Consider the following 55218-nt stretch of genomic DNA (forward strand, 5'->3'; position numbering starts at 1 on the left):
CGAAAAACATAGCCGCCCTGTGGAATGGCATCCGGCACAGCGGATTGGAAAATCAGCGTGAAGGGATCACGTGCCTGGCCCGAATATCCGGAGGCCCGGCCGCGCTCAACCGCTGTCAGCGTCAGTGGCAGCGTGGCGCCATTGTCGCCCACCACCGTGAAGTCGCTGCCGACATGCGGCTCAAAATGGCTATGCAATAAGATCAAATCCTGCATGACGTCGCGCGCTCCCCTGACCGTTTCACTGCGTGTCCGGTGCTACGCTGGCCGATCCGACCGCGCCGATCAAGCCCCTGAATCGACGCTGGCTTTTGCCTCATCAGGCTTCCGCGGCAATCGCCCGCAATGCCTTTTCAAACGCCTCGATCGGCTGGCCGCCAAGGATCAAATATTGGTCGTTAATCACCACCGCCGGCACCGCTGTGATTCCCCGCTGGCGCCAAAGCTGTTGAGCGGCACGCACCTCTTGCGCAAATTGGCCCGACGTCAGCACGGCACGCGCCGCCGCCGGATCAAGCCCCGCCAAGACGGCAGCGGCAACCAGCACGTCGTGATCGCCAATATTCTGGCCCTGGGTAAAATAGGCATCGAACAACGCGCGTTTGAGCGCGGCCTGGTGGCCGCTCGCTTCGGCCCAATGCAACAGCCGATGCGCATCAAAGCTGTTATAGATTCGGCTATGCTCATTCCCCGTCATGGTAAAACCAAGGTCGGCGGCGCGCGCCTGGATCATCGCCCGATTGGCGGCAGATTGTTCAGGCGTCGATCCATATTTCTGGGCGACATGCTCGACGATATTCTGGCCCTCAGCCGGCATATCGGGATTAAGTTCAAAGGGTTGGAATGTGATCGCGGCGTCGATACCATCGCTTGTGCGCACCAACGCCTCCTCCAGCGCGCGCAGGCCGATAATGCACCATGGGCACGAGATATCAGAAACAAAGTCGATCTTCAGATGGGTCGGCATCGGCTGGGCCTCCGGCGATGATGGCCGCCCATCCTAGCGCCGCCGACCGGCATTTACAGCGGCGATACGGGGCTCGGGACGAAACACCCAAGCGGCACAAAGTCGCGCGGAACAGGATAGCCGATCACCCGCACCCCGGCGGCATCAAGCCAGGCATGTGCGCTAATCCGCCCATCGCTGGGGAACGCAGCGAAATAAATGAACGCACCAACGTCCCGCGCCCTCAGCATAGCGTGAACGGCAATTGCCTGTTCAAGACATTTGGCCCGAAACGGCATGAACCGGGCGACCGCGCCCACTGCCCAGCCAATCTGCCGCGCCAGCCGCGCGGTGGTGATTTCGGCGGGGCTGGTTGGGGGTTGCATCGCTGGCACGGCATCAGCCGGGATCATCGTGCCGAGCGTATCGGCGATGCGGGTCCAGCCCTGCGTCTTGATCAGCAAGCGCGCGCGCATGAGCTGGCCGATCGCCTCGACAACCAGCAACTGACGTCGGGGGCCAACCGCCGCCAACGTCCCGATCTTGCGCGCCACCGTGTTTGCGATTGCCATGTCGATCTGCTGCCTTGTCGCGCGACGCTAGTCACGGGCAGCGAAAAAGCCAAGCCAGGCCGTGCGGTTACGGGATCAGGCGCGGCCTCCTCATGATGCTGGTGCGCGGACGATCCCTGCGACGCTTCCTTGGCTCGCTGCTGATCAGCGGCGGGCGGCGCGGGGTGTTGGCTCTGGGCATCGTGCTGCTGGCTGCGGGGTTTGAGGGGTTGGGGCTTGCCTTACTTGTGCCGATCATCGGCATCGTGCTTGGGCAGGGTGGCAATCCTGCCGGTCAAACCATGCTGGGCTGGGTCAGCTCGCTGATTGGCGGCAATCGCCAGACGCTGCTGGTCACCGCGCTTGGCGTGTTTCTGCTGGTGATGATCCTGCGCAGTCTGGTGCTGTTCGCGCGCGACCGGGTGCTGTGGCACATGCAGAGCCGCTTCGTCGCTGAACAGCGCACCCGGCTGGTCAATCAACTGGCCGCGGCGCGCTGGTCCGATCTGGTGACGCTCGACCATGCCGGTGTCACCAGCCAGCTGAGCGGGGAGATTGGCCGGGTATCGACGGCAACCACCCAATGCTTCCAAATCATCGTCGCGTTGACCTTGTTGATTGTCCAATGCGCCCTGGCCTTGCTGCTGGCACCGGGCTTTGGCGCTCTGATACTGCTGTTGCTGGCCGCGATCGCGCTGCCGGCGCTTGCCCGGCTCGATCGGATCGGCACGCTCGGCCAGTTTAGCAGCAGCGGCAATGCCGAGCTACTGGGCGCGATCAACCAGTTGCTGAACGGCCTGAAGGTTGCGCTGGCGCAGGGAATGGGCCCGCAATTCTCGGGCGCTTTCGATCGGCTGCAACGGCGGCAGCTGGGATTTCAACGTGAGTTTTCGCTCGCGCGCGCGCGCGATCAATTGCTGTTCGGGGTTGCCTCGGCCGTCGCGGTGACGGTGCTGGTCGGGACTGGGATTGGTCTGTTCAACCTGTCGCCAGCGATCTTGATCACAATGATTGTCATCTTCACCCGCGTTGCCGGCCCGATCCGATCATTGCAACAAGCGCTGCCGCAGCTGTTCTTCACGTTGCCGGCCTATGAAGCAATTGTCGAAATGCGCACTGCATTGGCGGCAGCGCGCGCCGAACCGGCAACGCCGCTGCCGCTGGCGCCGGGCCCCTTAATTTTTCGCGATGTCTGCTATCTTCACCGCCAGGGCGGCGGCGTGAAGCGCGGGTCCTTCACGATCGCGGCCGGCGAGATGATCGGCATTTGCGGGGCATCCGGCAGCGGCAAGACCAGCTTGCTTGATCTCGCCGCCGGGTTGCTGGTGCCGCAATCAGGGACCATCCAGATCGGTACCACGTCCCTTGACGCGCACCACCTGGCCGCCTGGCAGGAGCGGATCGCCTATGCGACGCAAGAGCCTTTTCTGTTCTTCGGCAGTGTGCGCGACAATCTCCTCTGGGGCGGTGCGGCCACGGAGGATGCGTTATGGGCGGCCCTGGATCGGGTTGGGGCTTATGGCCTGGTCAAGGGGCTGAGCAATGGGCTGGACACGCTGGTCGGCGAACGCGGTGCCGCGCTCTCGGGCGGCGAACGGCAACGGCTGATCCTGGCGCGGGCATTGCTGCGCAAACCAGCGCTGCTGATTCTGGACGAGGCAAGCAGCTCGCTTGATGCCCCATCGGAGGCCGCGATTATTGGGGCGTTTCGTGCACTCGATCCGCGTCCGGCGATCCTGTTTGTCACTCACCGCGCCGAAAGCCTGATGCTGTGCGACCGGGTGCTGACGATGACGGCTGGCGAAATCACTGATTGAGCAGCAGCCCAATAGTCAGTAAACTCGTTCGGCTTGCGTAACTGGCGATCAGGTGGAGCACCACCGGGGAGCGCAGGCCAATCAACGCCGCATCGCCTGGGCATCCCTCAACCCAATGGAGGTTTGCATGCCCGACCTTGCCCCAATCCATATCGCTTTTCTGCTTTTCCCTGATGTCACCCAACTCGATCTGACCGGCCCGGCGCAGGTGCTGTCACGGCTGGGCAATGTCACGATCGATTTGGTCGCGGGCAATCGCGATCCAGTGATGACCGATGCCGGCTTTGCGCTGCTGCCAACCGCCAGTTTCGCTGATGCGCGCGCCTGCGACATCCTGTGCGTCCCCGGTGGCTTCGGGACGGCCGATGCTGTGGAGGATGCGGCGACCCTGGACTGGGTCCGTCAGGCAGCATCGGGCGCTGCATGGATCACCAGCGTGTGCACCGGATCGTTGATCCTGGGCGCAGCGGGATTGCTGCAGGGGTACCGCGCGACCACCCACTGGGCATCCCACCATATGCTGGCGCGGTTTGGGGCGATCCCGGTGCAGGAACGGATCGTGTTCGATCGCAACCGCGTGACGGGCGGCGGAGTAACGGCGGGGATTGATTTCGCGCTGGCGCTGACGGCGGCGATCCGCGGCGAAGATCATGCGCGGCTCGTCCAGCTATCGCTTGAATATGATCCCGCGCCGCCCTTTGCGGCGGGCTCCCCAACCGGCGCAGGTTCTGAGATTCTGGCCCGCTATCAGGCAATAACCAAAGGCCGCCGCACCAATAGCGACCAGCGCATGGCCGCCGATGCTGCGCGGCTTGATCAGTTGTGATGCTTTAAATCGCGCAGCTTGTGGCGGATATACCAGATGGCCGTCACGACAATCACAGCGCCGATCAGCAGATCGGCGCTGTGGAATGCAGCCTTCATCCAGGGGCTGTTATTCCACTGATCGCCCAGCACCATCCCGACATAGGCCAGCCCGAAGCACCACGGCCATGACCCGATAAAGGTATAGATATGGAAGCGCGCCAGCGGCATCCGCGCGACACCTGCTGGAAAGGCAATGAACGACCGGATCACCGGCAGCAGCCGCCCGATCAGCACCGCGCTGTTGCCATAGCGTTCAAAGAAGCGGTCCGCCTTGTCGATCTCGCCGGGCCCGATCAGCACATATTTGCCCCAGCGCAAAAATGCCGGGCGACCGCCGCGCTTGCCGATTTCATAAGCCGGAATCGACCCGAGATTGCAGCCAATCGCGCCTGCGGTCGCCGCCAAATACAGATTAAACTGACCCGTCGACACCAGATAGCCAGCAAAGGGCATGATGATTTCCGACGGCAATGGAATGCACGCGGATTCAATCGCCATCAGCAAGACGATGCCAAGATAGCCCCCGCTTGAAATCACCCAGATGGTAAAGCCGGCAAGCAGCCCAAGAATATGTTCGACCATGGTCCCGCGATTGCGCGAACGGCCCGCAGATTGAAAGCGATTTCTGCCGCGCGCGATGCGGCTATAGTCAAATGCCGGGACGCCCGCATCGCCGCTGCCAATGCATCGGCAGCCGCATCAGCTGAACAGAAATTGGCCCAGCATGCGATTGAACGGAAAGGTGAAAAAGCCCGCGATCAGCAATGCGCCCAGCACCATGCCGCGCACCGAGCCGCGGTGCTGGGCAACGCGGTGCGTACGCGCCGACCACCACAAAAACGGCACCTGGATCACCACCCAGGCCGACAGGATATGGATGAAGCTGAAATTGCCATGATTGGCATTGCGCACTGAAAAGCTGATCAGCGCCGACAGCAGCATCGCGGCGACCCAGATCGTCCCCAATACGCGGTGTGGACGATCACCGCGCCGCCGCAGCAGCATCACTGGCGTCAGCGCCAGCGCCACGATCATCGTGCCGAGATGCGCCCAAACGGTGGCAGGAATCTTGCCCCAATAGGGCATGCCCTTGGCGAGCGCCACGACCACAAAGGCCAGTAATATCATGGCACCCGCTGCGAGCAGTTGTTCAAAGCGATCGGCGGTGAGCGGTTTTGGCGGTTTAGCCCTGGTCGTCGCGATCGTCGCCATGATGCCCCCCGGCTTTAAACTAGGTGTCGGTGACGCGTTTATTTTGGACCGTTCGCCTTGGCGGCTGCCTTGCGATCCCTGTTTTCGCGCCGCGCCTGGTCGAACGCTTGCCCGATACAGCCTGAAGCCCCGCTGGCCCCGCTGGCGCTGCAATCGTTAAACCCAGCCGCGCCCACCTCGGCGACGGTCTCCGCACCGCGCAGGGCCCAGGCGCGATATTCGGGTTTCAGGCTGTTGGGGCGCAAATCCTTGGGGATGCGGAACTGATCGCCGGGATTGGCCCGGATGCACACGGTAATTTCATTGCCATCCGAATCGGTCGGGCATTTTTGCGTCGCCGTATAAAGATAGGTGATGCCGTTGACAGGCGCATCGGGCACATCATTGGCCGGGGCGTTCTTGATCGGCCCAGGGCGCTGCGGCAAGACAACCGTCGTCTGCGCCGATAGCATCGATGGGGCGAGCAGCAGCGTTATGGTCGCCATCAACGCCCGTTGCGGATGCTTCACCATTGGAAAAATCTCCTTCACCCTGCCCGCCGACCAAGTCGGAACGGGACTCCCTTAAATTCGCTTTGCAGTCGCAATGGCCACGCGGCAACCCATTCGAATCAACCCCGTCAGCACAGGATAGGCGGGCGCGCTTTCTGCGCCGCTGGCAAGCGCGGTTTCGCGGTGTTCGACTTCATCGGCCTGAAAATCGGCGATGGCGGTCGACAATTCAGGATCGTCTTCGCCCAGCGCTTCAAGCTGTTCGGCATAATGTTTGTCGATTTCGGTTTCGACCGCGACCGTACAAGCCATCGCCGCTGCCGGTCCAAGTGCCGCCGTAACCGCCCCAAGCGCAAAACCGGCGACATCCCAAAATGGCTGGAGCACCGTCGGGCGCACACCGCGCTGTGCCATCATCTGATCGAAAAATGCCCGGTGGCGCTCTTCCTGCACTGCCATGCCGGCAATGGCCCGCGCCACGGGTCCGCGATCGCCCATCACCGCCAGCTGCCCGGCATAGATCCGGCTCGCGCCATATTCGCCAGCCTGGTTGACGCGGATCATCGATTGGGTCCGGCGCCGGGGATCGCCTGGCTTCCACTGGGTCACGCGCTTTGCCTCCTGAGCAACAACAACAATATGGCAACGCCGCCACCGATCGAAAAGAGCGCATTGAAACCAGCCAGCGAAATGCCGAACAGGCTCCATTGCGGCACATCGCAGGCAATCACGGGTGTATTCATGATCCGGGCAAGCATCTCATCAGCCGTGCCGCCGCTGGCTGGCGGCAGCGCACAGGCGGTGATGCCCGCCCACCAATGATATTCAACCCCGGCATGAAACACCCCAATCGCCCCGCTGGTGATGATCGCCAGCGCAGCAAGTGCGATCGCCACCTTCTTGGTACCGTCGCTGGGCAGGATAAAGCCGAGCATTGCCAGCAGGATCGCGGCATAATGCGGCCAGCGCTGCCAATGGCACATTTCGCAAGGGATCAGCCCGCCGAATAATTGCGATCCCCAGGCGCCCGCCATCAGCGCCAGCGGCACCAACAACGCCGCCCAACGGGCTGCGCGAAAAGAGCCAGCCAGCATCGCGATCAGTTCGGCTTGGGGGCCGGTGGGGTTTCCGGGTCGATCGGTTGCGGATTGGGCGTACCCACCCGGTTGATCGCCGCCACTTGCTGCGCACCGCCCAATCGCGCGATCGTCTGCAGCGCGTAATAAAGCTGGAAATCGTCAATTTTGCGCTTTTTCAGCTCTTCAGGCGTGGCCGAGAACCGGGGATCGAGCTTGGTATCTTCCTCCAGCACCTTGTTGTCGACCTTGGCTTCGTTGATCAGGTGGCGGCGCAGATCATCTTCGCGGAACACTGGGCGCGTCTTGTAATCGGCATCGCTGATCTGCGGCACGAGCACATCGGGATCGATGCCGCCTTCCTGCACCGATCGGCCCGACGGCGTGAAATAGCGTGCCGTCGTCAGCCGAACCTCAGTTCTGGGCCCAAGCTTCAGCAAGGACTGGACCGAACCCTTGCCAAAACTACGCTCGCCCAGAATCAGCCCGCGATGCTGATCCTGCAGCGCGCCCGCAACGATTTCGGACGCCGACGCGGTGCCTGAATTGACCAGCACGACAACGGGCAAACCGTTGGTCGCGTCGCCGGGCCGGGCATAATAACGCTGGATATCTTCCTTCTCCCGACCGCGCTGCGAGACGATCTCGCCATGATCAAGGAAGGTATCCGAAACGCTGATCGCCTCGTTCAACAACCCGCCGCCATTGTCACGCAGATCGACAATATAGCCCAGCGGATCATGGCCGAGTTGCTTGCGGATCTGGATGATCGCGTCGCGCGTATAATCGCCGGTCCGGTCTGAAAAGGTGTTGATATTGATGATGCCGATATCGCCCTTCACTTCCCATTTTACGGGCTTCTGGACGATGATCTCGCGCACCAGCGACAATTCGATCGGCTTGTCACGCCCCCGCCGGACGATCGTGATCGACAATCGCGTGCCGGGCTTGCCGCGCATCTCGCTGATCGCTTCGTCGAGCGTCAGCCCATAAAGCAATTTGCCGTTTAGCCGGGTGATGTAATCGCCCGATTTGATGCCGGCCCGAAAGGCTGGGGTATCTTCCTGCGGGGCGATCACCTTGACCGCACCGTCCTCCTGCGTGACCGACAGGCCAAGCCCGCCATAATTGCCCTCGGTCTGGATCCGCAGATTTTCGAAATCGACCCCATCGGCAAAGGAACTATGCGGATCAAGCGCGGCCAGCATCCCTTCGATCGCGCCCTTCACCAGCACCTTGTTGTCGACCTTGTCGACATAATTGGCGCGGATCAGATTATAGACGTCCATGAACTGATCGAGTTCGCGATAGGTATCGGTATCGACCTGCGCCATCGCCCCGGTGGCGACGGGCACCATGGCAAGAGCAGCGACAATCGCGGTAGCCTGGAGCAGGGGACGGGCCATGAACGCTGAACTTTCGGATCTGTGACAGTGAAGAGAGGCTAATGTAGCGGGAATTGACGGCGGATCAAAGCCGTTCGCAGCTGAACCGGGGCTTGACGGCTATCATCCGAGCAAGCCGGTCATGTCGATCGCGCGATCCTTGCGGCGCAGCTCGATCGTCACGCGTGGCGCATCACCGCTCACCGCCCGACCGATCGGCGTCCCCTGCCCCACCCGGTCACCGACCGCGACTGAAACGCTGCCCAAATTAGCGATCAGCGAAGTCCAGCTACCGCCATGATCGATGATCACCACCATCCCATAATCGCGAAAGCGCCGCGCAAACACGATCCGCCCGGCGGCTGGCGCAATCACTTGCGCCGCCGACGCTGTCTCGATCGTCAATCCGCGTGATCGCACGCCGGCATCCGAAATCTCGCCAAGCCCGGTCACCACCTTGCCATCGACTGGCAATCGGTAAGGCGGCGCATCGCGTGACCAGGAAATGGTATCGATCGGCGACGCCACCTCACCGGGGCGCGGGGGGCGGGGCAATGGCCCCGGCAGCGATTCAAGCGCCGCCCGCGTTTCGGCCTGGTTCCCCAGCTGATCCATCAGATCGACAATGTCGCGCGCGCGTTCGCCCAGCGCAATCGCGCGATCCGATTCAAACAGAGCATCGCGGCCAAGCGCGCGCGACTTCAGCCGGTGTTCGGCCTCTAGCCGGGTTAATGAAAGCCGTTCCGCTTCCAAGCGGCGGCGGCTTTCGTCCAGCGTCGTGACCGCCAGCGCGGCATCGGCCTGGAGCCGCCGGGTTTGCGCCAGATCCGCCCGGACATCAGCCGTGCGCACTTTAACCAGCGGCATCACGCTACCCAGCACCGCGCGGACATGGACAAGATCATTGACGGATCCAGGCTGCACAAGGCTGATCACCACCGGTCGCCGCGCCAGCGACTGGAGGGCCGCCAGCAGCCGCGCCACCGGCCCCTGCTTTTCCGCCAGCCGCGCCCGCTGGCCGCCGATCAAACGGCGAATAATCGTGATCCGCGCCTGCGCTGCGGCAATATCGGCTTCAGCGCGCTGGATCCGGGCGGCGACGGCCGCTTCCTGCGCGCGTGCCTTGCGCGCCTCGTCCCGCTCGGCAGCGGCGGCGCGTTCGAGCTGGGCCGCGCGGGCTTGGGCGGCGGCTGATTGCGCCTTCGCCTCGATCAGCCGGTCGCGATCAGCGGCAATACCGCCACCGGGCGATTGCGCTGCCAGCGTACCAGCAAAAGCGCTCACCGCCAGAAGAGCGGAAAAAAAGAGATGGTTGCGCCGCATCGCCGCTATCCTTCGCGGTGATAGGGGTGATTGGCAAGGATGCTGGTCGCGCGCCACAATTGTTCAGCGAGCATCGCCCGCGCCAGCAGGTGCGGCCAGGTCGCGCGTCCAAAGGAAAACAGCAGATCGGCCTGGGCGCGCGCAGCATCGTCAAAACCATCCGCCGCGCCGATCATGAAACGCACTTCGCGCACGCCATCATCGCGCCAGCGGCCAAGCGTGGTGGCAAAGGCCATCGATCCCATCGCCTCCCCGGTCTCATCGAGCAGCACAAGCCGCGTTTGCGGTTCCATCGGTGGCACGCGCCCGCCTTGATCGGGCAGTTCAGTGATCCGAACCGGCCAGGCCAGCCGCTTCACATACCGCGCCACCAGATCGGCTTCAGGGCTGCGCCCGATCCGTCCGCGCGCGACGATGTGGAGCAGCAAGACGAATCAGGCGTCAGGCGTCGGTTCGGGATCGGGCACGGCGACGGGCGCATCGCCAAAGGCCCACATCCGTTCCAGATTATAAAAGCTGCGCACTTCGGGGCGGAACAGGTGGATGATGACGTCGCCGGCATCGATCAGCACCCAATCGGCGGTGGGCAAGCCTTCGATCCGCGCGCTGCGGCCAAACTCGGCCTTGATCTTCTCGGTCAACTTATGCGCCATCGACGCGACCTGCCGGGTCGAACGACCGCTGGCGATCACCATGTGATCGGCGATGCTGCTCTTACCGGCGAGCGGGATCGAGACGGTTTCGACCGCCTGATCATCGTCGAGCGACGCGAGGACAAGTTGATGCAGCGCCTCGACACGGTCCGTGTCGGACGAACGATAGCTTTGCGGGGATGAGGCCAAGGGAGCTCCTAAGATGGCGGCGCGTCAGACGCGTCACCGGATGGGGGTGGGGTAATTGACGTTTCAGGGACAACAGGATGGGTCGGCAGAAAATGACGCTGCCAGGCGGGATCGGCCTTTCTGAGCCGGGTCGCCGACGTCTCATCAGGGCGAAAGCGCAACAGCACGAGTGCCGGCAATCTCCACCTCGTCCAGCTAGATGCCTGATATGCGGGGTGGACGAACCGCCGCAACCAACCCATCGCGGGGGCCGCGCGGGCAGCCTGTTTATAGCCGGGTCGGGCGATTACCGCAATCGGAACCTGCTTGGCGATTTCGCGCCAGCTGCGCCACTGGTGAAACTGGGCAAGATTGTCGCCGCCCATCAGCCAGATGAACTTTTTCTTGGGATAAAGCGCGGTCAGCTTGTGGAGCGTATCGACGGTGTAGCGCGTGCCGAGTCGCTGCTCGACATTGCTGACCTTGATGGGGGCATGGCGTGCCATCTTTACCGCCGATGCATAGCGCGCCGCAAAGGGCGCCATGTCGCTGGCGTGATCCTTCAAGGGATTGCCGGGTGACACGAGCCACCACACCTCGTCCAGATCAAGCGCAACGAGCGCCGCCATGCTGATCGCGCGATGCCCGCGATGCGCAGGATTGAACGACCCGCCGAGAATGCCGATGCGGGTCAAGGTTCGACGAACCAGTCTTCTCGCTCATGGTGAACGCGCAACACTTGAACAACGCCTTCCTGAATTCGGTAACGAATGAGATACGGCGTGCCTAACACACGGAGAATTCGCGTCTGATCGCGGTAAGGCCGACCACCCCTCGGGAAATCTGCAAGAAACTTCGATCGGGCTCGAATCGTTGCCAAAATTCGGGTGGCGTAGGCCGGATTTGTTTCGCGTTCCAACCAGTCGCTTATGTTCCGAAGATCGCCACGCGCCGGCACCGTCCAGATTATTCGCGGCATCGCGCTTCATGTTTTGCAATCATTGCATCGAGTTCTGCCATCACCTCTTCGTGCGAAACAAATTCGCCTCGGTCAGCTGCATCAATGCCTACCTGAATGAAAGCATGCAGATCATCGTCGCTTTCGGCCACTCGGCGAATGGCTTCTGCTGCATATTGCGCCCCGGTCATCCCCTTCGCCAAAGCCAGACGATCAACCAACGCCAGTGTTTCGGCGTCGACAGAAGCGGTAATGGCGGCTTCGTTTTTCATTATTCCAATCTATGCCTGCGCGAAGAGCGCATCAACCCCGCACCTGCCCCGTCCCTCGGCCCACCCATTTATAGGTCGTCAGCCCTTCCAGCGCGACCGGTCCGCGCGCGTGTAGCCGCCCGGTGGCGATACCGATTTCGGCACCCAGCCCGAATTCGCTGCCATCGGCAAATTGCGTCGACGCGTTCCACAGCACGATCGCGCTATCGACGCCGCTCAGGAAGCGCTCTGCGACATCTGAGTCATTGGCGACGATCGCGTCGGTGTGGTGTGATCCATGGGCAGCGATATGCGCCATCGCCCCTTCAACGCCGTCCACCAGCGCGGCCGAGGCAATCGCGTCAAGATATTCCGTGTCCCAATCATCACTGTTGGCGGCGATGACCTGCGGCGCGATGGCCCGGATCGCCGGATCGCCCCTGACTTCGCAGCCGCTGTCGCTCAACGCCGCCATCAACGATGCGGTGCCGGCATAGTCGCGATCGATCAGCACTGTCTCCATCGCGCCACAAACCCCGGTGCGCCGCATCTTGGCGTTGACGACGATCGCCTCAGCCATCGCCGGGTCGGCTGACGCATCGACATAGACATGGTTGATCCCGTCGAGATGCGCGAGCACTGGCACGCGCGCTTCGGCCTGAACCCGCGCGACCAGCGTCTTGCCGCCGCGTGGCACGATCATGTCGATCAACCCGGCCGCCGTCAGCATCGCGCCGACCAACGCCCGGTCAGTCGATTCAACCCGCAGCACCGCATCCCCCGGCAAGCCAGCCGCCGACAGCCCGGCCACAAAGGCGGCGTGGATCGCGCGGTTGCTTTCCACCGCTTCGCTGCCGCCGCGCAGGATCACTGCGTTGCCTGACATGACGCAGAGTGCAGCGGCATCAGCCGTCACATTGGGGCGGCTTTCATAGACGATGCCGATCACGCCAATCGGCACGCGCAGTCGCTTTAGGATGATGCCACTTGGGGCCTCGCGTTCGTCGATTAACTCGCCGACCGGATCAGGCAGCCCAGCCACGGCATCCACGCCCGCTGCCATCGCGTCGATCCGCGCCGGATCGAGTCGGAGCCGATCGAGCACCGCCGACGACAAACCTGCAGCGGCGGCATTGACCATATCGGTAGCATTGGCAGCTTCGATTGCTGGGGCCGCCGCCCGGATCGCGGCGGCAGCTTGACGCAGGCCATTGGCCTTGGTCGCCGTCGGCAGGCGGGCGAGCACCGCTGATGCTGCCCGAGCCCTACCCCCGAGCGCAGCAATGATGTCGATGGGATCTACACGCATATTCGCCATACCGTCAGCCTAGCAGCGGCTTGGGCGCGCGCCAATGTCGCGCTGCACAAGATTGAGTGGCACGACGCGGATGCTTTTGATAGCCTTGCCTGATGCAAGGGGGATTCGAAGCGGCGGGTGATCTCGCCACCGGGGGCTTGATCGGCCGTGCGTTTGAGCCGCACGCCGGGGAAACGCCGCATGGCGCGCATGGATCAGGCCTGTGCCTGAATTGCGGCACCGCGCTGAAAGGCGATTTCTGCCACCAATGCGGGCAGACCGAGCACATCCACCGCACGCTCGCCTCAATCGGCCATGATCTGCTGCACGGCGTTTGGCATTTTGAGGGCAAGATCTGGTCGACGCTGCCGATGCTGTTCACCCGGCCGGGCGAGCTGACGCGGCGCTATATCGCGGGCGAGCGGGCGCGGTTCGTATCGCCGCTCGCACTGTTTCTGTTCTCGGTATTCCTGATGTTCGCAACCTTTGAATCGATTGGCGGCCCGCTTGGGGGCGACAATGTGAATGTGAACCGCAATGGATCGAAGCTGACCCCGCCAGAGCTCGTCAAGGAGCTAAATGAGCAAAAGTCGATGCGGGCCAAGCTGGTCGCTACGCGGGACGCGCTCAGGACCCGAAAGGCCGATACCGAGAAAATCGACGACAAAATCGACGACGTTGACGACGATATTGGCGGTCTGCAGACCGCCTATGATCTGTCGACCGGTACCGTGGTCAATGTGAAGAAGGACGAGATCGATACCGGCTGGCCCTGGCTGGATGAGCGGCTTCAGCACATGCTGAAGGAGCCCAAGCTCTACCTCTACAAGCTGCAATCAAGCGCCTATAAATATAGCTGGGCGCTGATCCCGATCTCGCTGCCGTTCATCTGGCTGCTCTTTGCCTTTCGCCGCGATGTCGGCCCCTATGATCATGCGATCTTTGCGATTTACTCGCTATCGGCGATGACGATGGGGACGGTGCTGCTGAGCATTGGCAATGCAATCGGCCTGCCCGGCGGCATGCTCGCGACGATCTTCACCTTCGGGCCGCCGCTGCACATGTATAAGCAGTTGCGCGGCGCCTATGACATCTCCCGCTTCGGCGCGATCTGGCGCACCATCGCGCTGCTGTTCTTCGCGATGGTTTCGGGCCTGTTGTTCTTCATCACTGTGTTCGGCATCATCGCCTAAGGGCTTAGGCCGTGCAGGGATAACGCTTCGTCATGAACGCGGCAAAGGCGGCCTTGGTGCTCGTCCGGGCGCGCTTGGCCGCCGGAATCGCGCGAAATGCGGCGACAATATCGTCCTTGGTCACCTTGGCCGTGCCTTTGGGCGGCGGGCAGCTGCTGGGCTTACGCCCGGCTGAAACTTCCGCAGCCAACCCGGCGCGGTACGCATCTGACGCTTTAGCGATATCGTCACGCAGCAAGCCGATATCGGGGGAGGCCAGAGCCAATACACCCTTTGCTTCCAGCGCATCAGTCTTGGTGAGGAATTCGGCGACTGACATCGCCTGAGCCAGCGTGGGAAAGATCATCGCCAGCGCGGCCATCGTGATCATAAGCGTCCGCATCGGCTCGTCTCCTTTGACATCGCGCGTGCCATAACAATCTTGAACGGGCAATGAAAGACCAATTGCCAGACGGTCCGCCCACGAAAAAGGCCAGCCCGATCGCGTCGGACTGGCCTTTTTTCTTGTCTCGGTCAGGCGCCTTGCGGTGCCGGGTTGCCAAACGGACCGTTGGGCCGCCGCGTCTTGGGGATCGACGTGCCGCCAACCGGCAGGACCGGCGATTTCGGGCCATCGTCCATCCGGCCAATGCCTTCCCCTGCGATCAGTTTCTTGATCTCGTCGCCCGACAGCGTCTCATATTCCAGCAGCGCGCCGGCGAGCAGATGGAGCTGATCGATATGATCGTTCAGCACCGTCGTCGCTTTTTCATGCCCGCCATTGACGATCCGCTTGATCTCGGTGTCGATCAGCTCCGCCGTCTGGTTCGACATCCGCATCGGCCGCGCCGAGGAATAGCCCAGATAGGTCTCGCCCTCTGGCTCAGCATATTCAAGCGGGCCGAGCAGATCGGACATGCCCCAGCGCGTCACCATGTCGCGGGCCAGGCCCGATGCATAGCTGATGTCGCTCGATGCGCCCGACGAGACCTTGTCATAGCCAAAGATCAATTCTTCGGCGACGCGGCCGCCCATCGACACGGCCAGGTTCGCGTACATCTTGTCACGGTGATAGCTATAGCTGTCGCGTTCCGGCAGCCGCATCACCATGCCCAATGCACGACCGCGCGGGATGATCGTGGCCTTGTGGATTGGGTCGGACGCAGGTTCATGCAGCGCAACAATCGCATGACCCGCTTCATGATAGGCGGTCATCCGCTTCTCATCATCGGTCATCACCATCGAGCGGCGCTCGGCCCCCATCATCACCTTGTCCTTGGCCTCTTCAAATTCGGCCATCGCGACCAGACGCTTGCCCTTTCGGGCAGCCGTGAGCGCGGCTTCGTTGACGAGATTGGCCAGATCAGCGCCCGAAAAGCCCGGCGTTCCGCGCGCAATCGTCCGCGCCTCGACATCGGGGGCCAGCGGCACCTTCTTCATATGGACCTGCAGGATCTTGATCCGGCCTTCGATATCGGGGCGGGGCACCACGACCTGGCGATCGAAGCGGCCCGGCCGCAGCAGCGCAGGGTCAAGCACATCGGGGCGGTTGGTCGCGGCGATGATGATGATGCCTTCATTGGCCTCAAAACCATCCATCTCGACCAGCAACTGATTGAGCGTCTGTTCGCGCTCGTCATTGCCATTGCCAAGCCCAGCACCGCGATGCCGGCCGACCGCGTCGATTTCGTCGATGAAGACGATGCAGGGGGCGGACTTCTTGGCCTGTTCGAACATGTCGCGCACACGGCTGGCGCCGACGCCCACGAACATCTCGACGAAATCGGAGCCCGAGATGGTGAAGAACGGCACGCCCGCTTCGCCTGCGATCGCGCGGGCGAGCAAGGTCTTGCCGGTGCCGGGTGAGCCCATCAGCAAGGCGCCCTTGGGGATCTTGCCACCGAGCCGCGCAAATTTGGTCGGGTCCTTCAGGAACTCGACGATTTCCTGCAGCTCTTCGCGCGCTTCATCGATGCCGGCGACATCGTCAAAGGTCACGCGGCCTTCCTTTTGCGTCAGCATCCGGGCGCGCGACTTGCCAAACCCCATCGCGCCAGAGCCGGAATTCTTCTGCATCTGGCGCAGCACGAAAAAGGCGATGCCCAGGAACAAGATGAAGGGCAGCGAATTGACCAGAATATACTGCCAGATCGACGGGCCTTCTTCAGGCCGGGCGTTGATCACCACGCCCTTTTCGAGCAACCGGTTGGTCAGCGCCGGGTCTGACGGGGCATAGGTGCGGAACTTGTCGCCGCTCGTTGTCGTGCCGGTAACAACATCGCCAGCGATATTGACCTCGCGAACGGAGCCTTCCGTCACCTTCGACAGGAACGCCGAATAAGACAGCGCGTCGTTGGCAGCGACCGACCGAGAGCCACTTTCGAACATCGTGACGAACAGGGCAAGGGCAACCAAGATGCCCAGCCAGATCATCAGATTCTTCATCCAGGGATTGCCGTTCCCGCCATTGTCGGGGCCCTGCTGCCGGTCATTATCGTTCATCGTCGTGTGCTACCTTTCCGAGTCACCAAGATAGGCTGCAAAAGGTGAATGGCAATGGAACAGTTAGCCGGTATCGGCGATCAGAGTGTTCGGCGCGGCGGAGCCTCGGAAAAGCGCCAAATTGTGCCCTTTGGAGATACCAAAATGCCTGCCTGAGTGGCTGATTTGCCCGATTCCAGTGCATCAAGCAGGGATTCAATGTTGGTCGCATCGCCAAAATCGGGGCGCGTAATGCCGTTAACGTCCCGAACGCCCGCAATGGCCGACCGCGAAAGTCGGCGTTTCAATTCACGCGGCAGGCCCGCCATATCGATCCAGGATTGATCGTCAGGGGCGTCGACCCCGGTCGGCGCGACCTTTCTTGTATCCCACAACCACCGCTCCATCGCCCGCAGTGCGGCATCGGCTTCAGCAGCGTGCGTCGCCGATCGCGCAATCTGGCGTGGATCGAACAAGGGCGTGGCGCGTAACAGGGTGCGAAACGCGGTCCGGTCAAACCGATCATCGGCATTGCTGGGATCATCGACGAACGGGGTCGCGCTCGCCAGCGCAATCGCGCGCAATTCGGCGACGCGCCAGCCCAGCAATGGGCGGATCAAGTCAATCGGGAAAACGTCAAAAACGCAACCCGAATCCCCAACCGGATAGGACACTTCCTGTCGCTGATGCGCCCGAATCCCCGCTAGCCCCGCCACGCCCGATCCGCGCGCGGCGCGCATCAGGAATGTCTCCGCCTGGTCATCAGCGTGGTGCGCCGTCGCCAGCAAGCGCGCGCCCTGACCGACCGACCAGCGCTTCAGTAGTGCATAACGCTGCCCCCGGGCCCAATCATGCAGGTTGTCGCGGGGATCGCAGGGATCGGTCACCTGCAGCGTCATGTGCGGGACGCCAATCGTCGCGCAAAACGCGGCCACCATCGCCGCCTCGTCCGCTGACTCCCGCCGTAAGCGGTGATCAACCGTCGCGGCGATCACCTGGCCCGGATAGGCCGCCGCTGCCAGCACCAGCATCGCCATACTGTCCGGCCCACCCGACACCGCAAGCGCGATAGGCTCGACCGGGCCCACCGCCCGGCCAAGCGCTGCGACCAGATCCACCCGGAAGCGCGCGACGCTTGCCGGATCGGGGCTGGCCGTCACCGGATCAGTTGGCCTTGCACTTTTCCTCGGTGCGCCCGCGCGCGACATCAGCCTTCATCTGCGCGGTGATCTTGGTGGGATATACCTCGAGCAGCTCGTCATAGACCTGGCAGATATCGGCGGATGGCTTGCCGAGCTTCTTCAGCGCGATCGTCAGAAAATAAAGGCTGTCGGGCGCGCGTTCGCCATCATGGAATTTCTTGTAGTTTTCATAAAAGGCGAGCGACGCGAGTGAGGGCTTTCCTTCATCAAGATAGGAACGCCCAAGCAGATTTTGCGACCAGCTGGCGCGGCGATGCGTGGGATATTTGGCGACGACCTGCTTCAGCGCTGCCTGCGCCTCTGGGTAGAGCTTTGCCTGCCACAACCGATAGCCATAGACATAGCCGTCATCAGCGGGATCGTCAGTCATCGGTTTTTCCACCGCCGCGACCAATCGCGCCCGCGCGGGGTCGTTGATCGTCATAGTGGCAGACGCCGTCGGCTTGGCAACCGACGCTGGCTTGGCGGTCGTCGCGCCAGCGCTGGTGGTGCCGCTCGCGCCCGACCCGATCGGGGCAGACGGGCCGATGCCCGCCGATCCGCCAGTCGATGCCGCGCCGTCCTCCAACGCCTTCAACCGCGCATCAGTCGATCGGCGATAGGCGGAAAACGCCTCTTCAAACTGCATCAGCTTATACTGCGTTTGTTCAATCTGGCCCGTCATCGTCGCCAATTGCCCTTCGAGCGCGCTGACCCGCCCGTTGAGATCGGCCACCGGGGTAGACGAAGGCGAGCCTGGCGCTGGCGTGGGATTGGCTTGCTGCGGACTGATATCAGGCGGGAAATACTGGCCATTACCGCCTGGAAACACCTTGCGCTGCACCGCGCGCATTTCCCGCTCCAGCCGATCGACCCGGCCATCAATCGAGCTTTGCGCCAAGGCTGCAGTCGAGCTGAGCGAGAGCCCGGCCAGCAAGGCAATTCTGATCAACTTTGTCCGCATTTCACTCCCCACGCACCACTTGATACGGGGGGTATAGCGGACAGAACGGCCTTGTCGCCAGCCTTGTAGATACCGCTTACGGGGCAGGCGCCGTCCCGGTTGGGGGCGACGGGTTCACCGGCGCGGCGGCAGGCGGCGGCTGGATCGTCGCTGGCGTCTCTACGGCGGGCTCAGCCGCACGGTTCCGATTGGACGATCGGGCCGGGGTGCGGCGCCTTGCCGGTGCTGTGGTCGCGGCACTTTCCGGCGTTGTCGTTGGGACGGCGGCAGCGCCACCTGCGGCGCGCGCCAGCAAGGCTTCGGCACTGATCTCGACATCCTTGATCGCCCGCGCGCCATCGCCCAGCGGCGGTACCGCCGACCCATTGACCGTGACCTGCAGCTTGTCGGGCCGGCCGACATTGATCATTGGCCGATTGGCATCCACCGGCACATCATAACGCTCGCCGGGCTGCAATTCTTTTTGGAACAAGGATTTGCCATCAGCGTCATAGACGCGCAGCCAGACGACATCGGTGGCCGTCAACGCCACTTGGCCTGCCGCCGGGGCCTCGGCAGGCATTGGCGCAGCGACAACTGGTTCGGGCGTGAGTGCTGGCGCGGGGGCGCTCGCGACCGGCTGGCCATCGCCGCGGAACAGCGTGGTTCCATACCACAGGCCGACCGCGATCAGCACCAGTACCGCAACGGCTGCCCCGGCCATCGCCACGCCCTTGGGCGGCTGGCGGCGCGGGTCCTGCATTTCATAGGGCTGATATTCGGGCGGACGATGCACCTGATCGACCTGATTGCGGACGTCACGGGCAATCGGCACCTCATCCATGCCAATCGCACGGGCATAGGCCTTGGCAAAGCCCACCGAATAAGTGTGCGACGGCAGACCCGAAAAATTCGATTGTTCGATCGCTTCCAGATGGCGCAGCGGCACACGTGTCCGCGCCGCCACCTCGGCCAGGGTCAGCCCCTGCGATTCGCGATATTCCCGCAGGCGCTCTCCTGGCGTTTTGGGGAAAAGCGTTGCCTCCTCGCCAAGATCGGATCCGGTCATGCTCTTCTCCGCCTGGGATAGTTGGTGATCGCCATGTTCCAAAGCCCCCAAACACTGTCAACGCACGATCGAGCGACTCGGCCCTGCATCAGCTCAACTCGACATTATTGTCGCTGGCCCAACTGGCAAGCGCCGCGCGCATATCGCGCGGCGGTCGGGCGAGCATTTGCGTCATATCTGCCATTAACCGCGCGCGATCGAGCGAGCGAATCATCGCCTTGACCGGGCCAACCGCCGCCGGGGTGATCGACAGTCGTTCGATCCCCAGTCCGATCAGCGCCATCGCCTCCAGGGTCCGCCCGCCCATTTCGCCGCACACCCCCAGATCAACGCCAGCCGCACGCGTCGGTGCGACTACCCGGGCGAGGAAGCGCAGGATCGCCGGGCTCAGCCAATCATAGCGTTCGGCCAGCTTGGGGTTGGCGCGATCAGCAGCGAACAGAAATTGGGTCAGGTCATTGGTCCCGATCGACAGGAAATCGAGCCGGGGCAGCAGCACATCGAGCATTTCAGCCAGCGCCGGCACCTCAAGCATCGCGCCATAGCGGATCAGCGTCGGCAATTTGCGCTGGCGCGACGCGATCCAGGCCCGCTGTGCTTCGAACAGGGCTTGCGCCTCATCAAATTCCCAGGGTTCGGAAACCATCGGGAACATCACATTCAGTGTCCGCCCTGCCGCCGCCTCAATCAGCGCGCGCGCCTGCGCCTTCATCAGCCCGTCGCGTTCAAGCGCCAGCCGGATCGCGCGCCACCCCATGGCTGGGTTTTCCTCATCGCCGGCATCGTCCTTCAAATAGGGCAGCGCCTTGTCGCCGCCGATATCGACGGTGCGGAAAATCACCGGCCGGTCACCCGCCGCCTCCAGCACGTCGCGGTAAAGCCGTTGCTGGCGTTCGCGCTGCGGCAGCGTCGCTGAAACGAGGAACTGAAATTCCGTGCGGAACAGCCCGATCCCGTCAGCCCCTGTCAGGTCGAGCGCGGCGACATCGTCGCGCAGCCCGGCATTGACCATCAACGTCATCCGGCTGCCATCAAGCGTCGTCGGCGGCACATCGCGCAGCGCTGCAAAAGAGGCGCGCCGCTTCTGGCTGAGCAGCAGCTTGCCTTCAAACGATTCCTCGATCAGCGGCGACGGCCGCGCAAAGACCGTACCGTCGGTCACATCGAGCAACAGCACGTCGCCTTCACCGATCAGCCGGCGAACATCCTTGACGCGCCCCAGCACCGGCACACCCATCGCCCGCGCGACGATGGTGACATGCGCGGTTAGCGATCCTTCCTCCAGAATCACGCCCTTCAACCGCCGCCGATCATATTCGAGCAGCTCGGCCGGCCCCAGATTCCGCGCGACGAGAATAGTATCGGCGCGCAGCCCCATTTGTGCCGCGGTACCCATCTGGCCGGAGACGATCCGCAGCAAGCGGTTCGACAGATCCTCAAGATCATGCATCCGCTCGGCAAGCAAAGGATCGTCAATTTGGCGCATCCGCATCCGGGTGCGCTGCTGTACCCGCTCGATCGCTGCCTCTGCGGTCAGGCCACTGTCGATCGCCTCGTTGATGCGGCGGCTCCAGCCTTCATCATAGGCGAACATCTTATAGGTCTCGAGCACTTCGTCATGCTCGCCGCCCATGCCGAATTCGGCCTGCGCCGCCATCCGTTCAATCTGCTCGCGCATCTTGTCAAACGCGCCGTAAACGCGGTGGCGCTCGGCCTCGACATCTTCAGCGACGGTATGTTCAATGGTGATGCGCGGTTGATGAAAGACCGCCACCCCGCGCGCCATGCCTTCAACCAGCTTGAGCCCGGGAATGCGCATCGCCGCCGTCGATTGCGGGCGCGTGGTCGCGGCCCCCGTCGCGTCGATCAGATCGGCATTGGCGATCAGCTCAGACAGCACCATGGCAACGGTCTGCAGCGCTTCGACTTCGACATCGGCGTAGCGATGCGGTTCGATATGCTGAACGCACAGCACCCCCACCGCGCGCTCACGCCGGATGATCGGCACGCCTGCAAAACTATGGAATTTTTCCTCGCCAGTCTCGGGCCGATAAGCGAAATCGGGATGGCTTGCCGCCTCATCCAGATTGAGCATCTCGACCTCCTGCGCGATCGTCCCGACCAGTCCTTCGCCCAGCGCCATCTTGGTGACGTGGACGGCGGCCTGATCAAGTCCTTCAGTCGCGAACAGCTCAAGCACACCGTCGCGCAGCAGATAAATCGAGCAAACCTCGCTATTGGTCGCCGCACCGATGATCCTGACCACGCTGTTGAGCTTGGCCTGCGCCGTGCTGCGCGCCGCCATCACATCGTGCAGGCGGACGAGCATCTCGCGGGCGGAGGTAGCGGCGGAAGACAGGGTCATGCCACCCGGCTATCAGATTGCACGAAGCCGCGCCAACATCCTCGCAGGCCAGCAAGAACATTCTTGCCCACCAGCCATCAGCCAGCAATCAACCGCCAAGCGCAGAAAATCGGCTATGGACGCCAACCCGCCATTCAAACTCCACCGGCTGATCGGTCAACGGCACCCCGTCGCGCATTGGCGGACGCATCCTGAGCAGCGGCAGGCCCCGCAGCACGGCCTTGCGGACCCCCGGAATGGTCGGCGATTCGCTCAGAATGCGGCAATCGATCTGGTTGTCGGCGGCGACCAGACAGCGCAGCCGAAACGTCACATCCATCGGCACCCGCCACAGATCCTCGTCCATCAGCGGGAAAAATTCATCGTCGGTGATTTTACGCACCCAGCGCGCCGGCTGGAGACCGGGCTGCACGGAGCGCCCACCGCGCATGACAATATCGCCACTACCAACCGTGGGCGCGGGCGGCGCAGCGGGCAGCAGATCGACTGGGCGCGGCACGGGCAGCGGCGCCGGGCTGGGTTTCACCGGGGGCGCGTCAGGCCGGACGGGCGTAACCGGGGCTGGCTTGGTCGCGGCGGGCGGTGTGCTGGCGCTGGGCGGCGGTGGCGCGGAGGGCGCCGGGGCATCCGCTGCATCAAGCGGTAATAATTTGACGATGAACGGGCTGTTGTCGATCACCACCCGCCGCGCGGCGGGCACCAGCATCAGCAGCGCAATCACCGCAAGATGCAGCGCCAGGACCAGCAGGATTGTGAACAGCCGCTGGCGCGGCGTAATCGCCGCATAGCCGCCGGGTTCTCGCAGAATCACCTCCATGGACACTGCCTAACACTGCACGGCGGGCGACAAAATGGCCGCTGCGGAACAAGCCTGAAATGGCCTGGCGACCGCAGCGAAGGCTGCTATTCCTTCGGCAAATCAAATCTGATTTTGAAATAGACCATAGCATTATCAACTTCGACGCCATTTTCCCTGCGCGGCAAAACACGCAGTTGCGGGGCAAGCGACCGTGCAGCGCGACCAAATTGCCAGCCCTTCGGCGACTCGGCGGTCACCTGGCACGCTTTCAGCCGGCGTTTCAGCGTTGCGAGGCAGCGCAGCTCGGCAAATCCGGATATTTTGGCCTGCCGAGCGCCCGCCGGGTGAAAAGCGTAGATTTCCTCCCAGGTCGCTTGCCTGGCCCATTCGGCCTTGGTCACCGTGTCGCGGCCACCGCCTCCATCACCGCCCGTCCCCGACCCGCCATTGCCGAAGCCCCCGCCATTAGTGCCCTGAGCGCCCGTGCCGTTATCGCCAACCACCGTACCGCCCGCCACCGTCGGCGGTGGCGCGGGAAGTGCTGCAGGCGCTGGCGTATAATCGATGCGCGGCATTGCCGGTGGCGCCAGGACTGGTGCGGGCGGGGGCGTATCGACGAGAACGGGCGATGATCGCGGTGTCGATGGTGCCGGCTTGGGCGCTGCCTTAACATTTGTCGGCGGCGGCACTGTCGGCGGCGGTATTGGCTGTGGCGGTTCAACCAGCGGCAGCAATTCAACAACGGTGGGCGGTTCACGATCAATTCGGATGGGCGGTCGATCGCGCAGGGTAAGGAACAGATAGCCCGCGATGACGTATAACAGGATGATCATCGCAATCGTCAGCACACGCTGCCGATTGGTCGTCGGCCGATATACAGTGCGGGCGAAAAGCGCTGTCTCCATCTGCTAGAGTATAGCATTGGTCAGAAACGAAAAAATAGGGTGGTTGCTGTCAGGCTGCCCGTTTTTCCAGCGCGTGCGCGGCGTCGTCCATTAATTGTGCGATAATCTCCACAACCGGCTCTTCCTTGGTCACCATGCCGACCGATTGCCCGGCCATCAGGCTGCCATGTTCGACATCGCCATCAATCACCGCGCGGCGCAGCGCACCTGCCCAATAATGTTCGATTTGCAGCTGTGCCTCGCCCATTTCGACCGAACCGGCATCGAGCAGGGCCGCCACTTCGCGCTGCTTGGCGGTAAACAGGTCCGCCCCGGCATTTTTAAGCGCGCGCACCGGAATAACGGGCAAGCGCGGATCGATCTGGACGCTGGCAATCGCGTCGCGGGCTGAAGCCCGGAAGAACGCCTTTTTGAAATTGGCGTGCGCGATGCTCTCGGTCGCGCACGCAAAGCGCGTGCCGAGCTGGACACCGGCTGCACCCATATCGAGATACGCCGCGATCGCCTGGCCACGGCCGATGCCGCCCGCCACGAACACCGGCACCTGCTCCGCCACCTCCGGCAAAATCTCCTGCGCGAGCACGCTGGTCGATACCGGGCCGATATGGCCACCGGCCTCCATCCCCTCGACCACCAGTGCATCGACACCCGATCGGATCAGCTTTTTGGCCAGGCTGAGCGCGGGCGCAAAGCAGATCACCTTGGCCCCGCTCGCCTTGATCGCATCAAGCGCGCCCGCTGGCGGCAGGCCGCCCGCCAGCACAACATGCGTCACGCCGTGTTTGGCGCAGACGGCAATCAGATCGAATAATTGCGGATGCATCGTGATCAGGTTCACGCCAAAGGGCTTGGCCGTCAGCGTCTTGGTCGCGGCGATCTCGGCATCGAGCAGCGCGGGCGACATCGCCCCACACGCGATCAGCCCGAAACCGCCCGCGTTCGAGATGGCGGAGACGAGATGCCGCTCACTCACCCACGACATCGCGCCGCAGATGATTGCAGTGTCGCTGCCAAGGAACGCCGCGCCACGCGCCATGCGGGCGGAAAGGCGCTCGGCGCCGACTGAAGAGGGACTTGTCATGGGGACGATTCCTAACGCATTTTGTGCGGCACTAGCATAAACTTCCGAAGAACGGGGAAGGTCGGCCAGGATGTCGCGGATCGCTATACTGGCTTCGATGGCTGCTCTGGCGGCATCCATGCCGACCGTTTCGATCGCCCAGGCACCCAGGAGAGCCAGTGCCGTGAGGCCCGATTACTCGCAGGTGACCAGTCTTGCCGCAGCCCGCGCGCTCGCCGCCGAGGGAAAGTTGGTGAAGATACTGCTTTTCCCCGCCGAGCTTGGCGGCGAGGACATCCCGGAAAACGTCGCCTATATTCCCCCCTACGCGGCGGAAGCCCGGCAATTGGTGATTGGCACGCTCCGCCGCTTTATGGCGGACGAACTGATCGACAAACTGGAAGTGGTGCCGGAATATCGCGGCGAGAGCTTCGTGCCAACGAAGCTGGTGATGCACGCTACCCATAGCAAAAAAAAGGGCTCGCTCCATCCCACCGTGGAAATCTGGTAGCGGTCACTCCACCACATCCTCCGCATCCAACCCGTACGCCGTGTGCAGCACGCGCACCGCCAATTCGGTATAATCCTCTTCGATCAGCACGCTGACCTTGATCTCGCTGGTGGAGATCGCCTGGATGTTGATGCCGCGATCGGCGAGTGCCTTGAACATTGCCGAGGCGACACCGGCATGGCTGCGCATCCCGACACCAACCACCGAAATCTTGGCGACCTTGCTGTCATGGACCAGGCTGGCATAGCCGATATCCTCCTTGGCCTTGGCCAGCGCATCGAGCGCGCGGGCGAGTTCGGCCTGCGGCACGGTAAAGGTCACATCGGTCGATCCGCTGTTATGCGCGATATTCTGGATGATCATGTCGACATTGATGTTGATATCAGCGAGCGGGCCGAAAATACGGGCGACGGCGCCAGGCTTGTCGGGTACCTCGATCAGCGTAATCTTGGCTTCGTTCTTGTCATGCGCGATGCCGGTGATGAGCTGGCGTTCCATATCGTCTCCGATTTCGTCGTCACCGACGATCATTGTGCCGGGCAATGTATCTGCCGTGGCTGAATTATTGGGATCATCAAAACTGGAGAGCACCTGAATGCGCACGCCCTCCTTCATCGCCAGCCCCACTGAGCGGGTCTGCAGCACTTTCGCGCCGACGCTCGCCAGCTCGAGCATTTCTTCATAGGTCACGCGGCTGAGCTTGCGTGCGCGCGGCACGATGCGCGGATCAGTCGTATAGACGCCATCGACATCGGTATAAATGTCGCAACGATCCGCCTTGACCGCTGCCGCGACCGCGACCGCCGATGTGTCCGACCCACCACGCCCCAGCGTCGAGATGCGATTGTCCTCGGCGACGCCCTGAAAACCGGGGATCACCGCCACTTCACCCGATGCCATCGCCGTGATCAGGGCATCGGCATTAATCTCGTCGATCCGCGCCGACGCATGCGCGTTAGTGGTTTGGATCGGCAATTGCCAACCGAGCCAGCTGCGCGCGGGCACGCCGATTGCCTGCAAGGCAATCGCGAGCAGGCCGCTGGTGATCTGCTCCCCCGACGCCACGACCACATCATATTCGCGGGGATCATAAAGCGAAGAGGCTTCACGGCAGAAATTCACCAGCCGGTCCGTCTCCCCCGCCATCGCCGACACGACGACCGCAACCTCATTGCCTGCTGCAACCTCACGCTTCACGCGCGCGGCAACACTGCGGATCCGCTCGATCCCGGCCATCGACGTGCCGCCGAACTTCATCACAATACGGGCCATGGAGGTCGCGCTAATCCCTTGGGTTGAGAGGGGCTGCCTGATAAGTGGGGCGCATGACGATAGCAAGCGCACCCGCAACGACGATCAATCCCCAAGAAGCCGCGCATTTCGGCGCGATGGCGGCGGACTGGTGGGACCCCAAGGGGTCATCAGCCATGCTGCACCGGCTCAATCCGGCACGGCTCGGCTATATTCGCTCGGCTGTAAATACGCATTGGCGCCTCGATGATCGCAGCTTTTCGCCACTCAGCGGCAAGACCGCGCTTGATGTCGGCTGCGGCGCGGGGTTGCTCTGCGAACCGCTCGCCCGGCTGGGGGCCAAGCTGGTCGGGCTGGATGCTGCGCCTGAAAACATCGCGGCCGCGCGCGCGCATGCCGCGCAATCGGGCCTGGCCATCGATTACCGCAGCGGCAGTGTCGAGAATCTGGGCAGCGAGCGTTTTGATCTCGTCACCTCAATGGAGGTGATTGAGCATGTCACCGATCCCGCCGCGTTCGTCGCCGGGCTGGCGGGCGCGCTGGCCGATGACGGGTTGCTGATCCTCTCCACGCCGAACCGCACCGCCATGTCACGCATTGCCCTCATCTCGATTGCCGAGGGCTTGGGCCAAATTCCGCGCGGCACGCATGATTGGGACAAGTTCCTGACGCCTGAGGAACTGACAGCAATCGTCGAGGGTGCGGGGCTGAAGGTAACGGATGTGCGGGGTCTGAGCTTTTCGCCAGCCAAGGGGTTCGTGGTCGGCGACGATTTGAAGCTCAATTATCTGATGACGGCGGTCCGCGCCTGAATTCCTGCTCGGGCCGGGAGCGGTCAGCGGAAGCGAAGATTGGTTCGCGCGGAGGCGCGGAGGCGCAGAGGCGTTGTGCCCTTGGGCGCTGGGTGCTTGCAGATCGCCGAGGATCAGCGGCTTCGCCATTTGAGCGATGCGCGTTGCGCGCTTCTATTGCCGCAGCCTCCTCCGCGTCCTCCGCGCCTCCGCGCGAACCCAATCTCGCTGGCCGCAGGAGCTGCCGTATGAGGCAGGCAATCGCGGTGCACCGTCGCAGGCGCACCGCTTGCCGCACACCGCCTCCACCCTTCGCTGAAAGCCCGAATGGTCCCCAGTTTCGGGTTGAGCATGCCCCGCATGCTCAAGGATCGTCCGGGGGACGATCCGACTCGACACTCCATGCCGGGGCGGCGTTTATGCCATAACGTTGCGGCCACGCAGCACCGTCGCGCTGTGGCCAATGCTCGCTGCCGGTGTCGGTGCCTTGATCGTGTCGACGAAGATCCAGTCGTTGCGCACCTTGGTCGGCGTGATCGTCATCGCCATATAGCCGCGGCGGCTGGTGTCGCACCATTTGAGTTCGGGATTCTGCTCGACCAGTGCTTTGGCGACGATCTTGGGATCAACGCCAAGCGCGCTTTCGAAGCCGGGTGAAGTGACCCCCTGGCCAGCGAATTCAACGCCCGCCGGCTTGCCGTCCTGCCCCAAATCATAAGCCCAGGCATTATGGCTGTCGCCCGAGATGACGATCAGGTTCGCCCCCATCTTTTGGGCCGATGTCAGGAAGCGTTTGCGCGCGGCGGGATAGCCGCCCCAGCTATCGAAATTGAACGGCAGGCCAGCCTTGGTCGCGGCAATGCCCGCATTCATATAGGCTTTAGCGCGCGGATCGGCATCGGGCGCGAGCCAGCTTGGCGCGCCAAGCGGGGTCTCCGTATTGCCCATAATCGTCCCGAAGCCGACCACCTGCCATTTGGTGCCGCCCTTCACCGAAGCGCGCATCGCGTGCGCTAGCCAATCCTCCTGCTGCGATCCCATCATCGTCGCCGCCGGGTCCTGCCAGCTGCCGTCGCGGAACTCGGCGAGCGCCTTGGCGGGATCGGGCTTGAATAAGAGCGGTGCCAGCTCGCTGGGCTTGGTGCGGCCAAGCAGACGCGTTTCGGTGCGGAACAGCGTGGCGAGCGTGCCGATCTCATAGGCCTTCCACGGCTCGTCGGACACGGGCATCCATTCGCGGTAAGCCTGGATCGCAGCAGCGCGGCGGATGCTCCACTCGCCTTCGGCTGCGGGCTGATGGTTCTGCGCACCGCCTTCCCAGCTATCATTGGTAGATTCATGATCGTCCCACTGGACGATCATTGGCACCAGGCTGTGGAGCTTCTGCAGGTCGGGGTCGCTGCGGTAGCTGGCATAGCGCAGCCGGTAGTCGGCCAGGTGGATAATCTCGGTCGCGGGCAGCGGCTGGCGACCGGCGACGGCATCCTTGGCGGCGGGGTAGCTGCCGGTCTGGTACTCGTAATAATAATCACCAAGGTGGATGGCGAGATCGATGTCGTCCCGCAGCGCCGCATGCGCATAGGCGTTAAAATAGCCAAATGGCAGGTTAGAGCACGAAAAAATCGCGGCTTTGAAGCTCGGCGCAAGGCCGGCCGGCAGCGTTTTGGTGCGACCAACGGGGGAAAAGCTGCCATCCGGCGCGACGAAGCGGAAATAATAGCGCGTACCCGGCTTCAGGCCTGCCACGGTAATCTTGGCGGTATAATCGCGCCAGGGTCCGCTGATCTGCACGCCACCCGTGACGATCCGTGCAAAATCGGCGGTTTCAGCGATTTCGGCACGCAGATGCACCGCCGCTTCATCGACGGGGACATAGCGCGTCCAGAGCAGCACCGAATCGGCGCTGGGCTCGCCGCTGGCGACCGAGTGGGTAAAACCCCGCGCCGCCTGGACACTGGGCATTTGGGCAAAGCCCGGAATCGCAAAGGCGCCAAGGCCGATCGAGCCGGTGACGATGAACGAACGACGATCGATACGGATGGCCATGCTGTCTCTCCCCTTTGAGCGATTTGCCGCCCTTGCACCGTCCATATGGACGATATGTGACAGGAAGAAACAAGCCCGGCCGCTATTCCGCCTTGTTCAGCGGCCCCAATCCGCTCAGCCCGCGCAGATACTGCGCCTTGATGGTGGTGACGGTGACGCCATCACCCACCTCAATCGTCGCGGTGGCCAGTTTGGGCTTGGCAGCACCGATCCGAATATTGCTGGGTACGCCGCCGCCATCACGCCAGAAATTGAACTTGTTCTTCCCATCCCGGTCATGCGTGAAAAACAGCGCATAATGGCCTGGCTTGGGCACCTTGATGCACAGGGTAACCGGGCCAGCCTGCGGCACCGGCGCCCAGACGCGGTGAAAAACCTTGCCAGCGGCGATCAGCAGCGAGTCATCCGCGAGGAAATCGGCTTCTGTCGCTGGATAAAGTTCCAGCTTCATCCGGCCCGAGCGATCCTTCAAGCCGACAATTTTTGCCTCAATCGCGGGGCCGCCACTCTCGCACGCAGGCGCATCCTGACCACCGACCCGCGCACCCACACCGGCAGAAACACTCAATGCAACGCAAGCCAGCGTCAGCCCCAAAAAACGATACTTCATACGCGATTCCTAACCAGCGAATACAGGCTGAACCCAATGATCAATACAGCATGAACCAGCAGCATGAGCGCCGCTCTCACCGCCATCAGTGCCAACAGCCCCACCCCTTAGCCCATCAAGCTGATCGCAAAATTGACCAAAAAAAGGTCTTTGTTCGGCACGAGCGGCGGGGTCATGAGATGTTCATTCCTAGGCATCGCCCCTTAACGCAGCAAAGCGTGGCAGCGATCCATGGGCATCGAGCGGAGCTGCCGAAATCGCGGGGGAGCGACGCTTTACGTCACTAGAGCAGCGTGCGTTTAATCTGAACCGTTCGTGCTGAGCGAAGTCGAAGCACAGGGCGCACCGCTTGGCCTTCGACTTCGCTCAGGCCGAACGGAGGTCGTTGCTGTAATTGGACCTAGAAGAATCGCTCTAGCGGCCAAAAATGTCTCGATCCCAGCACTTGGGTGGCAACGGGCCAGCTAGGGCAGGAACCGATCGGGATGCGCATCTGCAAACGCCGGTAGGGCACTCGCTGCTGCATCGGCGCGGACGAGAATAGGATATGGATCAAGCGGCAGATCAAATCGGCGGGCATTATAGAGCTGCGGCACCAGGCAGATATCGGCAAGGTTGGGCGAATCGCCGCCGAGAAAGGGCCCGGCGCTGTGCGGCACATCCGATTCTGCCAGCGCCTCCAGCGCTTGCAGTCCCAATGCCATGCTGTGCCGCCGCCAGACAGTCTTCGCCGCCTCATCTGCGCCGAATTGGTCGCCCAATTGGCGGATAAAACGCATATTACCGATCGGGTGCGTGTCGGCGGCGATCACCAGTGCCTGCGCAATCACCCGCGCGCGCGCTGCCGGTTCGCGCGGGAGCAAGGGCGGCGTTGGGCGGGTCGAGTCGAGATAGTCGATAATCGCCAGGCTCTGAATCAGCGATAGGCCGTCAATTTCGAGCGTCGGCACCTGCCCTTGCGGGTTCCGCGCGAGATTGGCGGCGCTGCCTTGTTCGTTTTCTAGCAGGTTTACCGCCACCCGCGACCACGCAATGCCCTTCAGGTTCAGCGCAATCCGCACCCGGTAACTGGCTGAGGAGCGATGATAATCAAATAATGTTGCGATTACCGGAGGGGTCATGCCGGGCCGGGAACGCCTGGGCCAGCGCCGCTGGACACCGCCACCCCGGTCGGCCCATCACCAAGGGCTGGCAGCTCAGACCCGCGTTCCAGCGCCACCTTGATCATCGCGACGATCGGATCGGCCAGCGCCAGACCAATCACGCCAAACAACGTGCTCGCCAGTATCTGGGAAGAAAGCGTCAGCGCCGGCGGCATATCCACGGTGTGCTTGGCAACGAGCGGGATCACGACATAGCCATCGAAATTCTGCACGATTAGATAGGTGGCAATCGCCCAGACGCCTTCATGCGTCCCGGCGCTAAAGCCAACCGCAACCATCAATATGCCCGTCAAAATCGCCCCGACATTGGGAATGAAGGCCAGAATGCCGGCAATAATGCCCAAAACCAGCGCCATCGGCACCCCGCCCAGCATCAACGCGAACCAGATCAGCACGCCTTCAAACGCCATGCCGAGCAACCGCCCGGCGAGCAGGCGACGCATTGTGTACGCCATCCGGCCAATCGTGATGGCGAATTCGCTGCGCAGATCCTGCGGGACCATCCATTGCAGCCCGCGCTCATAAAGCCTGGGTTCGATCGCCACGAACAGGCCGATCACCGCCACCATCACCATGCTTGTTACCGCGCCAACCGCGGTGCCGATCCAGGACGTCAGCCGTCCAAACGAGCCCAGCGCTTGCTGGATCAGACCGTTCACATCGGCTCGGCCCGGCACCATGCCATGCTCCACCGCCCAGGCGATCGCGCGCTGCGCCTGCACATCCAGCGTGGCCCGGAGTTGTGCAAATTGGTCAGCAACCTGCACTCCAGTCAAATAAATGGTACCGACCAGAAAGGCGATGCTGAACAGCATCACGATTGCCAGCCGCCAACCCCGGCCAATCGGCAAAGCGCGCCCGAGCAGCCGGACGCCGCCGTCAAGCATCGAGGCAAAAACCAGCCCGCCAAAGATGATCAGCAAGGGCTGAATCAACAGCACCATCAGCGCAATCGCTGCCGCCAGCCCCAACCAGACGGCGGCACGCTTCAATTCCTTGCGGACAAAGGGGTCGCTGAATTCGTTCGGCGCGGGGCCTGCGACGATATCGACCGGTGGTTTGCTCATAGCGCCTTGGTCGCGGCTGGCGCCCGGGCTGCAGCCGGCGCCGGCGCTAGCGGTGCGGTATTGACAGGGTCACCAGCTTGACGGGCATGGAGCGAATTGCCCGCACGGCCCGATCGAAAGGCAGTAAACCAACTAATCGGGTTCCAGCTGCTGCTGCCATCGACCGAAAAGGTAATGAATTCAGCGCGGCCGCCAAGATATTCCCAAGGCACTGGGCCACCTAGCCCCTTGTCGGGCTCGCCAAGCGCAAAACGGCTATCGGCGCTGCGGTCGCGATTATCACCCATCAGAAAAACATGGTTCGCCGGAATCTTCACGGCCGGATAATTGTCGCCGGGGCTATACCCGAGCTCGACCGTATCATAGCTCCGGCCATTGGGCAGGGTTTCGGTCACGATCGGCAAATGACAGGTAAACACGCCATCAGCGCCGGCGCGTAACGCCCCTGAATAATCAGTGCAGGTCGCATTGGCATCGACCGGAATCAGCTTTTCATGCAGCTTTCCCCGCTTCACCGCGACGCCATTCAGCAACACAACGCCGTCGCGCACTTCAATCGTATCGCCGGGCAGGCCAATCACGCGCTTGATATAATCCTCGGTCGATCCAGGCGGGGTGACGATCACGACGTCGCCGCGTTCGGGCAATCGGCCAAATAGCCGACCGGGCACGAACGGCAACAAGTGGAAGGTCGGCGAGACGAAAGAATAGCCATAGGGATATTTCGTCACCACCAGCCGGTCGCCGATCAGCAGGCCAGGCAGCATCGATTCAGACGGAATGTAAAAAGGCTTTGCCACAAAGCTGTGAAAGCCAAGCACCGCCAGGACGAGCCACAAAATGCCGCGCGCCTCACCCAACCAGTCAGTGCCCGGGTTGGCGGCGGTCGTCGCGACGGCGTCGGTTGGGCCTGCGCCGTCCATCGTCAACTCATCTCCCGGCATCATCATCGTCCCTTGAACCAATTTCAATCTTGACCGCTTCGATGATCACAAAGGCCTGCGCCCAGGGGTGATCATCGGTCAGCGTCAAATGTATGCGTGCGAGGTGGCCTTCAGGTATCATTGCGTCAAGCCTTGCCTTGGCCCCGCCGGTCAATGCCAGCGTCGGCGCGCCGCTGCGGGCATTGACCACGCCGATATCCTTCATGAACACGCCGCGTTTAAATCCCGTGCCCACCGCCTTGGAAAATGCCTCTTTGGCAGCGAAGCGTTTGGCATATGTGCCAGCGCGGGTGAACGGACGCTGACCGGCCTTGGCACGTTCAACAGCGGTAAAGACGCGCTGTTCGAAACGATCCCCAAAGCGATCGAGCGACGCCTGAATCCGCTCAATATTGCACAGATCAGATCCCAGCCCGATGATCATCGAAACCCCAGCGCAGCAAAATACAGTGCCGCGAGCGTTGGGCAGAAAAAAAGCATGACGCAAATAAATGTCGTCGCGCCGAACCGCGCCCAGCCAAGCAAGCCAAAGCCGATCATCCCAATGCTGACCACGAGCCCCGTAAAGACGCGCTCGGCCAGCACATCGATGACAGCACGCGCCGACAAATCAGGCTTCAACGCCAGCGCAACGATCAGCGGACTTGTAGCGATGGCCGTGCACAGCAGGATCTGCAAAAACACCAGCACGCGAACCGGTAACGCCATTGTTGGCTGCATTGGTCGCAACGCTTCGGACCGGCTGGCAGTCACCGGGCGGCGTCCATCGCGGCGCGCATCGCCGTCACCGCCCCGCCCAGTCCCATGAAAATCGCATCGGCGATCAACGCATGACCGATGTTCAGTTCCTTGACCTGCGGGATAGCCGCGATCGGCGCGACATTGTCGAGCGTCAGGCCATGCCCGGCATGGACTTCAATACCGTTCTTGACGGCAAGCGCCGCCGCATCCTGAAGCCGCCGCAATTCCGCCGCGCGTGCTTCGTCCGTTAGCTCGGCATAGGCGCCAGTGTGCAGCTCGATGACTGGCACGCCCAGCCGGAGCGCAGCCTCAATCTGGCGTGGATCGGGCTCGACGAATAGCGAAACGCGGATGTTTGCGCCCTTCAGCTCGCGCACCATCGGTGCCAGATGATTGTGCATACCGGCCGCATCAAGGCCGCCCTCCGTCGTGCGTTCCTCGCGCTTTTCGGGCACGATACAGGCTGCATGCGGCCGGTGCGCCAAGGCGATGCCGAGCATCTCGTCGGTCGCGGCCATTTCCAGATTGAGCGGGATCGTCAGCTCGGCCATCAGCCGGGCAATATCGTCGTCGGTAATGTGCCGCCGGTCCTCACGCAGATGCGCGGTAATACCGTCGGCCCCCGTCGCTGCGGCGACCAGCGCGGCGCGCACCGGATCAGGATAGCCGACCCCGCGCGCGTTGCGCACGGTCGCCACGTGATCGATATTGACGCCTAAACGCAGATACTCGTGCATTACTTCACCCCTGAGCAGGCCGCCGCTGCGAGCAGATCATGGCTGAACCCTTGGCCCTGCCACACCTCGCCAAACGCAAAGTCTGCACGATCGACGAAAATTATGGCAACAATATCGGCGTCGGGCAGAATGAAGTTGCGCACTTCCACCCCGCCGATCGCCCCGCGCCGCTCAATGATCCGAACAGGCGCCGCGCAGCCCTTGAGCGGCGCGGAAAATGCCCATTGCCCAAGCGCAATTGCGCCCAGTTGCGGCTGCCCGTCCCACATTTCGGCACGCGCAGAATCGGGCAGCAATTTGCCGGTCATCAATGCACGATCGAATTTCCACAGATCCGCCAGCGTCCCGTAAAGACCGGCCGATGCGCCAAAGGCGTTCAGGTCTATCCCGGCTTCAGGTCTGCCATTGATCGTCCCCGGCACGATCAACTTGCCGGTCGGAAAGGCACCCAGCGATGTGAGGCCAAGCGGCTTGGCGATGCGCTGCTGCACCAGCCGCTGCCACGGCTTGCCCGTAACCGCCTCCAGCAACGCACCGGCAACGATGTAATCGCAATTATTATATTCCCAATTGCCCCCCGGCGCGCGCTTGACCGGCCCGGCACAATAACCGGTCAGCGGATCACGGCTGCCGGTATAGCCTGGCGCATCATATGCGGGCACTGACTCCGGTGTTGCGGCGGTATCATCGGGATTGGGCAGGCCCGATTGGTGACGCAACAGCTGGCGCACGGTCACCAGCCCGGCATTGGCGCTTTTGAACTTGGGCAAATAGGCCGCAACCGGCTTGTCGAGATCGATTTGTCCCTTGGCCACTTCCTGCAGCACCAATGTCGCCACGACCTGTTTGGTCACCGACGCCCAGCGCCAGAGGTTCTGTTTCGCGACGGGCCAGGTGTGGTGCGTCGCGCTGAAGACAATTTTGTCGCCCTTACTCGTCAAAACATCGCCAAAGGCCTCGATGTTGCTGGCGCTGACGACCGCCTCGACTGCTTTGGCATCGGCACGCGGCTCCGTCGCGCCCGCCGCTGCGCTCAGCGCAATCGCCAGCGCGGCGACTACCATGCACTTCACGTCGCCAGCCCCCGGCTGCCCGGTTTGATTGCCGGAATCGCCGCAAGTTCGGGCGGCAGCGCATCGGCAGGATAGCTTGGAATATCGAGCGTACACAACGCAACCAGCGGCACGCCGATATCGGCGGTGCCGTTCGATCGATCGATCAGACAGGCTGCACCAAGCAACTGGCCCGGATAATCGCGGATCGCTGCGATGCATTCGCGCGACGACAGGCCGGTGGTGACCAGATCCTCGACCATCACGACGCGGGCACCGGCCGGAATCTCAAAATTGCGACGCAGCTGGAACACGCCATTATCGCGTTCGACGAACACGGCATTGCACCCAAGCGCGCGCGCGGTTTCATAACCGGGGATGATTCCCCCAATTGCCGGCGACACGATCAGATCGACCTGCCCAAATTGGGCGGTGATCTTTTCAGCGAGCGCAGCGCAGAGCCGCGCGGTGCGCACCGGATCCTGAAACACCAGCATTTTTTGCAGAAAAACCGGCGAGCGCAAACCCGATGACAGGATAAAATGTCCCTCTAGCAGGGCACCCGCCTCCCGAAATTCGGCCAGCACCTCGTCTTGCGTCATCATGCCATTAATCCTTGCTGGCGGGCCTTGCAGGCTTTTGACCTTGGGGACTGTCGCGCGGCGTGATAGGATTGGGATGGCAGCGGCGCAACGCTCGTTAAGGACGCATGCGCCAAAAAAGGCTGCGAAAAGCTTGAGGCCAGAGGACCTCCTGCGTATAGGCCCCGTCTAAAGGGCGTATCCCGGCTTAGGCGAGGGACTGGTAAGACCCATTAAACTGCACCGAACAAACATTAAGGTGACGATTCGAAATGCGAAATACCGGGCGTAAAACGGGGGTAAGATCACTCATGCTGGCGGTCGGGCTTGTGCTCGGCAGCGTCGGCCTGGTCGGCGCTCAGGCGGCGGCACCACAGATGACTGCTCAGCAGGAACCAGCCACAACGCCCGCAACCGGCGTGACGGTGGCGGCACCAACCGCTGCGCCTGCCGAAGCTGCAGCGCCCGCCACAACGGCAACCGATCCGCTACTGGCGCTAGATGGTGGCCCGGATATCCAGCCCGTCGCCGGAGTCGGCCAGCCAACCGACAAGTTCATCGGCGTCCAAGCTCAGGTGACGCCGACCGGTCGGCGCGCTGCCTGGATGCATGATGACATTCTGGTGCCTGTGATCACCGTCATTTCGGTTTTTGTGCTGTTGCTGCTGCTCTGGGTGATGTTCCGGTATCGGCGCGCTGCGAATCCAGTGGCGTCGAAGACATCGCACAATACGCTCATCGAAGTCATTTGGACCTTGGCCCCGGTCGTCATCCTGGTGCTGATCGCGGTGCCATCGATCGGCCTGCTCCAGGCGCAGTATAAGCCAGCCCCGGCCAATGCGATCACCCTTAAGGCGATCGGCAACCAATGGTATTGGTCTTATCAATATCCCGACAATGGCGGCTTTGAAATCACGTCGAACATGCTGAAGGAAAAGGGCATGACGACGGGTGAGGAACGCGCCCGCACCGACGCCGATGGCCCGCCGCTGCTCGCCACCGACAACCGCATCGTCCTGCCTGTTGGCGTGCCAATCCGCCTGCTGACGACGTCGAACGACGTGATCCACGCCTGGGCAATGCCTGCCTTCTGGATCAAGCTTGATGCCGTCCCCGGCAAGATCAACGAAACCAGCTTCATCATTGAAAAGCCAGGCGTCTATTTCGGCCAGTGCTCTGAACTGTGCGGCGCGCGCCATGGCTTCATGCCGATTACGGTTGCCGCCGTTGACAAGGCAACCTTTGACAAGTGGGTCGTCGCCAAGGGTGGTTCGGTAAAGGGCGCCGCTGCGCCAGCCGCCGCCCCTGCCGCGACCGCCGCTCCAACCACCGATGCAGCGGCCGCGCCCGCCGCAGCCCCGCAAGCGGACCAGTAAACTCATGACCGATACCGCCCTCAACCCGTCCGCCTTCCAGGCCCATGACGATCACGCGCATCATCACGATGCTGATCATAAGCCCGGTTTCTTCGCGCGTTGGTTCATGTCGACCAACCACAAGGACATCGGCACCCTCTATCTGATCTTCGCGATCGTCGCGGGCATCATCGGCGGCGCGATTTCGGGCCTGATGCGCGCCGAACTCGCGCATCCGGGCATCCAGTATCTCGGCTATTGGGCGACCTTCCTGCCCGGCGGCGAAGCGGGCCTCGATCATTCACTTCATCTGTGGAATGTGCTCATCACCGCGCACGGGCTGATCATGGTTTTCTTCATGGTGATGCCGGCGATGATCGGTGGCTTCGGCAACTGGTTCGTGCCGATCATGATTGGCGCGCCGGATATGGCGTTCCCGCGCATGAATAACATTTCGTTCTGGCTGCTGATCCCGTCCTTCACGCTGCTGCTCGCTTCGCCCTTCTTCGGCGGCGCGGGCACCGGCTGGACGGTCTATGCCCCGCTTTCCACTTATGGTGAGCCAGGGCCTGCGGTCGATATGGCGATCCTGTCGCTCCATCTGGCGGGCGCGAGCTCGATCCTGGGGGCGATCAACTTCATCACCACCATCTTCAACATGCGCGCACCGGGGATGACCCTGCACAAAATGCCGCTGTTTGTTTGGTCAGTGCTGGTCACCGCCTTCCTGCTGCTGCTGGCCTTGCCGGTGCTGGCTGCCGCCATCACGATGTTGCTGACCGACCGTAATTTCGGCACCACCTTCTTCGATCCCGCCGGTGGCGGCGATCCGGTGCTCTACCAGCATCTGTTCTGGTTCTTCGGTCACCCTGAAGTGTACATCATGATTTTGCCGGGCTTCGGCATCGTCAGCCAGATCATCTCGACCTTCTCGAAAAAGCCCGTCTTCGGCTATCTCGGCATGGCCTATGCCATGGTCGCGATCGGCGTCGTCGGCTTCGTCGTTTGGGCGCACCACATGTTCACGACCGGCCTTTCGGTCAATGTGAAGATGTACTTCACCGCTGCCACCATGGTGATCGCGGTGCCGACCGGCATCAAAATCTTCAGCTGGATCGCGACGATGTGGGGCGGTTCGCTCAGCTTCAAGACGCCGATGCTGTGGTCGATCGGCTTCATCTTCATGTTCACCGTCGGCGGCGTGACCGGCGTCGTGCTCGCCAATGGCGGCATCGACGATTACATGCAGGACACCTATTATGTGGTGGCGCATTTCCATTATGTGCTGTCGCTGGGCGCGGTGTTCAGCCTGTTCGCTGGCTTCACTTACTGGTTCCCGAAAATGTCGGGCAAGATGATGAACGAAGCGCTCGGCCAGCTGCACTTCTGGATGTTCTTCGCGGGCGTGAACCTGCTGTTCTTCCCGATGCATTTCCTGGGCCTGCAGGGCATGCCGCGCCGCATCCCTGATTATTCGCCAGCCTATGCCACCTATAATTACTGGGCGACTGTCGGGTATATGGTCATGGCAACGAGCATGATCATCTTCTTCGTCAACCTGTTCTGGTCGCTCACGTCGGGCAAAAAGGCTGGCAACAACCCCTGGGGCGAGGGCGCCACGACGCTGGAATGGACCTTGTCCAGCCCGCCGCCGTTCCACCAGTTCGAAACCCTGCCCGTGATTGACGACAGCCACGGGCATTGATGCTGCATTCCCCTCCCGCCAGCGGGAGGGGGCAAGGGAGGGCCCGAACAGGGCCGGTGCCCTCCTCACGTAAACGCCCTCCCCCGACCCCTCCTGCTGGCAGGAGGGGAGGAAAAAGACATGACGACGACAACGCTCTCCCCTTCCATCCTAGCCGATTGGCGGGATTTCCTCGCGCTTACCAAACCGCGGGTGATGCGTTCGGTCGTCTTTACCGGGCTGTGCGGCATGTTGGTCGCGCCCGTCGCGCTACCCCCCGCAATCGGCTTTACCGCCATTCTGGCCATCGCGCTCGCCGCTGGGGCCGCTGGTACGCTCAACCAATGGTATGAGGCGGACATTGATGCGCTGATGAAGCGCACCGCCAAGCGCCCGCTTGCGGCTGGCCGGATGGACCCCGAAAGCGCGCTTCACTTCGGCATCGGCGTTGGCGTGTTCAGCGTGCTGCTGATGGGGCTGGTCGTCAATCTGATCGCTGCGGCCTTTCTGGCGGTGTCGATCCTGTTTTATGTGGTCATCTACACGATCGGGCTGAAGCGCTATACGCCGCAGAACATCGTCATCGGTGGCGCGGCCGGCGCGTTTCCGCCGCTCATTGGCTGGGTAGCAGCGACGGGCAGCCTGTCGCTGCTGCCAATCCTGATGTTCGCGCTGATCTTCCTCTGGACCCCGCCGCATAGCTGGGCACTCGCGCTGTTGATTCGGGACGATTATGCCAAGGGCGGCGTGCCGATGATGCCGGTCGTTGCTGGTGCGCGTACCACCCGTTGGCAGATGCTCGGCTATGCCGTCGCCATGGCGATCGTGGCCGTTGCGCCCTGGCCGCTTGGCCTGGCGGGGGGCCTTTACGGGGTGGTCGCAATGATCGCCTCTGCAATTTTTGTCGGCCTTACCGGATGGGTGGTGGCGGTCGCTGCCCCAACGCCCGCGACGATGAAGCCCGAACGCATGCTGTTCGTCTATTCGATCGGCTATATCCTGGCGATGTTCGCCGCCCTTGTTGTTGATCGGTGGATGGCATGACCCCGGACGAAGAAAAGCTGGTCCGCGCGCGGCAGAAGTCACGGTCGCTGGTGATGGCACTGGTGCTCGGCGGCCTGGTCGTGCTGTTTTTCGTGGTGACGATCGCGAAGATCCAGGCGGGCCATTCGTGAACCGTAACCTGCGCACCGGTATCCTCGCCGCCTTTGGTGTGTGCTGCATGACGGGCCTCGGCTTTGCCAGCGTGCCGCTTTATCGCATTTTCTGCGAGGCAACCGGGCTGAACGGGACGACGCAGCGCGGGCGTGAAGCGCCGGGTGCAGTGAACAAAACCGTGCGCGTCGATTTCGACACCAATGTCAGCCCCAAACTGGCTTGGGTGTTCAAACCCGAACAACCCGCCGTCACGGTAACGGTCGGCGCGCGGCAGATGGCGTTTTTCACCGCCACCAACACATCCGATCATGACATCACCGGCACCGCGACCTTCAATGTCGCGCCGGCACAGGCGGGAAAATATTTCAGTAAGATTCAGTGTTTCTGCTTCAGCCAGCAAACGCTGAAACCCAATGAAACGGTGCGGATGCCGGTCATCTTTTTCGTCGATCCAAAGATGCTCAAGGATCCCGACGCAACCGCTATCGACACGATCACGCTCAGCTATACATTTTACCCGGTGGATTCCGCGAAAGCCGCAGGCTAGAGGGCATTCCATCAGCTTATAACGGGAAACGACGACCATGGCCGGCGCCAAAAATCACGATTACCACATCCTACCGCCCAGCATCTGGCCCTTCATGGGCGCGATGGCCGCGCTCGCGCTGGCTGTTGGCGGCATCATGTGGATGCACAAGGCGCCTAGCGGTGGTCTGGTCTTTTATCTTGGCCTGGCTGGCGTGCTCGCAACGATGTTCCTGTGGTGGCGGGACGTGATCAAGGAAGCGCATTCGGGCGATCACACCCCAGTGGTGCAGTTGCATCTGCGCTACGGCATGATCCTGTTCATTGCTTCCGAAGTCATGTTCTTCGTTGGCTGGTTCTGGGCATTTTTCGATTTCTCGCTGTTCCCCGCCCCCGTCGAAGTGATTGGCGGCGAAGTGACGCGGATCGCCGAGACGGTAAAGAACGTCGCTGGCCAATGGCCGCCCAAGGGCCTGGAAGTCATCAGCCCCTGGGGCCTGCCGCTCGTCAACACCGTCATCCTGCTGCTGTCGGGCACCACCGTTACCTGGGCGCATCACGCGCTGATCCATGGTGACCGCGACGGGCTGAAAAAAGGCCTGTGGATCACGATCGCGCTCGGCGCGCTGTTCAGCCTCATCCAGGGCTATGAATATGCCGAAGCGCCGTTCCACTTTGCGGGGCTGAACTTTGGCGCGTCCTTCTTCATGGCGACTGGGTTCCACGGCTTCCACGTGCTGATCGGCACGATCTTCCTGATCGTGTGCCAGATCCGCGTCTATCAGGGCCACTTCACTCCACGCCAGCATTTCGGCTTTGAAGCAGCGGCTTGGTATTGGCATTTCGTCGATGTGGTCTGGTTGTTCCTGTTCGTCTCGGTCTATGTCTGGGGCGGCGCGGGCGCACCCGTCCATGGTGGCTGATGCGATGAGCGACTGGTATATCGCGCAAGTGAATATTGGTCGCTTGATCGCGCCATGGCCCGATCCGCGCGTTCTCCCGTTTTTTGAGGCACTGGATCGGATCAATACCCTGGCTGAGCAATCACCGGGATTTGTCTGGCGGCTCCAGGACGAAGCAGGCAATGCGATGGGGATAAGCTATGCGCCCGATCCCTTGCTGGCAGTGAACATGTCGGTCTGGCGCGATTCCGATTCGCTTTTCGATTTCGTCTATCGAAGCGCCCACACGCCGGAAATGGCGCGTCGGCGCGAATATTTCGATCGGTTCGATGGCGCCTATCAGGCGCTCTGGTGGATTGAAGCCGGCACATTGCCGACGATCAACGATGCGTTGTCGCGGCTCTGGATGCTCGATCGGTTTGGGCCGTCCCAGCATGCCTTTACCTTCAAGGCACGCTTCCCGATCCCAGGCATTGCAGGTCCGCCAGTTGATTATAAGCCCGATCCCTGGTGCGTCGGCCGCGCCTGATCAATCACCTTCCAGCCCAGCGCCGCTCCAGGCCGCGCTGCACGGCCTTTGCCCTCGCTGCGGGGCCAGGACGCTCTATGTCGGCTGGATCAGATTTGCCGATCGCTGCACAAATTGCGGGCTCGATCTGACTGCATTCAATGTAGGCGACGGGCCAGCTGCCTTTCTCACGCTGATTATCGGCGCGATCGTGATGATCGGCGCGGTGACGCTCACACTCACCCTGGCGCCGCCAATCTGGGTACACCTGCTGATCTGGACCCCGCTAACCGCGATTGGCGTAGTCGGAGCGCTCCGCATCTCAAAGGGCGCGTTGATCAGCCTGGAATATCGCAACAGGGCCAGCGAAGGCCGAATCAAGAAGCCAGACGCATGAAGCGCGTGCCGATTGTCGCGACCTTGATCGTTGTGTTGGCAGTAGCGGCGATGATTGCGCTCGGCTGCTGGCAAATCTTCGATCGGCTACCCAAGAAAGAGGCATTTCTCGCTCAGCTCGCCGCCAATCCAGCGCGCCCGCCAGTCGCCTTTCCCGCCATCCCAACCGACAAATCGCTGCTCTATCGCCGCACCAATGCCTTTTGCCTGGAACCGACCCGTTGGCAGACGGAGGGCGCGGGCCGCTTTGGCTGGCGGTTTATCGCCCAATGCCGCACCGGTGCCGAAGGGCCTGGGTTCGCCGTCGAAATCGGCATTTCGCGCGACCCCAATGCCAAGCCTTTGTGGCGCGGTGGCGAGGTCAGCGGGATCATCGCGCTCGCGCCCGTGCATCGCAGCCTGATCGGCAATTTGTTCGACAAGACGCCCGATACGCTGATGATCGTCGCCGATACACCGCCGCCGGGCTTCACCCGTGCGCCGCGCCCGACGATCGACTCGATCCCTAACAACCATCTCGCTTATGGCGTCCAGTGGTTCCTGTTCGCCGGAATCGCGCTGGCAATTTACGCCCTCGCGCTACGCCGACGCTGGCGCGACGACGGCCCGGCTGCCTGAGCGATGCTTGTGCCGCAGGGAACGCCCGGTTAACGCGCTTGGCCATGCGCTATATCAGCACCAGGGGGACGGCCCCCATCCTCGATTTCGAACAGGTCACGCTGGCAGGTCTTGCCAGCGATGGCGGTCTTTACCTGCCTGAGGCATGGCCGCAGGTAACCGCCGACGAAATCGCTGGGCTGCGCGGACTTTCCTATGTCGATACCGCCGTCGCGGTGATGGCGCCGTTCATTGGCGACACAATGACGCAGGAAGAACTGAAGGCCATGTGCACTCAGGCCTATGGCCGCTTCGCCCATGCCGCCGTCGCGCCGCTGGTTCAGCTTGATCAACGCCACTGGCTGCTCGAACTCTTCCACGGGCCGACGCTTGCTTTCAAGGATGTCGCGCTCCAGCTGGTCGGGCTGTTGTTCGAACGGTTTCTGGCCGGCACGGACAAGCAGTTGACGGTGATTGGCGCGACCAGCGGCGATACCGGATCGGCCGCGATTGATGCGCTGGCCGGGCGGATGGGCGTCGAGGTCTTCATGCTCCATCCCAAAGGCCGCGTTTCAGACGTCCAGCGCCGCCAGATGACGACGGTGCTCGCCCCCAATATCCACAATATCGCGCTGGAGGGCGCGAGCTTCGACGATGCGCAGGCGTTGGTGAAGGCAATGTTCAACGATGCTGATTTTTCCGGGCGCTTCGCCCTGTCAGCAGTGAACTCGATCAACTGGGCGCGGCTGATGGCGCAGATCGTCTATTATTTCTACGCTGCGGTCCGATTGGGCGCACCCGAACGTCCAATCGCCTTTTCTGTGCCGACGGGCAATTTCGGGGATGTCTTTGCCGGCTATGTCGCTGCCAAAATGGGCCTGCCGATCGCCAAGCTGATCGTCGCCACCAACGTCAATGACATTCTCCACCGCGCGCTCAGCACCGGGGATTATAGCCAGGGGACGGTGGTGCCGACGCCGAGCCCGTCAATGGACATTCAGGTCAGCAGCAATTTCGAACGCCTATTGTTCGATCTGGGCGGGCGCGACGGCCCAGCGCTGGCCGCCCAGTTGCACGGTTTTGAGAGCAGCAAGGCCATGCGGCTCACCAATGCTCAGCTCCAAGGCGCGGCTACGCTGTTCACCAGCGACCGGATCGGGCTGGACGATATGGCGCTGGCGATGCGCTGGGCGCATAGCGATGCCGGGCAGACGATTGATCCCCACAGCGCGATCGGTCTGGCCGCTGCGCGCCGCGCCGATCTGGGCGATGTGCCAGTGGTCACGCTTGCCACCGCGCACCCGGCCAAATTTGGCGATGCTGTTGAGCGGGCCACCGGCATGCGGCCAGCCCTGCCGGCCCGGATCGGCAATCTGTATGATCGCGAGGAGCGATTTGCCAGCCTGCCCACCCGCTTCGCCGACGTAACCGAATACATCGCTGCAAGGGCAACACCGCGGTGACGCTGATCACGCTGATCGGCGAACCCTGGGCAGATTACGGCCTGGTTGATAGCGGCGATGGCCGCAAGCTGGAGCGCTATGGCCGCTTCCGCTTCATTCGCCCTGAACCGCAAGCGATGTGGGCACCCGCATCGGACCATTGGGAGGCCGATGGCGACTTTATCGGTGCGTCTGATGAAGAGGGTGGCGGGCGCTGGCATCTGTCCAAAGACGTCCCGCGCGGCGGCTGGCATATCCGCTGGGAGGAGCTGCTTTTCCTTGCCCAGAACACCCCCTTCCGCCACCTCGCCTTCTTCCCGGATATGGCCCCGCAATGGGCCTGGATGCGGGATCATGTTGCCGAGGGCGACGAGGTCCTGAATCTGTTCGGCTATACTGGTGTCGGCACGCTTGCCTTGGCAGCAAAGGGCGCGCGGATGACGCATGTCGATGCGTCGAAAAAATCAGTTGAAGCGGGCAAGGCCAACGCCTTTCTCTCCGACATGGCCGATCGACCGATCCGCTGGATGGTCGATGACGCCGCCAAATTCACGGCGCGCGAAGTGCGGCGTGGCAAGCGTTATGACGGTATCTTCCTCGATCCCCCCAAATTCGGGCGCGGGCCCACGGGTGAAATCTGGCGGCTGGAAGAAAATCTGCCCGCGCTCATCACTGATTGCCGGGCGCTGATGGATGCCGACAGCAAATTCCTGGTGCTGACGGTGTACGCGGTGCGCATGTCGGCGCTAGCGATCGGCGAGCTCCTCCGCCAGGCGATGACCGATCTGGGCGGTACGGTGGAGGTCGGCGAAATGGCCGTGCGCGAAGAAGCGCGCGGGTTGTTGCTCCCCACCGCGATCTTTGCGCGGTGGACGCGGTAAAGTAGGGCTTAGGCCCGTGCTTTACCGCGTCAACGCTGCGATCAGGGCTTGGTCTTCAGAAAGGCGATCACGTCCGCACGGTCCTGCGGCTTCTTCAGGCCGCCAAAGGTCATCTTGGTGCCGGGCATGAACTTCATTGGCGCTTCGAGATATCTGTAAAGCGTTGGCGCGGTCCAAACCACACCGCTCTTCAGGTTTGCGGCAGAGTATTTGTAGCCCGGCACAGTCCCGGACTTGCGGCCAACGACTCCCGCCAGTGACGGCCCGATCCGGTTCACGCCCTTATCGGTCACATGGCACGTCTTGCATTGGACAAAAACCTTGGCGCCCGCAGCAGCATTGCCCACTGGCATGGGTGGCGCCGTCTGGGCAGCGGCAGGGATAGCCACGACTGTGGCAGCGAGAGCAACGGGAAGCAGGCACCTGATCATGTTGGTTTCGTTCCTGAGAGTGACGTTACCGCCCAATCTAACGGGCCGTGAGACGCAATCAAGCGCTGAATGAATCATCGGCGTCACCGGACGAGGCTGGTGGCGGTGCCCTTTCGCGCTCATCGCGTGACGTTGCTTCATTCCCGCCCCACCCGAATCGCCGCCGCCGCCAGAAACGGCGCGCCCGCCACCAGCAATAAGGTCACCGCGCCGAGCAACTTGAGCGCCCCTGCCCCGCCCTCAATCGATCCCGCGCCGAAGATCAGCAGCGGCACCGCGAGCGGCAGCATCACCAGCCCGGCGACCGAACTCGCCCCCCGTAAACCAGCGACCAGCGCCGATGTCGCCACCGCGAGCGCGGCAAGGCCGGGGGTGCCGATCAGCAATCCCAGCTCGATCGCGCCCAGCGTTGCCGCATCGATGCCGAGCAAGCCCGCCGCGATCACCGCCGCCAGCATCAATGGAGGCCCAAAGCTCAGCCAGTGCGCGACGATCTTGGCCGCCGCCACTTCGACCATCGAACACCCGCGCACCGCAATCTGATCAAGCACGCCGGCATCGGCATCGGGCGAAACCAGCCGTTCGACCGGCAACAGCGCCGCCAGCAATGCCGCCGCCCAGATCACCCCCCCGCCGATCCGCGCCAGCAGCACCCGGTCCGGCCCGATTCCGAACGGGAACAGGATGCAGGCCAGCAGGAAGAAAGCGACCGGAAACACAGCGCCCCCGCCGCTCCAGGCGCGGCGACTATCGCGCAGGATCAGCGACAGCATCATAGCGTCACGCCCGCCAACATGATCTCCTGCGCACCGGGCAACAGGATCGGCTGATGGGTCGCAACCACCAAGGCGCCGCCGCGCGCGCGGTGCGCGCCGATAATGTCGCCCAGGCGGGCCACTGATGCCACATCCAGCCCGCTCGCTGGCTCGTCGAGCAACCAGACGGGCGCACCCCCGGCGATCAGCGGCGCCAGCGCCGCGCGGCGCCGCTGCCCGGTCGACAGCAACCGCACCGGCACGTTGGCAATATGGGCAAGCCCGATTTCCGCCAGTGCAGCGGCAACCTCCGCCCGCCCCGCGCCATCGATCCGCGCCCAGAATAGCAGCGCATCGGCCAGCGTCCGCTCTGGATCGAGCGCATGCGCCTCGGCCAAATAAGCGCGCGCCACGCCGCCAGTCACCGTCCCCGCTGACGGTGTGAGTAACCCGGCGGCGATTCGGATCAGGCTGGATTTACCGACCCCATTTGGCCCGCTGACCACCAGCGCATCGCCGCCAGCAAGCGCGAACGAGACATTCTCGAAGAGCAATCGCCCACCGCGCGTGCAGGCGACCTGATCGAATGCCAGACCGCTCAAGCCTGATGGTCCCCATCATGTTCAAGCGCGTGCATATCGGCATCCGACAGCCCAAAATGATGGCCAACCTCATGCACCACGACATGGGTGACAAGCGCCTTGAGATCGACGCCGGTATCGCACCATTCATCCAGGATCGGGCGGCGATAGAGATGAATGCGATCGGGCAGCGCGCCTGATTGCATGCTGCTTTTCTCGCCCACGGGCTGGCCGTGATACAGCCCGGTCAGGCCGAACGGATCATCAATTTCAAGCTCGGCGAGCGTTTCTTCGTCGGCGAACTCCTCAACGATCAGGACGATATCGGCAACATGGGCCGCGAACGGATCCGGCAGCCGCGCGAGCACATGGCGCGCCAGCCGCTCAATCTCCTCTGCACTCGGTGCTTGCCCCGTCATGCCGACCGCCATAGGCCGGACCGCAAAGCCACGGCAAGGGGATGACCATGATCGAGCAGCTGAGTGAGGCAGAACGCGGCGAGGCGCTGGACGGCCTGCCAGATTGGGATTTTGACGAAGGCCGCGACGCCATCACCCGGAGTTTTGCCTTTGCCGATTTCGTCGAGGCGTTCGGATTCATGAGCCGGGTCGCGTTGCTTGCCGAAAAGGCCGATCATCACCCCGAATGGTCCAATGTGTGGAACCGCGTCGAAATATTACTGACCACCCATGACGCAGGCGGCCTCAGCCACCGCGATATTGATCTGGCCCAGGCGATCGACGGGCTGGTCGACTGAGGCCGGATGATGCCACGACCTTTGAAAAGAGCCCGTTCGTCCTGAGCGAAGTCGAAGGACACGCCACAAGTGCTGCGCAAGGTGCTTCGACTTCGCTCAGCACGAACGGTCACGGTAAAGTTATCGCCCTTCAGGTTGCCACCCCGCGCCGCATCTGCTTGCGCAGGATTCCCGGCAGCCAGCGCGCGGCAAAGGCCATGCGGTGGGCGGTCTTGCCGACATAGGTGTGGACCTTGTCGCCATGCACCGCTGCCCAGGCCGCCGCGGCCACGTCGCTGGCAGGCGTCAGTTCCAGTCCCGCGCCCGTTACCGTCTCGCGGATCGATCGGTTGGTGCCGCCCGCCACACCATCGAGCAGCGGCGTTTCGATGAAGCTCGGCACCAGATTGCGCACCTTGATGCCATCGGCCGCCCATTCGCCGTCCAGCGCCTCGCTCAGCGCGCGCACCGCGAACTTGGTCGCGGAATAGACCGTCAGCCCCGCCGACCCGTAAATGGCAGAGGCAGATGCCGTGTTAAGCAAGCACGATCCGGGCGTCCGCGCCAGATAGGCATGGCCGATCCGCGCGCCATTGACGACGCCCGTGAAGTTGATCGCGATCGTCCGGTCAATATCGTCGAAGGTCGCTTGCGCGAATGGCCCGCCGGTGCCGATGCCGGCATTGTTGAACAACACGTCGAGCCTGCCGCCCGCTTCCTCGGTAAAATCATCCAGGCAGGCGATCCACGCGTCACGATCGCGCACGTCCATCTTATAGACATGCGCCATGCCGGTCGGCAGCTGCGCGGCAGTCTCCGCCATGCCCGCTTCGTTGACATCGGCCAGCCCCACGCGCCAGCCACGCGCGCCGAAATAGACGGCGACCGCCCGGCCAATCCCTGATCCACCGCCGGTGATGAAAATTGCCTTGGTCATCCGTGCCATCCCTCATCTGCGGCGTCGCTGTCCGCCCCCATCGGCGTTTGACGCCGCGCGCTTCATCCCGCATCACCGCAGACGATGCCACAAGAATCGCGCAGTCTTGGTCCTTCGGTCGCTTTCGAGCGCGTTTCCAAACACTATCCCGGCGGCGCGACGGCTGTCAGCAACGTGTCGATTGAGATTGCCGCGGGCAGCTTTGTCGCGCTGGTCGGCAGCTCGGGATCGGGCAAGTCGACGCTGCTCAAGATGATCAACCGCTTGGTCGACCCCAGCACCGGTCGGGTGACCGTTGGCGGCACCGCCGTGGGCGAGGAAGACGCCCATCTGCTGCGTCGGCGGATCGGCTATATCTTCCAGAATATCGGGCTTTTTCCGCATATGACCGTTGCGGAAAATATCGCCATCGGGCTGCGGCTGGCCGGGAAGAAAGACAATGCCGCCAGGGTCGCTGAACTGCTCGACCTGGTCGACCTACCCCTCGATTTCGGCGCGCGGACACCCGATGCGCTTTCAGGCGGCCAGCGCCAGCGCGTCGGCGTCGCGCGCGCGCTTGCCACCGAACCCGGCCTGCTGATCATGGACGAGCCCTTTGGCGCGCTCGATCCTGTGACGCGCGATCAACTGGGTGAGGCAATCCGGCGGCTGCACGATCGGCTCGCGCTCACCACGATCATGGTCACCCACGACATGGCCGAAGCATTGCTGCTGGCGGACCGCGTGCTGGTGATGGATGCAGGCACGGTCGTTGCCGATTGCACGCCGCGCGCGCTGATCGCGGGCGAAGGCGGCGCGCAAGCCGATGCGCTTGTTGCCGTCCCGCGCGAACAGGCGCGTCGCCTGCGCGCGCTTGAAGGCGAAGCGGGCGCATCAGATCCGGGGCGAGCGGCATGAACAGCCCCTTTTTCAACGCACTCGCCCGCGTGCCTGATCTGCTGGCGGCGCATGTTCTGCTGGCTGCCTCTGCGCTCGTGCTGGGGCTGGTCATCAGCTTGCCGCTCGCCATCTGGTCAGCGCGGCGCCCGCTGGTGGCACGCGCCGCGCTGGGCTTTGCCAGCCTCGTCCAAACGATCCCCAGCCTCGCGCTGCTCGCGCTGTTCTACCCGCTCCTGCTGTCGCTCTCAGCAATGGTCGGCGGCGAAATCCCCGCGCTTGGCTTCCTGCCCTCGCTGCTCGCCCTCACCCTCTATGCGTTGCTGCCCATTCTCAGGAACGGCGTCACCGGGCTCAACAGCATCGATCCCGCCGTGATCGAGGCGGCTGACGGCGTCGGCATGACGGGTTGGCAGAAGCTGCTGCTGATCGAGGCCCCGCTTGTCTCCCCAGTGCTGATGGCGGGCATCCGCACGGCCGCCGTGTGGACGATTGGCGCGGCGACGCTCTCCACCACTGTCGGCCAGCCGAGCCTGGGCGACATGATCTTTGCCGGCCTCCAGACGCAAAACTGGGCGCTGGTGCTGGCAGGCTGCCTGACCGCCGCGACGCTGGCGTTGGTCGTCGATGCGCTGCTCGGCGTGGTCGAATATGGCATTGCGCACCGCAAACGGGTGCGCGCCTTTGTCGCGCTCGGCATCCTTGCGGCGGGAATCCTGCTGGCGCTGACGCCGATGCTGCCGACGGGGCAAAAGAGCGTTGTTGTCGGCGCAAAGGGTTTTTCGGAGCAATATATTCTGGCCCGCCTAATCGGCCATCGCCTCGAACGTGCGGGCTACCGCGTCACTTATCGCGAAGGCCTGGGCTCGGCGGTGGCGTTTGCCGCGCTCAGCGGCGGTGACGTTGATGTCTATGTCGATTATTCGGGCACGATCTGGACTAACGAGATGAAGCGTAGCGATGTCCCGCCGCGTACCGCGATCGTGCAGGGCATCGGCAGCTGGGCCGACAAGACCCATGGCATCCGCCTACTGGGCAGCCTCGGCTTCGAAAACGCTTATGCCTTTGCGATGCGCGGTGATCAGGCGAAGCAACTCGGCATCCGCTCGCTCAGCGATCTTGTCGCCCAGGCACCCGCGCTCAACTTCGGCTCGGACCTGGAATTTCTCGAACGGCCCGAATGGGCAGCGGTCAAGCGCGCCTATCCGCTGCAGTTCAAATCGGCCCAAGCCTATAACCCCACTTTCATGTACCGCGCGATCGAGAGCGGCCGCGCCGATGTCATCTCGGCCTTTTCCTCGGACGGACGCATCGCCGCGCAGCATCTCGCGGTCCTCTCCGATCCCAAGGGCGCGATCCCCGGCTATGACGCCATCCTGCTGGTCAATCGCGCGCATGCCAGCGACGATCGCTTCCTCAATGCTATCAAGCCGCTGGTCGACCATGTCCCGGTCGAGCTAATGCGCGAGGCCAATTACATGGTCGACCGCGATACCCACAAGAAGAGCCCCGAAGAGGCAGCGACCTGGCTGGAAGCCCGCATCGGCCGATAGAAATGCCCCTTCTCTCTGGCGACTGCCCTCTCAAACTGAGCTCACATCGCACCCACGCCTGACGTCAAAATCTACCATATTCTTCCCGAGGCGCTCCTGGAACTTCGCCTCGGTTATCTGCCCGCGCGATGAGGGTTTGGTGATTTCATGCAGCGGCGTGCCGATGCGCGCGAGCATCACCTTCCAGTTGATGTCATCCAGCGTGCGTTCCGGTAAAAGGTCGTTCGCCATCATCTCGCGCAAGGCATCGACGGCACCGATTGCGGCAGGGCCAATTCGACACAACGCGATCCGGGCCGCGGCGATTGGTTCGATTTCTTGATCTGGATGGTTGTTGATCGCCTGTTCGCGCGCGATCTGCGATCGTTCGGCGTGCTCGCGGATGATGCGAATAAGCAGCGGGACCGCAGCCGCGCCGCGATCCGCCTGTTGCACGATCAGCCCATCGGCATAACGCCGTTTCTTGGGGTCTTTCAGAATAGCGTCTTCCAGGGCGATGATCGCGGGCGAACGGTCTGGCAACCGATACAGCTGCGCGGCCAGGGGTTGTACAACCTCACGATTGGCCCCGTCTGCGGCGATCCGTCGCAAGATTGGCGCGTGAAGTACCGTCAGGTCGTCCCCAAAATGCACGATGGCGTCGTCAATCGACTGAAACTGGGTGACACGCTTGTCTTTGATCAAATCGACAAGCAATTTCCTGTCGTCGTCCTGCACCGTGGCGAGTCCCAGTGACTGCATCCAGCCATCAACCAAACCAAATGCCGGATCACTGGCGGGCGCCGATCGATTCCCGACCAGCTCAATCAGCCGTGCCTTCACCAGTGGTATGGACTGGCCGGTGATCTTTGTTGGCGTCAGGGTCGTGTACTTCAGCAGTCGGCTGTTATCGTCGATCTCGCGGTCTGCGCTGTCGTTGATCAGCGGCGTGCGCAACCAGCCAAAGACTGGCGTGGCGTAGCTAACAAAACCCACGAGCCCTGGCAAAAGCGGACGGATCAGCATCAGGGTCGAGGCATGGGTTTGCCGAAACCGAATGCGCCCTTGTCCATCCGTCACCTGAAGCAGCGATGCGGTGACCGGCAAGGCGTCAAACGACCAATTCCATTCGTAAGACGGCGGCGACCTGCCGAACCGTTCATAAACATACTTGCCGATCGTGAAATCCGCATGTGGCTTCGGTGGTTCGGCAATAATGCAGTCGCGTGTCGATAACCGCAGCGCCCATTCGGTTGCCAATGATTGACGCTGCAGAAAAACTGCCGTCCATTTTGGATTGCCCGCTACATTGCCAGGCCAAGCCCGCTCCTCCAAGCGCCTCGCGGCAGCGGCGTCGGCAGGATCGCGCAAGGCATCGGGATTTTGGGGCAACACGGTCGGTGCAGAACATTGCGCACGCGGGACCAGCCGGAACCGGGTGCCTGCGCCAGGCTTGGGTGCCTCCTTGAACAGGTCAAGCGAGACGACAGTCACACTGCGTACCGCCGGCATCGCCAGCAGCGCGGCGCAAAGCGCGTCGCAACCTTCGCGATACCGGCGAACATTGCCCCTTTCGTCACGGTCGCTTCGATCTACCGGCTCCCCATCGCCAGCGATGCCGATCACCCGGATATCGCCGTGCAGGGCAATGGGCGCCGAGGGGATGATATCCGGCGCGGCCGACTGGGCCAGGCGATACCGACTTTCGGCGCGGCTTTCGTCGTTAAAGGTCCACCAGTAAAGCAGCACCAGCGCGACAACGATAATCAGCGATATCGCTTTTACTTTGAAAGCAGCCGACAGTTCGGCGCGTTGATGCTCTGCCATTGTGGGTCATGCCTTTGCCGACCACCCGAATAACAGCACAATGCTTGCCAATATATTGATGAAAAATTCGAATAATATCCTGAAGCCCTGTGACCTACCCCGTCACCGCCACAACATTATCGTCCGAATTCCGATCGATATATTTGTTATATGGATCAACCCCCGCGAACGCCGGTTTCTTCTTCGACACGATCGTGATCTTCTGCTCGCCCGACACGACCGGGCGACGTTCGATCAGGTCGACGTCCTTGGCGCTGAACTTGCCGATGCCCGGCCGCGCATCGAACAAGCCAATATCGATCACGTCGTCCAACCGCGCCTTGGTTTCCTTGCCCTTGCCATCGGCGTAGAATTTGTCGCCGGTCACAGTCAGCACCGTCTGGTAACGGCCATCGGGCAGCTTGGTGACCTTCGCCTCCTTGGTTTTTAGGTCCCAGATCGTGATTTTTTCGAACAAATCGCTGATCAGCGCGCGCTCGCCGTCATTGCGGGCGAGCGATTTCAGGCCATCGACCAGCACCAGCGACCGCGCATAGGGTTGGCTCTTGAAGCGGTACTGATTGAGGATGCCCGCCAGCATGGCATTCATCCGGTCCTCACCGAGTCGATCCTGCAGGAGGTACATCGCCACCGCACCCTTGCGATAGTGGATATAGCCCTGATTCTCGACGCGTTCGAGCGGCAGTTCCTCGATCGCCTCGCCGCCGCGTGCGCGTAGATAACTGTCGAGTTCATATTTCAGGAACCGGCGCATCTTGTCTTCGCCGTACAGCTTTTTCATCACCATCATCGCCGAATATTGCGCCATTGTCTCGACCAGCACGGTGCCGCCCTGCATGTTGGCGGAAAGCAGCTGGTGACCCCAATATTGATGGCCAAGCTCGTGGGCCGTCACGTAGCTGACATAATCGATCGCGTCCTTGTCCCGATTGTCCGCAATAAAGCCGATCCGCTCGGAATAGGGTACCGTCCCGGCAAAGGCCTGCGCAAAGCTGGCATAGCCTGGAAATTCGATGATGCGGGCATAGTCGAACTGATAGGGCCCAAAACTTGCCCGGTAATAATCAAGGCTCTGCTTCATCGCCTTCAGCATCGCATCGACATTATAGGCGTGTTTGGGATCGTAAAAGACCGTCGTCTTCACGCCACTCGCGTCAGCTGATTTCTCGGCATAGGCAGCCGACTGGACTGAAAAGAACGCCATGATCGGCGCGGTGGCAACAAAATGCGCCGTCCGGCGCCCGCCCGCGGTCACATCCGACACCTTTTTGCCCGGCGCGATCGGCGTCTGCCCTGCATCGGTCGTGACCGTAATGTCGCTCGTCACCCAATCGGCATTGGCGATATAATTGCGGTCCTGCGCCGACACATCTTCCAGCTTGGCTGGCCGCAGTTCGGCAGGCAGGCCGTATTTACGGCGCTTGACGCGGTCCTGCAGCAACTGATCCCGCGACATACCGATGATCGGCGCGAATTCGAACGCGTTCAGGAACGTGCCATTGGCCACGATGCTGGTATCGTCGCCCTGCGCGCGGAAACCATGCTGCCAGCGCTGGGTCTTGAAGCTCAAGCTGGCCGTCGCGCCCGGTGCCAGCGGCTTCGGGAAGTGATAGATTCGGTAGCGATTATCCT

62 protein-coding genes and 1 riboswitch (2 of these 63 running past the window's edge) are annotated in these 55218 nt (G+C 62.4%); of the genes, 19 read left to right on the forward strand and 43 right to left on the reverse strand.

The features are described from left to right. The 3 genes from B7Y43_RS14180 to B7Y43_RS14190 form a co-directional block, all read right to left on the reverse strand. Positions 1–215, reverse strand: the 5' portion of a protein-coding gene (locus tag B7Y43_RS14180) for a hypothetical protein (protein WP_374132318.1). Its footprint begins 88 nt before the window's first position; only the first 215 of its 303 coding nucleotides appear in the window; its start codon is at positions 213–215; its stop codon lies off the left edge, out of view. A 103-nt stretch (positions 216–318) separates the two neighbouring features. Further along, a complete protein-coding gene (locus B7Y43_RS14185; RefSeq protein WP_374132319.1) occupies positions 319–966 on the reverse strand; it encodes a DsbA family oxidoreductase in 648 nt (215 codons plus the stop codon). Positions 967–1019: 53 nt separating this feature from the next. Continuing rightward, entirely contained in the window at positions 1020–1517 is a 498-nt protein-coding gene (locus B7Y43_RS14190; protein ID WP_374132320.1) for a lasso peptide biosynthesis protein, read from the reverse strand. A 92-nt stretch (positions 1518–1609) separates the two neighbouring features. On the opposite strand from B7Y43_RS14190, the gene B7Y43_RS14195 reads away from it, so the two are divergent. After that, positions 1610–3313, forward strand: coding sequence for an ABC transporter ATP-binding protein (locus B7Y43_RS14195; RefSeq protein ID WP_374132321.1), 1704 nt, complete (start codon positions 1610–1612; stop codon positions 3311–3313). Between the two features lie 27 nt (positions 3314–3340). Next, a riboswitch (ZMP/ZTP riboswitch) is annotated at positions 3341–3422 on the forward strand. An 18-nt stretch (positions 3423–3440) separates the two neighbouring features. Further along, positions 3441–4139, forward strand: a complete 699-nt coding sequence (locus B7Y43_RS14200; protein ID WP_374132322.1) for a DJ-1/PfpI family protein — start codon at positions 3441–3443, stop codon at positions 4137–4139. Here the strand turns inward: B7Y43_RS14200 and B7Y43_RS14205 are convergent. The 13 genes from B7Y43_RS14205 to B7Y43_RS14265 all read right to left on the reverse strand — a co-directional run bounded on the left by B7Y43_RS14205 (position 4130) and on the right by B7Y43_RS14265 (position 13015). Continuing rightward, positions 4130–4762: a DedA family protein gene (locus tag B7Y43_RS14205; RefSeq protein ID WP_374132323.1), complete on the reverse strand. Its 633-nt coding sequence runs from the start codon at positions 4760–4762 to the stop codon at positions 4130–4132. The two genes, B7Y43_RS14200 and B7Y43_RS14205, sit on opposite strands and share 10 nt — an antisense overlap. A gap of 117 nt (positions 4763–4879) precedes the next feature. After that, on the reverse strand, positions 4880–5392 hold the full coding sequence (locus tag B7Y43_RS14210) for a DUF2306 domain-containing protein (protein ID WP_374132324.1): 513 nt from the start codon (positions 5390–5392) through the stop codon (positions 4880–4882). Between the two features lie 38 nt (positions 5393–5430). After that, entirely contained in the window at positions 5431–5904 is a 474-nt protein-coding gene (locus B7Y43_RS14215) for a hypothetical protein (protein WP_374132325.1), read from the reverse strand. Between the two features lie 51 nt (positions 5905–5955). Then, positions 5956–6447, reverse strand: coding sequence for a demethoxyubiquinone hydroxylase family protein (locus B7Y43_RS14220; protein ID WP_374132404.1), 492 nt, complete (start codon positions 6445–6447; stop codon positions 5956–5958). Positions 6448–6488: 41 nt separating this feature from the next. Continuing rightward, the gene (locus B7Y43_RS14225) at positions 6489–6977 is read right to left on the reverse strand and encodes a disulfide bond formation protein B (protein ID WP_374132326.1); all 489 of its coding nucleotides are present in this window, start codon (positions 6975–6977) and stop codon (positions 6489–6491) included. A 5-nt stretch (positions 6978–6982) separates the two neighbouring features. After that, positions 6983–8365 carry a S41 family peptidase gene (locus B7Y43_RS14230; protein ID WP_374132327.1) on the reverse strand — a complete coding sequence of 461 codons (1383 nt, stop codon included), beginning with the start codon at positions 8363–8365 and terminating at the stop codon, positions 6983–6985. 102 nt (positions 8366–8467) lie between these two features. After that, entirely contained in the window at positions 8468–9667 is a 1200-nt protein-coding gene (locus B7Y43_RS14235; RefSeq protein ID WP_374132328.1) for a murein hydrolase activator EnvC, read from the reverse strand. Positions 9668–9672: 5 nt separating this feature from the next. After that, positions 9673–10095 carry a 23S rRNA (pseudouridine(1915)-N(3))-methyltransferase RlmH gene (locus tag B7Y43_RS14240; RefSeq protein ID WP_374132329.1) on the reverse strand — a complete coding sequence of 141 codons (423 nt, stop codon included), beginning with the start codon at positions 10093–10095 and terminating at the stop codon, positions 9673–9675. 6 nt (positions 10096–10101) lie between these two features. Continuing rightward, a complete protein-coding gene (rsfS, locus tag B7Y43_RS14245; RefSeq protein WP_374132330.1) occupies positions 10102–10509 on the reverse strand; it encodes an RsfS/YbeB/iojap family protein in 408 nt (135 codons plus the stop codon). An 8-nt stretch (positions 10510–10517) separates the two neighbouring features. After that, a complete protein-coding gene (locus B7Y43_RS14250; RefSeq protein ID WP_374132331.1) occupies positions 10518–11183 on the reverse strand; it encodes a nicotinate-nucleotide adenylyltransferase in 666 nt (221 codons plus the stop codon). Next, positions 11180–11467, reverse strand: coding sequence for a type II toxin-antitoxin system RelE/ParE family toxin (locus B7Y43_RS14255; RefSeq protein WP_374132332.1), 288 nt, complete (start codon positions 11465–11467; stop codon positions 11180–11182). Before B7Y43_RS14255 ends, B7Y43_RS14250 begins: the two co-directional genes overlap by 4 nt. Beyond that, on the reverse strand, positions 11455–11718 hold the full coding sequence (locus B7Y43_RS14260) for a CopG family ribbon-helix-helix protein (RefSeq protein ID WP_374132333.1): 264 nt from the start codon (positions 11716–11718) through the stop codon (positions 11455–11457). Before B7Y43_RS14260 ends, B7Y43_RS14255 begins: the two co-directional genes overlap by 13 nt. A 31-nt stretch (positions 11719–11749) precedes the next feature. Continuing rightward, entirely contained in the window at positions 11750–13015 is a 1266-nt protein-coding gene (locus B7Y43_RS14265; protein WP_374132334.1) for a glutamate-5-semialdehyde dehydrogenase, read from the reverse strand. Between the two features lie 92 nt (positions 13016–13107). Here B7Y43_RS14265 and B7Y43_RS14270 point away from each other — a divergent pair, with 92 nt between their 5' ends. Continuing rightward, a complete protein-coding gene (locus B7Y43_RS14270; RefSeq protein ID WP_374132335.1) occupies positions 13108–14187 on the forward strand; it encodes a DUF3667 domain-containing protein in 1080 nt (359 codons plus the stop codon). Between the two features lie 4 nt (positions 14188–14191). Here the strand turns inward: B7Y43_RS14270 and B7Y43_RS14275 are convergent, their stop codons facing one another. The 9 genes from B7Y43_RS14275 to B7Y43_RS14315 all read right to left on the reverse strand — a co-directional run bounded on the left by B7Y43_RS14275 (position 14192) and on the right by B7Y43_RS14315 (position 24990). Continuing rightward, positions 14192–14569, reverse strand: coding sequence for a hypothetical protein (locus B7Y43_RS14275; protein WP_374132336.1), 378 nt, complete (start codon positions 14567–14569; stop codon positions 14192–14194). Positions 14570–14700: 131 nt separating this feature from the next. Continuing rightward, complete coding sequence (ftsH, locus tag B7Y43_RS14280; RefSeq protein WP_374132337.1) at positions 14701–16668, reverse strand: ATP-dependent metallopeptidase FtsH/Yme1/Tma family protein; 1968 nt, start codon at positions 16666–16668, stop codon at positions 14701–14703. 80 nt (positions 16669–16748) lie between these two features. Then, on the reverse strand, positions 16749–17807 hold the full coding sequence (gene tilS, locus B7Y43_RS14285) for a tRNA lysidine(34) synthetase TilS (protein WP_374132338.1): 1059 nt from the start codon (positions 17805–17807) through the stop codon (positions 16749–16751). 4 nt (positions 17808–17811) lie between these two features. After that, the gene (locus tag B7Y43_RS14290) at positions 17812–18792 is read right to left on the reverse strand and encodes a hypothetical protein (RefSeq protein ID WP_374132339.1); all 981 of its coding nucleotides are present in this window, start codon (positions 18790–18792) and stop codon (positions 17812–17814) included. Between the two features lie 76 nt (positions 18793–18868). Continuing rightward, positions 18869–19840 (reverse strand): helix-turn-helix domain-containing protein, encoded by a 972-nt coding sequence (locus B7Y43_RS14295; RefSeq protein ID WP_374132340.1) that lies wholly within the window; start codon positions 19838–19840, stop codon positions 18869–18871. An 88-nt stretch (positions 19841–19928) separates the two neighbouring features. Then, positions 19929–22205: a phosphoenolpyruvate--protein phosphotransferase gene (ptsP, locus tag B7Y43_RS14300; RefSeq protein ID WP_374132341.1), complete on the reverse strand. Its 2277-nt coding sequence runs from the start codon at positions 22203–22205 to the stop codon at positions 19929–19931. Positions 22206–22293: 88 nt separating this feature from the next. Then, positions 22294–23022 (reverse strand): hypothetical protein, encoded by a 729-nt coding sequence (locus B7Y43_RS14305; protein ID WP_374132342.1) that lies wholly within the window; start codon positions 23020–23022, stop codon positions 22294–22296. Between the two features lie 86 nt (positions 23023–23108). After that, positions 23109–23909 (reverse strand): hypothetical protein, encoded by an 801-nt coding sequence (locus B7Y43_RS14310; protein ID WP_374132343.1) that lies wholly within the window; start codon positions 23907–23909, stop codon positions 23109–23111. 49 nt (positions 23910–23958) lie between these two features. After that, positions 23959–24990: an NAD(P)H-dependent flavin oxidoreductase gene (locus B7Y43_RS14315; protein WP_374132344.1), complete on the reverse strand. Its 1032-nt coding sequence runs from the start codon at positions 24988–24990 to the stop codon at positions 23959–23961. Positions 24991–25108: 118 nt separating this feature from the next. Here B7Y43_RS14315 and B7Y43_RS14320 point away from each other — a divergent pair, with 118 nt between their 5' ends. Further along, complete coding sequence (locus B7Y43_RS14320; RefSeq protein WP_374132345.1) at positions 25109–25480, forward strand: hypothetical protein; 372 nt, start codon at positions 25109–25111, stop codon at positions 25478–25480. 3 nt (positions 25481–25483) lie between these two features. On the opposite strand, the gene B7Y43_RS14325 is transcribed toward B7Y43_RS14320, so the two are convergent. Then, positions 25484–26752 (reverse strand): aspartate kinase, encoded by a 1269-nt coding sequence (locus tag B7Y43_RS14325; RefSeq protein WP_374132346.1) that lies wholly within the window; start codon positions 26750–26752, stop codon positions 25484–25486. 53 nt (positions 26753–26805) lie between these two features. On the opposite strand from B7Y43_RS14325, the gene ubiG reads away from it, so the two are divergent. After that, positions 26806–27543 (forward strand): bifunctional 2-polyprenyl-6-hydroxyphenol methylase/3-demethylubiquinol 3-O-methyltransferase UbiG, encoded by a 738-nt coding sequence (gene ubiG, locus B7Y43_RS14330; protein ID WP_374132347.1) that lies wholly within the window; start codon positions 26806–26808, stop codon positions 27541–27543. A gap of 396 nt (positions 27544–27939) precedes the next feature. Here the strand turns inward: ubiG and B7Y43_RS14335 are convergent, their stop codons facing one another. The 10 genes from B7Y43_RS14335 to pyrE form a co-directional block, all read right to left on the reverse strand. Next, positions 27940–29568, reverse strand: coding sequence for an alkaline phosphatase (locus B7Y43_RS14335; RefSeq protein ID WP_374132348.1), 1629 nt, complete (start codon positions 29566–29568; stop codon positions 27940–27942). An 82-nt stretch (positions 29569–29650) separates the two neighbouring features. Continuing rightward, positions 29651–30178, reverse strand: coding sequence for a DUF2141 domain-containing protein (locus tag B7Y43_RS14340; protein WP_374132349.1), 528 nt, complete (start codon positions 30176–30178; stop codon positions 29651–29653). A 464-nt stretch (positions 30179–30642) separates the two neighbouring features. Next, positions 30643–31299 carry a maleylacetoacetate isomerase gene (gene maiA / locus B7Y43_RS14345; RefSeq protein WP_374132350.1) on the reverse strand — a complete coding sequence of 219 codons (657 nt, stop codon included), beginning with the start codon at positions 31297–31299 and terminating at the stop codon, positions 30643–30645. Then, positions 31296–32408 (reverse strand): AI-2E family transporter, encoded by a 1113-nt coding sequence (locus B7Y43_RS14350; RefSeq protein WP_374132351.1) that lies wholly within the window; start codon positions 32406–32408, stop codon positions 31296–31298. Before B7Y43_RS14350 ends, maiA begins: the two co-directional genes overlap by 4 nt. Continuing rightward, positions 32405–33352: a S26 family signal peptidase gene (gene lepB / locus B7Y43_RS14355; RefSeq protein ID WP_374132405.1), complete on the reverse strand. Its 948-nt coding sequence runs from the start codon at positions 33350–33352 to the stop codon at positions 32405–32407. Before lepB ends, B7Y43_RS14350 begins: the two co-directional genes overlap by 4 nt. After that, positions 33339–33776, reverse strand: a complete 438-nt coding sequence (acpS, locus tag B7Y43_RS14360; RefSeq protein WP_374132352.1) for a holo-ACP synthase — start codon at positions 33774–33776, stop codon at positions 33339–33341. The genes lepB and acpS overlap by 14 nt, the downstream gene beginning before the upstream one ends. Then, positions 33773–34060, reverse strand: a complete 288-nt coding sequence (locus tag B7Y43_RS14365) for a hypothetical protein (protein ID WP_374132353.1) — start codon at positions 34058–34060, stop codon at positions 33773–33775. Before B7Y43_RS14365 ends, acpS begins: the two co-directional genes overlap by 4 nt. A 41-nt stretch (positions 34061–34101) precedes the next feature. Further along, entirely contained in the window at positions 34102–34830 is a 729-nt protein-coding gene (locus B7Y43_RS14370) for a pyridoxine 5'-phosphate synthase (protein ID WP_374132354.1), read from the reverse strand. Next, positions 34830–35894 carry a serine hydrolase gene (locus tag B7Y43_RS14375; RefSeq protein WP_374132406.1) on the reverse strand — a complete coding sequence of 355 codons (1065 nt, stop codon included), beginning with the start codon at positions 35892–35894 and terminating at the stop codon, positions 34830–34832. The genes B7Y43_RS14370 and B7Y43_RS14375 overlap by 1 nt, the downstream gene beginning before the upstream one ends. A 5-nt stretch (positions 35895–35899) precedes the next feature. Then, the gene (pyrE, locus tag B7Y43_RS14380; RefSeq protein ID WP_374132407.1) at positions 35900–36484 is read right to left on the reverse strand and encodes an orotate phosphoribosyltransferase; all 585 of its coding nucleotides are present in this window, start codon (positions 36482–36484) and stop codon (positions 35900–35902) included. A 290-nt stretch (positions 36485–36774) separates the two neighbouring features. Between pyrE and coxB the strand changes: the two genes are divergently transcribed. From coxB to B7Y43_RS14435, 11 genes are all read left to right on the forward strand, one after another. After that, positions 36775–37839, forward strand: a complete 1065-nt coding sequence (gene coxB, locus B7Y43_RS14385; RefSeq protein WP_374132355.1) for a cytochrome c oxidase subunit II — start codon at positions 36775–36777, stop codon at positions 37837–37839. A gap of 4 nt (positions 37840–37843) precedes the next feature. Continuing rightward, entirely contained in the window at positions 37844–39523 is a 1680-nt protein-coding gene (gene ctaD, locus B7Y43_RS14390; protein ID WP_374132356.1) for a cytochrome c oxidase subunit 1, read from the forward strand. Positions 39524–39643: 120 nt separating this feature from the next. Continuing rightward, positions 39644–40546, forward strand: a complete 903-nt coding sequence (locus B7Y43_RS14395; RefSeq protein WP_374132357.1) for a protoheme IX farnesyltransferase — start codon at positions 39644–39646, stop codon at positions 40544–40546. After that, positions 40543–40677 (forward strand): hypothetical protein, encoded by a 135-nt coding sequence (locus B7Y43_RS14400; RefSeq protein WP_374132358.1) that lies wholly within the window; start codon positions 40543–40545, stop codon positions 40675–40677. Before B7Y43_RS14395 ends, B7Y43_RS14400 begins: the two co-directional genes overlap by 4 nt. After that, a complete protein-coding gene (locus B7Y43_RS14405) occupies positions 40674–41207 on the forward strand; it encodes a cytochrome c oxidase assembly protein (protein ID WP_374132359.1) in 534 nt (177 codons plus the stop codon). The genes B7Y43_RS14400 and B7Y43_RS14405 overlap by 4 nt, the downstream gene beginning before the upstream one ends. A 37-nt stretch (positions 41208–41244) precedes the next feature. Then, positions 41245–42108 (forward strand): cytochrome c oxidase subunit 3, encoded by an 864-nt coding sequence (locus B7Y43_RS14410; RefSeq protein WP_374132360.1) that lies wholly within the window; start codon positions 41245–41247, stop codon positions 42106–42108. Positions 42109–42112: 4 nt separating this feature from the next. Then, a complete protein-coding gene (locus B7Y43_RS14415; RefSeq protein WP_374132361.1) occupies positions 42113–42616 on the forward strand; it encodes a DUF3291 domain-containing protein in 504 nt (167 codons plus the stop codon). Further along, entirely contained in the window at positions 42582–42992 is a 411-nt protein-coding gene (locus tag B7Y43_RS14420) for a DUF983 domain-containing protein (protein WP_374132408.1), read from the forward strand. The genes B7Y43_RS14415 and B7Y43_RS14420 overlap by 35 nt, the downstream gene beginning before the upstream one ends. After that, positions 42989–43609, forward strand: a complete 621-nt coding sequence (locus B7Y43_RS14425; RefSeq protein WP_374132362.1) for an SURF1 family cytochrome oxidase biogenesis protein — start codon at positions 42989–42991, stop codon at positions 43607–43609. Before B7Y43_RS14420 ends, B7Y43_RS14425 begins: the two co-directional genes overlap by 4 nt. 44 nt (positions 43610–43653) lie before the next feature. Further along, a complete protein-coding gene (thrC, locus tag B7Y43_RS14430; protein WP_374132363.1) occupies positions 43654–45051 on the forward strand; it encodes a threonine synthase in 1398 nt (465 codons plus the stop codon). Further along, a complete protein-coding gene (locus B7Y43_RS14435) occupies positions 45048–45911 on the forward strand; it encodes a class I SAM-dependent methyltransferase (RefSeq protein ID WP_374132364.1) in 864 nt (287 codons plus the stop codon). The genes thrC and B7Y43_RS14435 overlap by 4 nt, the downstream gene beginning before the upstream one ends. A 41-nt stretch (positions 45912–45952) precedes the next feature. On the opposite strand, the gene B7Y43_RS14440 is transcribed toward B7Y43_RS14435, so the two are convergent. The 4 genes from B7Y43_RS14440 to B7Y43_RS14455 are packed head-to-tail and all read right to left on the reverse strand — an operon-like array spanning position 45953 to position 48097. Further along, complete coding sequence (locus B7Y43_RS14440) at positions 45953–46483, reverse strand: cytochrome c family protein (RefSeq protein WP_374132365.1); 531 nt, start codon at positions 46481–46483, stop codon at positions 45953–45955. Continuing rightward, positions 46480–47115 carry a heme exporter protein CcmB gene (locus B7Y43_RS14445; protein ID WP_374132409.1) on the reverse strand — a complete coding sequence of 212 codons (636 nt, stop codon included), beginning with the start codon at positions 47113–47115 and terminating at the stop codon, positions 46480–46482. Before B7Y43_RS14445 ends, B7Y43_RS14440 begins: the two co-directional genes overlap by 4 nt. Continuing rightward, positions 47115–47699, reverse strand: coding sequence for a heme ABC exporter ATP-binding protein CcmA (ccmA, locus tag B7Y43_RS14450; RefSeq protein WP_374132366.1), 585 nt, complete (start codon positions 47697–47699; stop codon positions 47115–47117). Before ccmA ends, B7Y43_RS14445 begins: the two co-directional genes overlap by 1 nt. Continuing rightward, positions 47696–48097: a metallopeptidase family protein gene (locus B7Y43_RS14455; RefSeq protein ID WP_374132367.1), complete on the reverse strand. Its 402-nt coding sequence runs from the start codon at positions 48095–48097 to the stop codon at positions 47696–47698. Before B7Y43_RS14455 ends, ccmA begins: the two co-directional genes overlap by 4 nt. Before the next feature lie 47 nt (positions 48098–48144). On the opposite strand from B7Y43_RS14455, the gene B7Y43_RS14460 reads away from it, so the two are divergent. Further along, positions 48145–48435 (forward strand): 4a-hydroxytetrahydrobiopterin dehydratase, encoded by a 291-nt coding sequence (locus B7Y43_RS14460; RefSeq protein ID WP_374132368.1) that lies wholly within the window; start codon positions 48145–48147, stop codon positions 48433–48435. A 130-nt stretch (positions 48436–48565) separates the two neighbouring features. On the opposite strand, the gene B7Y43_RS14465 is transcribed toward B7Y43_RS14460, so the two are convergent. After that, a complete protein-coding gene (locus B7Y43_RS14465; protein ID WP_374132369.1) occupies positions 48566–49351 on the reverse strand; it encodes an SDR family oxidoreductase in 786 nt (261 codons plus the stop codon). 84 nt (positions 49352–49435) lie between these two features. On the opposite strand from B7Y43_RS14465, the gene B7Y43_RS14470 reads away from it, so the two are divergent. Together B7Y43_RS14470 and B7Y43_RS14475 are read left to right on the forward strand one after the other, a co-directional pair. Then, on the forward strand, positions 49436–50248 hold the full coding sequence (locus tag B7Y43_RS14470) for an ATP-binding cassette domain-containing protein (protein WP_374132370.1): 813 nt from the start codon (positions 49436–49438) through the stop codon (positions 50246–50248). Further along, the gene (locus tag B7Y43_RS14475) at positions 50245–51780 is read left to right on the forward strand and encodes an ABC transporter permease/substrate-binding protein (protein ID WP_374132371.1); all 1536 of its coding nucleotides are present in this window, start codon (positions 50245–50247) and stop codon (positions 51778–51780) included. Before B7Y43_RS14470 ends, B7Y43_RS14475 begins: the two co-directional genes overlap by 4 nt. Positions 51781–51810: 30 nt before the next feature. Here B7Y43_RS14475 and B7Y43_RS14480 read toward each other — a convergent pair whose 3' ends face one another. Next, positions 51811–53130 (reverse strand): hypothetical protein, encoded by a 1320-nt coding sequence (locus tag B7Y43_RS14480; RefSeq protein ID WP_374132372.1) that lies wholly within the window; start codon positions 53128–53130, stop codon positions 51811–51813. Between the two features lie 550 nt (positions 53131–53680). Then, a protein-coding gene (locus tag B7Y43_RS14485) for an ABC transporter permease/M1 family aminopeptidase (protein ID WP_374132373.1) crosses the window boundary here: on the reverse strand, positions 53681–55218 show its final stretch. The gene runs 2050 nt beyond the window's last position; the window shows 1538 of its 3588 coding nt (coding positions 2051–3588); its start codon lies off the right edge, out of view; the stop codon is at positions 53681–53683.

The sequence above is a fragment of the Sphingomonas sp. 28-62-20 genome, from assembly GCF_002281505.1.

Bases quoted from the DNA above. Each gene is read 5' to 3' on its own strand.
- B7Y43_RS14185 (WP_374132319.1), bottom strand. From the start codon at position 966: ATGCCGACCCATCTGAAGATCGACTTTGTTTCTGATATCTCGTGCCCA.
- B7Y43_RS14190 (WP_374132320.1), bottom strand. From the start codon at position 1,517: ATGGCAATCGCAAACACGGTGGCGCGCAAGATCGGGACGTTGGCGGCG.
- B7Y43_RS14195 (WP_374132321.1), top strand. From the start codon at position 1,610: ATGATGCTGGTGCGCGGACGATCCCTGCGACGCTTCCTTGGCTCGCTG.
- B7Y43_RS14200 (WP_374132322.1), top strand. From the start codon at position 3,441: ATGCCCGACCTTGCCCCAATCCATATCGCTTTTCTGCTTTTCCCTGAT.
- B7Y43_RS14205 (WP_374132323.1), bottom strand. From the start codon at position 4,762: ATGGTCGAACATATTCTTGGGCTGCTTGCCGGCTTTACCATCTGGGTG.
- B7Y43_RS14210 (WP_374132324.1), bottom strand. From the start codon at position 5,392: ATGGCGACGATCGCGACGACCAGGGCTAAACCGCCAAAACCGCTCACC.
- B7Y43_RS14215 (WP_374132325.1), bottom strand. From the start codon at position 5,904: ATGGTGAAGCATCCGCAACGGGCGTTGATGGCGACCATAACGCTGCTG.
- B7Y43_RS14220 (WP_374132404.1), bottom strand. From the start codon at position 6,447: ATGATCCGCGTCAACCAGGCTGGCGAATATGGCGCGAGCCGGATCTAT.
- B7Y43_RS14225 (WP_374132326.1), bottom strand. From the start codon at position 6,977: ATGCTGGCTGGCTCTTTTCGCGCAGCCCGTTGGGCGGCGTTGTTGGTG.
- B7Y43_RS14230 (WP_374132327.1), bottom strand. From the start codon at position 8,365: ATGGCCCGTCCCCTGCTCCAGGCTACCGCGATTGTCGCTGCTCTTGCC.
- B7Y43_RS14235 (WP_374132328.1), bottom strand. From the start codon at position 9,667: ATGCGGCGCAACCATCTCTTTTTTTCCGCTCTTCTGGCGGTGAGCGCT.
- B7Y43_RS14255 (WP_374132332.1), bottom strand. From the start codon at position 11,467: ATGCCGCGAATAATCTGGACGGTGCCGGCGCGTGGCGATCTTCGGAAC.
- B7Y43_RS14260 (WP_374132333.1), bottom strand. From the start codon at position 11,718: ATGAAAAACGAAGCCGCCATTACCGCTTCTGTCGACGCCGAAACACTG.
- B7Y43_RS14265 (WP_374132334.1), bottom strand. From the start codon at position 13,015: ATGGCGAATATGCGTGTAGATCCCATCGACATCATTGCTGCGCTCGGG.
- B7Y43_RS14270 (WP_374132335.1), top strand. From the start codon at position 13,108: ATGCAAGGGGGATTCGAAGCGGCGGGTGATCTCGCCACCGGGGGCTTG.
- B7Y43_RS14275 (WP_374132336.1), bottom strand. From the start codon at position 14,569: ATGCGGACGCTTATGATCACGATGGCCGCGCTGGCGATGATCTTTCCC.
- ftsH (WP_374132337.1), bottom strand. From the start codon at position 16,668: ATGAACGATAATGACCGGCAGCAGGGCCCCGACAATGGCGGGAACGGC.
- B7Y43_RS14290 (WP_374132339.1), bottom strand. From the start codon at position 18,792: ATGCGGACAAAGTTGATCAGAATTGCCTTGCTGGCCGGGCTCTCGCTC.
- B7Y43_RS14295 (WP_374132340.1), bottom strand. From the start codon at position 19,840: ATGACCGGATCCGATCTTGGCGAGGAGGCAACGCTTTTCCCCAAAACG.
- ptsP (WP_374132341.1), bottom strand. From the start codon at position 22,205: ATGACCCTGTCTTCCGCCGCTACCTCCGCCCGCGAGATGCTCGTCCGC.
- B7Y43_RS14305 (WP_374132342.1), bottom strand. From the start codon at position 23,022: ATGGAGGTGATTCTGCGAGAACCCGGCGGCTATGCGGCGATTACGCCG.
- B7Y43_RS14310 (WP_374132343.1), bottom strand. From the start codon at position 23,909: ATGGAGACAGCGCTTTTCGCCCGCACTGTATATCGGCCGACGACCAAT.
- B7Y43_RS14315 (WP_374132344.1), bottom strand. From the start codon at position 24,990: ATGACAAGTCCCTCTTCAGTCGGCGCCGAGCGCCTTTCCGCCCGCATG.
- B7Y43_RS14320 (WP_374132345.1), top strand. From the start codon at position 25,109: ATGCCGACCGTTTCGATCGCCCAGGCACCCAGGAGAGCCAGTGCCGTG.
- B7Y43_RS14325 (WP_374132346.1), bottom strand. From the start codon at position 26,752: ATGGCCCGTATTGTGATGAAGTTCGGCGGCACGTCGATGGCCGGGATC.
- ubiG (WP_374132347.1), top strand. From the start codon at position 26,806: ATGACGATAGCAAGCGCACCCGCAACGACGATCAATCCCCAAGAAGCC.
- B7Y43_RS14335 (WP_374132348.1), bottom strand. From the start codon at position 29,568: ATGGCCATCCGTATCGATCGTCGTTCGTTCATCGTCACCGGCTCGATC.
- B7Y43_RS14340 (WP_374132349.1), bottom strand. From the start codon at position 30,178: ATGAAGTATCGTTTTTTGGGGCTGACGCTGGCTTGCGTTGCATTGAGT.
- maiA (WP_374132350.1), bottom strand. From the start codon at position 31,299: ATGACCCCTCCGGTAATCGCAACATTATTTGATTATCATCGCTCCTCA.
- B7Y43_RS14350 (WP_374132351.1), bottom strand. From the start codon at position 32,408: ATGAGCAAACCACCGGTCGATATCGTCGCAGGCCCCGCGCCGAACGAA.
- lepB (WP_374132405.1), bottom strand. From the start codon at position 33,352: ATGCCGGGAGATGAGTTGACGATGGACGGCGCAGGCCCAACCGACGCC.
- acpS (WP_374132352.1), bottom strand. From the start codon at position 33,776: ATGATCATCGGGCTGGGATCTGATCTGTGCAATATTGAGCGGATTCAG.
- B7Y43_RS14365 (WP_374132353.1), bottom strand. From the start codon at position 34,060: ATGGCGTTACCGGTTCGCGTGCTGGTGTTTTTGCAGATCCTGCTGTGC.
- B7Y43_RS14370 (WP_374132354.1), bottom strand. From the start codon at position 34,830: ATGCACGAGTATCTGCGTTTAGGCGTCAATATCGATCACGTGGCGACC.
- B7Y43_RS14375 (WP_374132406.1), bottom strand. From the start codon at position 35,894: ATGGTAGTCGCCGCGCTGGCGATTGCGCTGAGCGCAGCGGCGGGCGCG.
- pyrE (WP_374132407.1), bottom strand. From the start codon at position 36,484: ATGACGCAAGACGAGGTGCTGGCCGAATTTCGGGAGGCGGGTGCCCTG.
- coxB (WP_374132355.1), top strand. From the start codon at position 36,775: ATGCTGGCGGTCGGGCTTGTGCTCGGCAGCGTCGGCCTGGTCGGCGCT.
- ctaD (WP_374132356.1), top strand. From the start codon at position 37,844: ATGACCGATACCGCCCTCAACCCGTCCGCCTTCCAGGCCCATGACGAT.
- B7Y43_RS14395 (WP_374132357.1), top strand. From the start codon at position 39,644: ATGACGACGACAACGCTCTCCCCTTCCATCCTAGCCGATTGGCGGGAT.
- B7Y43_RS14400 (WP_374132358.1), top strand. From the start codon at position 40,543: ATGACCCCGGACGAAGAAAAGCTGGTCCGCGCGCGGCAGAAGTCACGG.
- B7Y43_RS14410 (WP_374132360.1), top strand. From the start codon at position 41,245: ATGGCCGGCGCCAAAAATCACGATTACCACATCCTACCGCCCAGCATC.
- B7Y43_RS14415 (WP_374132361.1), top strand. From the start codon at position 42,113: ATGAGCGACTGGTATATCGCGCAAGTGAATATTGGTCGCTTGATCGCG.
- B7Y43_RS14425 (WP_374132362.1), top strand. From the start codon at position 42,989: ATGAAGCGCGTGCCGATTGTCGCGACCTTGATCGTTGTGTTGGCAGTA.
- thrC (WP_374132363.1), top strand. From the start codon at position 43,654: ATGCGCTATATCAGCACCAGGGGGACGGCCCCCATCCTCGATTTCGAA.
- B7Y43_RS14440 (WP_374132365.1), bottom strand. From the start codon at position 46,483: ATGAAGCAACGTCACGCGATGAGCGCGAAAGGGCACCGCCACCAGCCT.
- B7Y43_RS14445 (WP_374132409.1), bottom strand. From the start codon at position 47,115: ATGCTGTCGCTGATCCTGCGCGATAGTCGCCGCGCCTGGAGCGGCGGG.
- B7Y43_RS14455 (WP_374132367.1), bottom strand. From the start codon at position 48,097: ATGACGGGGCAAGCACCGAGTGCAGAGGAGATTGAGCGGCTGGCGCGC.
- B7Y43_RS14460 (WP_374132368.1), top strand. From the start codon at position 48,145: ATGATCGAGCAGCTGAGTGAGGCAGAACGCGGCGAGGCGCTGGACGGC.
- B7Y43_RS14465 (WP_374132369.1), bottom strand. From the start codon at position 49,351: ATGACCAAGGCAATTTTCATCACCGGCGGTGGATCAGGGATTGGCCGG.
- B7Y43_RS14470 (WP_374132370.1), top strand. From the start codon at position 49,436: ATGCCACAAGAATCGCGCAGTCTTGGTCCTTCGGTCGCTTTCGAGCGC.
- B7Y43_RS14475 (WP_374132371.1), top strand. From the start codon at position 50,245: ATGAACAGCCCCTTTTTCAACGCACTCGCCCGCGTGCCTGATCTGCTG.